Source organism: Gallaecimonas xiamenensis 3-C-1 (genome assembly GCF_000299915.1).
Classification (GTDB): domain Bacteria; phylum Pseudomonadota; class Gammaproteobacteria; order Enterobacterales; family Gallaecimonadaceae; genus Gallaecimonas; species Gallaecimonas xiamenensis.
In genome coordinates this window covers 1-56,576 of record NZ_AMRI01000027.1, presented here as the reverse complement: position 1 = coordinate 56,576, position 56,576 = coordinate 1, and the positions used below count along the sequence as shown (strand labels likewise).

Sequence of the window (56,576 nt, the reverse complement as noted above, 5' to 3'; positions counted from 1 at the left end):
ACCCCCTTCCCACTCGACAAGATGGTCAACCCCACCATGCAGTTTGTCGACAAGCATTATCTCGGTGAGGACATGCTGTTCCAGCAAGTTAGCCCGGTATTTGACGCCCACAATGGCAATAATCTTGTCACGACAGTACCCCTTAGTGGCCTGTTCTCGGATGACGCCAAACTGGAATACCATTACCTGGCAGCCATCGTAAACGAGGTGGTTAAAAACATTAAGCATGACCGCCAATACGATGCCGATGCTTTTACTTTTAAGACCAAGGGCATGGACAAGGCTGCCATCTTGGCCAAGCGCCAGTCCCGCAGTGAACAGGCCAAAGCTGCAGAAATTCGGCCGGTAGGCCTTGCGTCACCCGATTACATTCCCGCCGATGTCAGCGCGCCTTTCATTGCCGGTCTTAACAGCACCGACCGCGACCAGAGAATCGATACCGATAAATCCCTGCTGAAGGTGTGGCTCAACAGCGATGCCCTCTATGGCCTGGTACAAAAGCAGGTGCTGGACAACTATCAGAGCAGCGACCCTGATGCGCTTGAAGAAGCAACCTGGGCTCTGAAGGCATTGGCGCTGTCAGGTTTGGAGCAATATAGGCCGACAGTGCAGTTGGTGGCTGATAAGGGCGCTAGCGAGTCCTTACAGAAATACGGCCAGCGTTACCTGTTGCAGATGGATTACCACATCACTCTGGCCAAGAAGATCCATAACGTGTCGACCATGGACCCTTCCCTGGATTGGCGTGGTAACCAGCTATCCAACATGCTGCGCAGCGGCGACGACGACCAGCGTATGTATGCCATCAAGGACATTGCCCGCAACTATGGCAAAAACCCCTACTTGTTGGCCCAGCTGAGCCAGATCCTCGATAACGAAGCACGTATCAACCGCTTTCGCTTCCAAAAGCAGGATAACTTCTACGCTTGGATCTGCCGCATCCTTGGCAACTCCGAGAACAAGAGCTTTCAGCCGTTGTTGGAAGACATGGCGGTCCACTCGGTTTACAAGAAAACACGCAAGTACGCCGCCGCTTTTGCAGAAAAGCTGGACGGATGAAATAAGCCCCCGCCAGGGGGCTTTTTTATGGTCAGTGCCAGCTAACCTGCGTCACCTGCAAGGGGCTGGCCAGGCGGGTTAGTTGCTCGGTTAAAAGCGCCTTGAACTGGGCCGCATCCCCTGGGCCGGCCTTGGCCGGATCCGGCCAGTAGCTCATCAGGTAGTAATGAATGGGCTTGTCTGTGGCCTTAAAGCGCAGCAGGTGGTCGTGCTCGCCTTCGCTGACCTGGGCTACCTCGCTGCCCTTATAAAAAAGCGCCAGGCCCAGGTTATCGTCCTTACCGGACAGGCTCTGCTTGCCCCAGGTCGCCAGGTAGTGCCAATCGCCGCTGCCGCCTTTTAACAGCTCGGTGGCGGGGAGCTTAACCAGGCCGGTGACCAGGTTTTGGGTGGCAGGGCGGGTGCTGACCGTCACTTGGCTGGCGTGGCTGCCGGCGTCAATCTGGTAGCGGCTGTCCACATCCAGGTTTTCCCCGGCCACCTCCCAGCCTTGATAATGGACCTTGAAGGCCGAGCGCAGGCCGCCGTCCTTTTCCAGGGCATAGCGGCTGTCTTTCACCTGCTCGAAATGGGCCACGCCCTGGTCTGTGAGGCGGCCCAGGGAGCCGATGCCTAAGGATTTACCCACCTTGAGCACGTCCATGCCCCAGTCACTTAAGTGGTGGTAGCTTTCGTAGCCGTCCTGGCCCACGTCTTGAAGCACCATATCGCTGGTGCGTTTGCCGAATACGTCCGAGGCGTTACGCCAATCCAGATAGAGGCGGTAGCCAATCTTGTCGCTTTCCCAGCCCGGCCCTTCGTAGCGCAGGTAGAAGGAGTGGTCGGTCAGCTGCGGCGGGGTTTGGTAATGGTCGGCCTCTTTAAAGGTAAAGCCGTCGGCGACGTACTTTTGGCCCTGCCATTGGCCCCTCTGGCGCACCGACAGCTCGGCATGGGTGCGGGCGATAGGTTTGGCGTTGCCCTGGCTGATATTGATGGTCTGCTGGCCCTTGGCCGGCAGCGCCAGCCAAATCAGCAGGGTATCGGCCTTGCCGTCACCGTCCTTGTCCTGGAGGTCAACGTCGCCGCCATCGCTTTTGAGCATGGCCGGCAGGCTGTGGCCGGCCAGGGGCACTTCCAGCACCTGGGACAGGGGCTTGGGGTTGGGGTTGTGAACGGTCAGGGTCAACAGCGGCGCGGCGGCCATGGCCGGGGCTGTGGCCAGGGCCAGCACGGCGAGGCTGAAGGCTTTGCAATCCATACATCTACTCCATTGAAAAAAGGGGGAGCAAGCTCCCCCATAAGGCTTAGAAAGTGGCCCTTAGGCCCAGGAAGTATTGACGGCCGGTGTGCAGCACTTCGTAGGGGCGCTGGGCGTCCCGGTCGACCCAGAAGAAGCTGTACTCGTCGGTGAGGTTGATGGCCTCCAGGCTGATGGAGAGGTTTTCATTGATGTTGTAGAAGGCCGAGAAGTCCAAGTAGCCCACATCTTTAAAGCCGTTGGAGTCGTTGCCGTTGTTGCTGGTGGTACCCAGGTTGTTGAGGTACTTGTCCCGGTAGTTGTAGGACAGGCGGGCACCGTAAACATCGGTTTCGTAGTAGAGGGTGGCGTTGTAGCTGATCTTGGACAGCCCGGTGATGGGGGCCGAGTCAAAGACGCCGTCCTCTTTTTCGTAGTCGGTCTTGGCATCCACATAGGTGAAGTTGGTCACCACCCCGAAGTTTTTCAACAAGCCCGGCAGGAAGCTGAAGGGCTGCTGGTAGATGAACTCGTAGCCGAGGATGTCAAAGCCGGGAGAGTTCACCGGATTGGTGAAGGCAAACTGGTCGGTGGCCGGGTTGAAGTAGCTGGTGTCCAGGTTGTACTCGGCGATTTCCGAGGCGGTCAGCAGGCGGCTTGAGGTCTCGGTGCTGATCCACTGCTCGATATCTTTGTAGAAGACGCTGCCGGCCAACATGCCTTCGTCTTCCATGTACCACTCCAGGCCCAGGTCGACCTGGTTGGCGCGGAACGGCTCCAGGCTGGGATTACCGGAACTGACTTTCTGGTTGACCGAGCTGGGGTTGACTGCGCCGGCCAGGCTGCCGAGGCTGGGGCGGGTAATGGCCTTGGCCATGGACAGGCGGCCCACCAGATCGTCGGTGATGTCCAGGGCGAAGTTGGCCGAGGGCAGCACGTCGGTGTAGTAGTTTTCAAAGTTGACGAAGGCATCCACGTCACCGCCCACATAGGTGTCGGAGGTGGTCTTGGTGCGCTCGGCGCGCAGGCCGAAGTTGTAGCGCAGGGTCTTGCCCAGGAAGGTGGAGATGTTGTCGAACTGCACATAACCGGTGTAGACGGTTTCAGACACCCCGAAGGAGCGCTGGCCGGACAGCTCCATCTCGGTGCCGGGCTGGCCCATGTACAGATCCATAAAGGCGTCGTAGTTGGGCGTCAGCCAGTTGCTTTCGTTGGGGAAGTAGGTGGGGTCCAGGCCGTCGCCGTAGCCACCCAGGGGCAACAGGTAAGCCATATCGCCGGTGACGGTGTCGCCGTCGAAGTTGTTCTCGCCACTGTTGCGATAGTCCCGAAACTCCATCTCGAATTTGCGGTAGCCGGCACCGAAGTGCAGCTTGGCGTCGTCCTTGCCCAGATAGGTGAAGTTGAACTCAGCCACCTTGTTGGAGTTGTCGGTCTTGGTGGAGCGCACCCGCATCAGGTCCACCTCGTAATTGCCCGGGTCCGTGGTATCAAAACCCCACACCATGTTGGGCATATCCATGTCGCGCACCGCCGTACCGCTGACGATGTTGTTCACATCGACATTGCTGGCGTAGCTGTAGGAGAAGGTGCTGTCGTTGTTGGCGATACCGACGGTGTTTTGCAGGGGGTTCTTATAGGTGGAGTCCCCGTAGCCCAGCAGGATGTTGGCCTTGAGGTCGTCGGTGATTTGCCAGTCGGTATTGAAGCTGATTTGGTCGAATTCGGTTTCCATGCGGTCACGGCGATACTCCGACACCGTAGATACATGCTCGAACTTGCCTGCCACTATCTCGTCGCCGTTCAATACCGCCGCTACCGGGGTGATCCTGGAGGTGTTCTTGGACAGGGGCGCCGAGAACTGGAACTCGTCCCGGTCGTTGTTGAGCTCGGCGTGGAGCAGGTCCAGGGTCATTTCCACCTTGTCGTTGGGGCGGTACTGCAAGGAGGCGGTGACCCCCAGGCGTTCCTGCTCGTTCAGCACCCCGGTGGCCCGGGGGAAGCGGGGGTAGAAGGCCCCGTTCAGTTCGCCATTGGCATTGGCCCCCACGGCGGAAAAGTTGTTGCGCTGCCAACGCACCGTGGTGTGGCCTTCTTCGCGGATGGACCTTTCCGAGTAGGCTACAGAGAACAGGGCGCCCAGGGTGTCGTCGGCAAAGGTGTCGGAGATCAAAAACGCCCCCCTGGGGTCGGTCTTGTCCGGCAGTTCCGAGTAGGCGCCTTTGAGGGACAGGGCGGCTTTGAAGCCGTCAAAGTCAAAGGGGCGGGCGGTGCGCATGTTGATGGCGCCGGCCAGGCCGACGTTGCGGGACGCTTCCGGGGTCTTGTACACATCCACCTGCTTAAAGAGCTCAGAGGCAAAGATGTTGAAGTCAAAGGCGCGGCTGGTGTTGACGCTGCCGGAGGCGTCGGAGCCACCGGTGGCGGCGGCCGAGTCCATGCCGTTGATGGTGACCCGGGTGAACTTGGGCCCCAGGCCCCGCAAGGACACCTGGCGACCTTCCCCCGCTTCGCGGGTGATGGTGATCCCCGGTACCCGCTGCAGGGCTTCTGCCACGTTAAGATCCGGGAACTTGCCGATATCTTCGGCCATGATGCTTTCTTTGGAACCGACGGCGGCACGCTTGTCCAGCATCGAACGGTTCAGACTGGCTCGGTAGCCGGTCACTTCTATCACTTCCATGTCGTCATTGGCGGCCGGGGCCGGGTCGCTTTCTGCGGCCAGGGCCAACGGTGCCGCCAGGCTCCAGCTACAGCCGGCCAGCAACAGGCTGGACACAATACGATTCAGTTTGAACTTGGGCTGCATTCGGTTATTCCCCCTAAAGTGACACTGCCCTTCAAAGCCTGGTTTTGCTGCTTACGGTTTATATGTGAACCAGGCTGTTATCTGGTTTGCCACCGGTGGCATGATTTGGTTGACATTCTCGGCAACCCATGACAAACCATGGTTATATGTGTAATTACTGTTACGTAAAGGTCAAAGCTTTACCTTAAGGGAAAGAGGCTGAAAGTGAAAAAAATTTCATATCTGAATAACGGCCACAGGGCCGATGCCTCTTAGATGCTCTTGGTTAAGAGTTTGATTTTTAATGTTTATTTTTATCTGTGGGGAGTGGCTGCATGTTTGCGCTGAACGGAAAACGAGCCCTGGTAACGGGGGCCAGCCGAGGATTGGGCCAGGCCATGGCTCTGGGATTGGCCGAAAACGGTGCCGAGGTGATCTGTGCCAGTTCCAGGGAAGGGGGCTGTGATGACACGGTTGCCAAAATCCTTGCCCTCGGTGGCAAAGCCCGGGCCCTGGCCGCCGATCTGGGGGACAGCCAGGCGGTGCAGGCCCTGGCGGAACAGGCCCTGGCCGCAGGCCCGGTTGACGTACTGGTCAACAACGGCGGCTGTATCTACCGGGAAGCGGCCCTGGACTTTCCCCTGGACGCCTTCGACGCCGTGATCAAGGTCAACCTCAACGCCGCCTTCCAGCTCAGCCAACTGCTGGGCCGGGCCATGGTGACCAAGGGCAGCGGCAAGATAGTGAATATCGCCTCCATGCTGTCCTACAGCGGCGGTATCCGGGTGCCGGCCTACACCGCCTCCAAACATGCCATTGCCGGCCTGACCAAGGCCCTGGCCAACGAGTGGGGCCAACACGGCATCCAGGTCAACGCCATTGCCCCCGGCTATTTTCGCACCGACAACACCCAGGCCCTGCAGGACGATGCCGAGCGCAGCAGCGAGATCGAAAAGCGCATCCCCGCCGGCCGTTGGGGTAACCCAGATGATTTAAAAGGGGCCGTGGTGTTTCTGGCTTCCAAGGCCAGTGACTATGTCAACGGCCATATCCTGGCCGTGGATGGCGGCTGGCTGGCCCGATAACGGAGAGAACCATGACCGAATATGAAGTGCGCTACGCGGTAGGCAAGAACGAAGTCAAAGCCATGGACACCGAGGATCTTCGGGACGCTTTTTTGGCCGGCGAGCTGATGGAGGCGGGCAAGGTGCGCTGGGTGTACAGCCACTACGAGCGCTTTATGGTGGGGGGCGCCGTGCCGGTGGCCGCGCCTTTGGCCCTTGAGGCTATCGATCCCTTAAAGGCGCCTTTTTTCCTGTACCGGCGCGAGCTTGGCATCATCAACGTCGGCGGCCCCGGCCGGGTTGTTGCCGACGGCACCGCCTTTGAGCTGGCTTTCAAAGAGGCCCTCTACCTGGGTACCGGCAACGAGTCTGTGACCTTTGAGAGCCTGGATGCGCAGAACCCGGCCCGCTTTTACCTCAACGCCGCCCCGGCCCACGCCCGCTATCCCAATAAAAAAGTGGGCAAGTGCGACGCCAAAGTCTTGCACCTTGGCAGCAGCGAAACCGCCAACGAGCGCTATATCAATCAGCTCCTTATCAATGGCGTGGTTGAGACCTGCCAGTTGCAGATGGGCCTGACCGAGCTGGTCAGCGGCAGTGTCTGGAACACCATGCCGGCCCACCAGCACGACAGGCGCAACGAGGTGTACTTCTACTTCGGCCTGCCCCAGGGGCAGGGGGTCTGCCACTTCATGGGGGAGCCCACCGAAACCCGCCATATCTGGGTCAAGAACGAGCAGGCGGTGATCTCGCCGCCCTGGTCCATTCACTGCGGCGCCGGTACCCAGAGTTACAGCTTTATCTGGGGCATGGCCGGTGAAAATCTCGATTACGACGACATGGACAAGTTCCCGGCCGACGTCCTCCGTTAAGGGCGCCAGACAACAAAGATAAGCAATGTCAGCAGCAAGGCAGCCCTGTCAGCAGGGGCTGCACTATGGGGAAATGTTATGCGAGCCCTTATCGGCAGATTGCTACCGGTGGCACTGGGCCTGTTACTCCTGGGGGGATGTCAGAAGGAGTCGCAGGTCACGGTGTTGCGGATGGCCCATACCCTGGACACCCAGCATGTGGTGCACCAGTCCATGGAATTTATGGCCCAGCGCCTGGAACTCTATTCCGGCGGCCAGATGCGCTTGATGATCTACCCCAACGGCCAGTTGGGCACCGAGCGGGAGCTGGTGGAGCTGTTGCAAATCGGCAGCCTGGCCATGACCAAGGTGTCGGCCAGCACCCTCGAGGGTTTTGTGCCTCAGATGCAGCTCTTTTCCATTCCCTATGTCTTTAAGGACCGCGACCAGTTCTGGCGGGTGCTGGACAGCGACATCGGCCAGAACCTGCTGGCCCAGACCCGGCCGGCGCACCTGATTGGCCTGGGCTACTACGACGCCGGCAGCCGCAGCTTCTACAGCACCCAGGGGCTTATCCAAAATCCCCTGGATCTCAAGGGCAAGAAGATAAGGCTACTGAACAGCCCCACCGCCGTGAAGATGGTCAATACCCTGGGGGGCGCCGCTACCCCCATTGCCTGGGGCGAGCTCTACGCCGCTTTGCAACAGGGGGTGGTGGACGGCGCCGAGAACAACCCCCCCAGCTATTACCTGTCCCGCCACTATGAGATAGCCCCTTACTACAGCCTGGACGAGCACAGCTTCGTGCCGGACGTGGTGCTGGCCAGCCAAAAGGTCTGGGACAGCCTCAACCCCCAGCAACAAAAATGGCTGCGCCAGGCCATGGACGATTCTGTGGTCTTTGAGAAAAACCTCTGGCAGCAGGCCTCGGACGACGCCATCAAGGCGGTGGAAGCCAAGGGGGTGCAGGTGATCCGCCCCGACAAGGGCCCCTTTATGGCGGCGGTGCAACCCATACACGACAGCTACCAAGGCACCGCCATCGGCGCCCTGCTGCAACGTATCAAGACCATGTGAGGACAGGATGGACGCCTTTTTCCGACATCTCGACAGCGCCCTCAAGTGGGTTCTTATCGCCGCCATGGGGGCCATAGTGCTGGTGGTGAGCTGGCAGGTATTGTCCCGTTACGTGCTGCAAAGCCCCAGTTCCGCCACCGAAGAAATGGCCCGCTTCCTGCTCATCTGGGTGGGTATGCTGGGGGCTGCCTACGGCTACCGGGTCCGCGCCCACCTGGGCCTTAGCCTGGTGACCGACCGCCTCGGGGCCTCTTGGAAGCGGCGCATCGATGCCTTGGTGCACCTGCTGGTGATGGTCTTTGCCGCCCTGGTGATGGTGCTGGGGGGCTACAAGCTGGTGCGCCTGACCCTGGATCTTAAGCAGGTGTCGGCGGCCATGGGCATCGAAATGGGCTGGGTCTATTCGGTGGTGCCGCTATCGGGGCTGCTGATGCTGCTCTTCGGCTATGACCACCTGCGTAGCGGGAGGCAACACTGATGGCCGCCTCCGTTGCCTTGCTGCTGATGCTGTTCTTTGGGCTCTTGCTGATCAACCTGCCCATTTCCTACTGCATCGGCATCGCCACCCTGGCCACCTTGCTGCTGAACCTGGACTTCGATACGGCGGTCAGCACCGTATCCCAGCGCATGGTGGGGGGCATCGATAGCTTTGCCCTGCTGGCCATTCCCTTCTTTGTGCTGTCGGGCCTTATCATGGGCCGGGGCGGCATTGCCCGGCGGCTAATCGAATGCGCCATGGCGCTGATCGGCGCCTTGCCCGGCGGCCTGGCCCTGGTCAATGTGGTGTCCTGCATGCTGTTTGGCGCCATTTCCGGCTCGGCGGTGGCGGCCACCTCGGCCATCGGCAGCTTTATGGTGCCGCAGATGGAGAGCAAGGGCTACAGCAAGGACTTTAGCGCCGCCGTCACCGCCGCCGCCGCCACCACCGGCATGCTCATTCCCCCCAGCAATATCCTGATCATCTACGCCATCGCCAGCGGTGGGGTGTCCATCGCCGCGCTGTTCGTGGCCGGCTACCTGCCGGGCATCTTGCTGGGCCTGGCCTTGATGCTGGTCTGCGGCGGCTACGCCAAGGCCAAGGGGTACCCGGTGGGTGAGCGCCTGCCTCTGGCCCAGGTGCTGCCCAAAGTGGCGGCGGCCTTGCCCAGCCTGCTGTTGGTGGTGGTGGTGATCGGCGGCATTATCGGCGGCATCTTTACCGCCACCGAGGCCGGCGCCGTGGCGGTGATTTACGCCCTGGTGCTGTCCATGGTGTTCTACAAGGAAGTGACCCCCAGCCAGCTGCCGGGCATTTTGCTCAAAGCGGTGGAAACCACCGCCATCGTCATGTTCCTTATCGCCTGCTCCAGCGCCATGTCCTGGTTGCTGTCCTTTGAGCAAATCCCCCAGACCATCAGCCAGGCGCTGGTGACCCTGAGCGACAACCCCATCATCATCCTGCTGATCATCAACCTGGTGTTGATTGTGGTGGGGGCCTTCTTGGACATGACCCCGGCGGTGCTGATCTTCACCCCCATCTTCCTGCCGGTAGCCGAGGCCCTGGGCATGTCGCCTTTGCATTTCGGCATCATGATCGTCTTGAACCTGTCCATCGGCCTTTGTTCGCCGCCGGTGGGCAGCGTGTTGTTCGTGGGCTGCGCCGTGGCCAATACCACCATTGAAAGGTTGTTAAAGCCCTTGCTGCCCTTGTACCTGGCCATGTTCCTGGTGCTGATGCTGGTCACTTACGTGCCGGCCATCAGCGAGGCACTGCCCAGGCTGATGGGACTTTAGGAGGGAGACATGGATAAGTATCAAATTCCCAGCGTGGCCAAGGCCTGCCAGTTGCTGCAGCTGCTGGCGGCCAACAGTGACGGCCTGTCCGCCACCCACCTGGAGGCCGAGCTGGGCCTGCCCCGCACCACGGTGTTTCGGCTACTCAAAACCCTGTGCGCCGAAGCCCTGGTGGAAAAGCGCGGCAAGCAGTTTGTCAGCGGCCCTGGCATGCTCAACCTGGGCTTCCAGGCCCTACAATCGGACAAGCTGCGCCAGCATGCCGCCGTCCATGTGCAGCGCCTGGCCCAGCAGTCCGGCCTTAGCGTGCATCTGGCGGTGCCCAATACCGACTCGAGCCTGATCATCGAGGTCTGCAACGCCAGCCTGCAGCCCAAAATCGCCAGCAGGCCCGGGGTCAGCACCCTGCTGCACGCATCGGCCACCGGCAAGGTGTTTCTGGCCTTTCGCCACTTTGACGAACTGGAGCGGCTCTTTGCCGGCCGCTACCTCACCGCCATGACCTGTCGCACCATCACCGAACTGGAACCTTTGCGTAAAGATCTCAAAAGGGTCATCGCCCTGGGCTATGCCTTAGACGACCGGGAATACCACGACGAAGTCCGCTGCCTGGCGGTGCCCATTCGTGACCGCAGTGGCCTGGTGGTGGCGTCCCTGGGCTGCACTGGCCCTGCCTCCGACCTTAAAGGGGAGCGGCTCGACGCCATGGTGAGCGGCCTCAAAGACGGCGCCAGCGCCATTTACCGCGCTGTTTTTCAAAGAGGCGCCAAAGGCGGCGAAGCGCCGGGCAACACTTCTTTTCTGGTGACCTACGGTATGCAGGCACCCAACCCAATAATGATGGGCAACTGACCATGCTAGTGAAGAAACCAACCATCAACGACGTGGCCCGGGCCGCCCAGGTGTCCAAGCGCACCGTGTCCAGGGTCCTCAACGGCTCGGCCAGCGTTGGTGAAGAGACCCGCAAGATCATCGAAAAGATCATTGCCGATCTCAATTACCAGCCCGACAAGCAGGCCAGGGGCCTGGCGTCGAGCCGTTCCTATTTTATCGGCATCATCTACGACAACCCCGACGCCCTCTATATCGACCAGGTACAAAGAGGCCTGCTGGATGTCTGTTCCCGCCAGGGTTACGAGCTGGTGGTGCACCCCTGTAAGTACGACAGCCCCAGCCTGGTGGAAGACTGCCTGGCCTTTGTAGGCCGCTCAAAGCTGGACGGGGTCATAGTGCTGCCGCCGGTGTCCGAGAGCAAAGTGCTGGCGGCGGCCTTGAGGGAAGAGGGCCACCCCTATGTGCGCATGGCGTCCCTGGACTTGGACGACCACACCAATATCGTGGTGTCGGACGACCGCACCGGCGTTAGGCAAATGGCGGCGCACCTGGTGGGCCTTGGCCACAGGGACATCGGTTTTATCACCGGCCCCATGCACTACCACTCCTCCACCGAGCGTTTCGAAGGTTTTTGTGGCGCCCTCAAAGACCTGGGGCTGCCCATTCCCGAGGGGCGCATTGCCCACGGCAAGAACAACTATCAAAGCGGCCTCGAATGCGCCCACACCTTGCTGGCCGGGGAGGGTAGGCCCACCGCCATCTTTGCCAACACCGACGAAATGGCCGCAGCGGTGCTGAAAGTGGCCCATGAGCTGGGCATCAAGGTGCCAGAGGAGCTGTCGGTGTGCGGCTTTGACGACAACATCCTGGCGTCGCGCATCATCCCGGCGCTGACCACCATCCGCAGGCCGGTCACCGACATGGCCAGCCTGGCGGCCCAGAAGATCATCAGCGCCATCGAAGACAAAGAAGAGAAGGCCATCAGGGTGAACTACATAGTGCAGCCCAGCCTCATCATCCGGGAATCCACCAGCCAGTGGCCCGGCAGCGAATAATCAGGGGAACTTATGCAGCACATCATCAAAGGAGCAGCCTTGGCCCTGGTGGCCTGGCTGGCATTGGCCACCACCGCCCAGGGAGCGGCCAAGGAAAGCTGGGCCAAACGGATGGCCGACGCCGAAATGGCCCGCCATCCACAGGCCTGGACCATCGAGGGCTATAAAAAGCCCAAGTGGAATTACACCCAGGGCCTGGTGCTAACCGCCATGCTGCGCCTCTATAAGGAAAGCGGCGATGTGCGCTACTTTGACTATGCCAAGGCCTATGCCGACACCCTGATAGACGAAACCGGCGACATTCGCGGCTATAAGCAGAGCGATTTCAATATCGACATGATCAACGCCGGGAAAATTTTGTTTCCCCTCTATGAGCAAACCCAGGACCCGCGCTATATCCAGGCCATGCATCTGCTGCGCCAGCAGCTGGCAAGTCAGCCGCGCACCAGCGAAGGGGGCTTTTGGCATAAAAAGCGCTACCCCTTCCAGATGTGGCTGGACGGCCTCTACATGGGCGCGCCTTTTTATGCCCAGTACGGCCAGTGGTTTAGTGAAGGCAGCGACAGTTTTAGCGATATCGCCCAGCAGTTTCGGCTGATGGAGCAGCACGACAAGGACCCGAAAACGGGCCTGCTGTTCCACGGCTGGGACGAAAGCCGCCAGCAGCCCTGGGCCAACCCGCAAACCGGTACCTCTCCTAATTTTTGGTCCCGTGCCCTGGGTTGGTACGCCATGGCCCTGGTAGACGTGCTGGACCACTTCCCCCGTGGCCATAAGGACAGGGGCTTTTTGATTGCCACCTTCAATGAGCTGGCGAAAAACGTCAGCGCCTTTCAAGACAGCTCCGGGCTTTGGTATCAGGTCACTGACAAGGGCGCCGGCAACGGCAACTACCTGGAGGCGTCCGGCAGCGCCATGCTGGTCTACGCCCTGGCCCGAGGGGTGAACCAGGGATATTTGCCAGAAAAGTACCTGGCAGTGGCGCAAAAAGGCTTTAAGGGCCTGACCGACAAGCTCATTAAGAGCGACGGCAAGCTTATCAGCATCACCCAGGTCTGCGCCGTCGCCGGTCTTGGGGGCGAGCCCTATCGCAGCGGCAGCTTCGAGTACTACGTAGGCGAGCAAAAACGCGACAACGACCCCAAGGCCACCGGCCCCTTTATCCTGGCTGCCCTGGAATTAGCCCAATGACCGCTTTTTTTAATGAATCTGCCACCGGTGGCAAGGCTGCCGACCCCAGCCTGGAGCGGCGCACCCTGTTAAAGGCTTTAGGAGCCGGGCTGGTGCTAAGCCAGTTGCCAGCCTGCGCTAGTGCCCCTAAAACCCAGGCGCCGGCAGATGACTGGGCCCTGGCGGACGACATTGTCCGTAACACCCAGCTGCCGAAATTTGCCGAGCGCGACTTTCCCATCAGCGACTTTGGCGCCGTGCCCGGCGGCAAGGTGCTTAATAGCGATGCCATCGCCGCGGCCATTGCCGCCTGCGCGGCAGCGGGCGGCGGCCGGGTACGAGTGCCCCAAGGGCGCTTTTTAACCGGCGCCATCCACCTTAAATCCAACGTCAACCTGCACCTGGATAAGGGCGCGGTGCTGGTGTTTTCCCCTAACCCCGACCATTACCTGCCAGCGGTGTTCACCCGTTGGGAAGGCATGGAGATGATGGGCCTGTCGCCGCTCATCTATGCCTACGGCCAGCGCAATATCGCCGTGACCGGCCAAGGGGTGCTGGACGGCGGCGCCGACGACAACACCTGGTGGCCCTGGAAGGGGCCGCACCCCGAGGGCCATTGGCGCCAGGACCCGATTGCCCAAACCCAAAAGGCGGCCAGAGACAAATTGCAGCAAGAGGTGCTGGCCGGCACCGACCCGCGCACCCGCCTACATGGCCAAGGCTCCTTCCTGCGCCCGGCCTTTATTCAGCCCTATTTGTGCCAGAACGTGCTGATTGAGGGGGTCACCCTGGTTAACTCGCCGTTTTGGCTGCTGCACCCGGTGCTTTGCCAGTCGGTGACGGTGCGGGGAGTGACGTGCCGCAGCCACGGCCCCAACAACGACGGCTGCGACCCGGAGTGCTGCGACCACGTGGTGATTGAGGGCTGCACCTTCGATACCGGCGACGATTGCATCGCCATTAAATCGGGCCGCAACGAAGACGGCCGCCGGGTGGGCCAGGCTTGTCGCAACCTGGTGGTGCGCAACTGCCAGATGAAAGACGGCCACGGCGGCCTGGTGCTGGGCTCGGAGATCTCCGGCGGCGTCTACAACGTCTTTTTGGACAACTGCCAGATGGACAGCCCCGAGCTGGAACGGGCCTTTCGCATCAAAACCAATGCCCGGCGCGGCGGCACCATCGAAGGCATCCGTATTCGCAACCTGCGGGTGGGGGAAGTCAAAGACGCGGTCAGCATCAATTTCTTCTACGAAGAAGGCCAAGAGGGCCGCTTCCTGCCCGAAGTGCGGGACATCCACATCGACAACCTGGTGGTGCGCTCGGCGCAGCGCGCCTTTTACCTGCGCGGTTTTGCCTCGGCCCCCATCGAAGGGGTCACCCTCAGCAATTGCCGCATCGACAAAGTCGCCGCGCCCTCGGTGCTGGAGAACGTCGGCAAACTCGAACTTAACAACGTCAGGGTGGCGGGCAAGCTTGTCAGCGCCACCGAGCTGGAGGCCCTATGAAAGTTGCCCTGGTTAAAGTGCACCCCAAGGACAATGTGGCGGTGGCCACCCAGGCCCTGGACAAGGGCAGCCGCCACCTGATTGACGGCGAAGAACTGCTGCTGGCCACCGACTTGCCCGCCGGCCACAAGGTAGCCTTAAGGGCGCTGGCGGCGGGGGATGAAGTGGTGAAATACGGCTTTGCCATCGGCTCTGCCACCAGCGCCATCAATAAGGGCGAGCATGTCCATTCCCATAATCTCGCCACCAACCTCAGCGGCGCCGGGGAGTACCGTTACCAGCAGGTTGAGCCCAACCTTGAGGCCTTTGGCGGCGGCACCTTTATGGGCTATCGGCGCAAAAACGGCCGGGTTGGCACCCGTAACGAGGTGTGGATAGTCAACACCGTTGGCTGCGTTAACGCCATTGCCCAGCGCATCGCCAGCCGCTGCGAGCAGGAGTTTGCCGGTATCGCCGACGCCTTCGTGCCCTTTGTGCACCCCTATGGCTGCTCGCAACTGGGGGACGACCTTAACGACACCCGCGCCATTCTCGCCGCCCTTATCAACCACCCCAACGCCGGCGCCGTGCTGGTGGTGGGCCTTGGCTGCGAGAACAACCAGCTCAACAAGCTTTTGGAAGCGGCCGGCGACATCGATAGCGATCGGGTGCGCTTTTTCAACAGCCAGCAGGTGGACGACGAAGTGGAAGCCGGTGTCGAGGCCATAGGCCAGATGCTGCCGCTGCTGGCGCTGGATAAACGCGAGCCATGCCCGGCGAGCGAACTGGTATTGGGCATGAAATGCGGCGGCTCTGACGGCTTTTCCGGCATCACCGCCAACCCTTTGGTGGGGCGCATGACCGACCGCTTCACCGCCCTTGGCGGCACCGTGCTTTTAACCGAAACCCCGGAGATGTTCGGCGCTGAGCAGGTGCTGATGAACCGCGCCAAAGACAGCGCCACCTTCGAGGCGGTGGTGAAATTGGTGCAGGATTTTAAGCAGTACTTTATCGACCACAAGCAGCCGGTGTTCGAAAACCCCTCACCGGGCAACAAGGCCGGCGGCCTGACCACCTTGGAAGAAAAGTCCTTAGGCGCCATCCAAAAGGGCGGCCAGGCTCAGGTCCAGGAGGTGCTGGCCTATGGCGAGCCTGTCCATGGCCGGGGATTGGCACTATTGCAAGCGCCGGGTAACGACGCTGTGTCTTCCACCGCCCTTGCTGCCAGCGGCGCCACCTTGATCCTCTTTACCACCGGTAGGGGCACGCCGCTCGGCTTCCCGGTACCGACGGTAAAAATCAGCTCCAATAGCGATCTCTACCAGCGCAAAGGCAACTGGATTGATTTCAATGCCGGTGAACTGCTGGACGGGGTCGCCATGGACGATTTAAGCCAAGCCTTTTTTGAGCGCCTGCTGGCCATAGCCTCGGGCGAATTGACCTGTAACGAACGTAACCACAGCCGCGAAATTGCCATCTGGAAACGCGGCGTGACCCTTTGACGGGAGGAGACTTGCAATGCCACAGCCACTGAACCTGCACCCGGACCGCCTCTTTCCGGCCGACCCGACAGTGCGCGCCATCGCCCGGCGCCTCTACGACAGCATCAAGGATCTGCCCATACTGAGCCCCCACGGCCATACCGATCCACGCTGGTTCGCCGAGAACCCGTCTTTTGGTAACGCCAGCGAGCTTTTTATCCGCCCGGACCACTACGTGTTTCGCATGCTCTACAGCCAGGGCATCAGCCTTGAGCGCCTGGGCATTCCCCGCCGCGACGGCGCCGCCGTGGAAACCGACCCCATCGCCATCTGGCGGCTCTTTGCCGGTAACTATCATCTTTTTCGCGGCACCCCGTCGCGCATCTGGCTTGATACCGTGTTTAGCGAAGTGTTCGGCATGACGGTGGCCCTGGCCCCCGACACCGCCGAGCAGTACTACCACGCCATCACCGAAAAGCTGGCTACTGACGCCTTCAAGCCCCAGGCGCTGATGGACCGCTTTAACATCGAGTGCATCGCCACCACCGAAGGGGCCCTGGACGACCTCAAATACCACGGCGCCATGAAAGGCGGCGCCATGGAAAAACGGGTGATCACCACCTTCAGGCCCGACGACGTGGTAGACGCTTCCCGGGAAGACTTTGCCGATAACATCAAAAAACTGGGCGAGCTGACCGGCGAAGACACCCATAGCTGGGACGGGTATCTGGCCGCCCTTCGCCAGCGCCGCGCCTTTTTCCGAGACCACGGCGCCACCGCCACCGACCACGGCCACCCCACGGCGGCCACCGCTAATCTCTCCCACGCCGAATGCCGTACCCTCTTTGAGCTGTGTATCAGCGGTAAGGCAGGCAGCGCCCAGCAGGAGCTCTTTCGGGCCCAGATGCTCACCGAGCTGGCGGGGATGAGCATCGAAGACGGCATGGTGATGCAAATTCACCCCGGCGCCTTTCGTAACCACAACCCTCGTATCTTTGAAGGTTTTGGCCGCGACAAAGGGGCCGACATTCCGTCGCCTACCGAATACGTCAAAGCCCTCAAACCGCTGTTGGACAAATACGGTAACGACCCGCGCCTTAGCATCATCCTCTTTACCCTGGATGAAACCAGCTACGCCCGTGAGCTGGCGCCCCTGGCGGGCCACTACCCCTGCCTGAAACTGGGCCCGGCCTGGTGGTTCCACGACAGCCCCGAAGGCATGCTGCGTTTTCGCCACCAGGTCACCGAAACCGCCGGTTTCTACAACACCGTCGGCTTTAACGACGACACCCGCGCCTTCTTGTCTATTCCGGCCCGCCACGACGTGGCCCGCCGCATCGATTGCCGCTTCCTGGCTGGGCTTATCAGCGAGCACCGCCTGGGGGAAGACGAAGGTTTCGAACTGGCCCGGGCCCTGACCTATGACCTGGCCAAAAAGGCCTACAAGCTCTGAGCGGGGAGGACGCTATGCAAAGACTGACCAGTAGCGCCCTGGCCGCAATCCCAGGCGCCGTGCAAAAGCCCCGCTACCAGCGGGGCGAGGTGAAAACCGGCATAGTGCACATAGGCCCTGGCGCTTTTCACCGGGCCCACCAGGCGGTGTATATCGACAGCCTGCTGGCCACAGACCCGCGCTGGGGCATTTGCGGGGTGTCGCTGCGCTCGCCAGCCCTTAAAGAAAAACTTGGCCCCCAGGACAACCTCTACACCCTGGCGGTGCAGGATTTAACCAGCGGCATGCGGGTTATCGGCGCCTTTACCGAGCTGCTGGTGGCGCCAACCGACATGGCCGCCATCTTGGCGCGGATGGCGAGCCCCGAGACTTATCTCATCAGCCTGACCGTTACCGAGAAGGGCTATTGCCTTAAAGACGGCAAACTCGATTGGCAGCACCCGGATATTGCCGCCGATCTGGCCGATATCAGCGCGCCGGTGTCGGCCATTGGCCTCTTGGTGGCTGCGTTGCAGCGCCGCCGCCAGGCCGGCCTTGAAAACCTCACTGTGCTGAGCTGCGACAACCTGGTGGACAACGGCCACAAGCTCAAAGGGGCGGTGCTGGCCCTGGCCGGGCGCCTCGACCCGGCACTTGGGGATTGGATAGCGGCCAAGGTGGCCTTTCCCTGCTCCATGGTGGACTCCATCACCCCGGCCTCGGAAGCCGACCTTGAAGCTACCGTCGCCCAGACTCTGGGGGTGACAGACGCCTGGCCCATCAAGCGCGAAGCCTTTAGCCAGTGGGTGATTGAAGACCACTTCTCCGGCCCTAAACCGGCCCTCGATTCCGTTGGAGTGACTTTCACCCAAGACGTGGCCCTTTATGAACAGGCGAAATTGCGGCTGTTAAACGGCACCCATTCCACCTTGGCTTATCTCGGCAGCCTGCTGGGGCTTCAAACCGTACTGGAAGCCATCAGCCAGCCGGTGCTGTCGGACTTTATCGACGCCTTGGTAGCCAAGGAGATAGTGCCGTCCCTGACCGCCCCGGACGACATGGACTTGGCCGCTTACGCCGAGGCCATCCTCGCTCGCTATCGCAACCCCTACATTCGCCATCTGCTGGCGCAAATCGCCTGGGACGGCTCGCAAAAGCTGCCGTTTCGGTTGTTGGGCACGGTGCGGGACAACCTCAAGGTAGGCCACTCCATCGACCGGCTCTGCGTGGCCGTTGCCGCCTGGCTGCGCTTTATCGAAGCCAAGGCCCAAAGCGGCGATGCCCTTACCGACCCGCTGGCCGCCAAGCTACTGGCCTGCCGGGGGCCGGATGCCTTCTTGGCGCTCGACGAGGTCTTTGGCGACTTGGGCGCCAACCCCGTCTTTGCCGCTGCCCTCAAGGCGGCCTACCAACGCCTGGACGGCATCACCCTTAACAGCGTACGAGAACGCCTTCATGACCTTATTGACTGATCTGTTGGACCAAAGCCGCCTTGTCCCCATTATCCAGGCCGACTCTGCAGCGGCGGCCGTGGCCGCTGCCCGTGCCATTCACCAAGGCGGCATTGGCCAGGTGGAAGTGGTGCTGCGAAACGCCCAGGCGCTGGACTGCATCAAGGCTATCCGAAGTGAAGTGCCAGAGGTGCGGGTAGGGGCCGGCACTGTGCTGAGCGGCGAGCAGGCCCGGGCGGTGCGAGAAGCCGGCGCCCAGTTTATCGTTACCCCCACCACCACCGACACACTGCTGGCGGCGCTGATGGACACCGGGCTGCCCTTTGCCCCTGGGGTATCGAGCCTCTCTGACATAGGCCGCATGGTCGAGGCCGGTTGCCAGCAACTGAAACTCTTTCCGGCTGAGCTCAGCGGCGGGGTGGCGCTATTAAAGGCCATTAGCAGCATTTTCCCGGGCGTGACTTTTTGCCCCACCGGCGGCGTAGCGGAGAACAACCTCGCCAGCTACCTGGCGTTGGGTAACGTCTTTGCCGTGGGCGGCAGCTGGATAGCCCCCAATAAACTGGTGGCCGAGGGTAACTGGCAGGGTATCAGCCAGCGCGCCGCCGCCAAAAGCCAGGTGCCGGGCCTATGAAAAAACTGCTGATGCTGGGGGAATGCATGGTGGAGATGGCCGCCGCCGAGGGCGGCCTCTATCGCCAGGGCTTTGCCGGCGATGTCTACAACACCGCCGTTTACTTAAAGCGCAGCCTGAAAACCCCGGCCCAGGTGGGGCTGCTCACCGCCGTTGGCGACGATGCCATGAGCGAGGCGATGCTGGCGCGTTTTCGCGCCGAAGGCCTCGACAACCGCCACTGCTATCAGTTGGCAGGAGCCATGCCTGGGCTTTATTTGATTGAGGTGGACGAGAACGGCGAGCGCAATTTTTTGTACTGGCGCAGCCAAGCCGCCGCCCGGCAACTGGTGCGCTGCATCGAAGAGGATAACGGCGCCGCCTTTAGTGGTACCGATCTGCTGCTGTTCTCCGGCATTAGCCTGGCCATTTTAAGCGCCGAGCACCGGGCGCTGCTGCTGGGGCGCTTAAAGGCGCTGCGCGCCCAAGGCGCCACCTTGGTGTTTGACCCCAACTACAGGGCCAAGCTCTGGGGCAAGGAAGAGGCGGCCCATTGGCTGGCGCAGGCCTATGGCTGCGCTGATATCGCCTTGCCGGGGCTCGAAGAACATCAGCTGCTGTGGGGCCAGCAAAGCCCGGAGCAGGCGGCAGATTTTTTAACCGGCCTTGGGGTCAAGGAGCTGGTGATAAAGCAGGGGCCGGAGCGGCTTTTTGTGAACGGTCAGTACCTTGCCGTGACCCCGGCCGAGCAGGTGGTGGACACCACCGCCGCCGGCGATTCCTTTAACGGCGGCTACCTGGCGGCGCGCCTGGACGGCCAAAGCCCCCTGGAGGCGGCCAAGCTGGGGGCGGCCCTTGCAAGGCGGGTGATAGGCTACCGAGGCGCCATTATCGAGCAAAGCCAATGGGCCTGAGCGCATTGTTGCTGGCCCAGGTGCTGGCCTTTCCCGGCGCAGATGGCCTTGGCCGCTACACGGTAGGGGGCCGTGGCGGCCAGGTGCTGATTGTGGATTCGTTAAAAGACGATGCCAGCCCCGGCACCCTGCGCTGGGCCATCGAACAAGCCGGGCCGCGCATCGTGGTGTTTAGCGTCTCCGGGGTTATTGACCTTAAAAAGCCGCTTGTCATCAGCCAAGGCCAGCTGACCCTGGCCGGGCAAAGCTCGCCGGGGGGCATCGTCCTTAAAGGCGCCGAAACCCGGGTGGAAGCCGACCAGGTGATCATCCGTTATCTTCGCTTTCGCTTAGGGCGCGTTGCTGACGACTGGGACGCCATCAACGGCCGCCAGCACAGCGACATCATCATCGACCACTGCTCCATGAGTTGGTCCATCGACGAGACCGCCAGCTTTTACAACAACAATCGCTTTACCCTGCAATACAGCCTGATTGCCCAGAGCCTGGACCACGCCGGCCATATCAAGGGCGAGCACGGCTATGGCGGTATCTGGGGTGGCCGGGGGGCCAGCTTTCACCACAATCTACTGGCCAACCATCAAAGCCGCTTGCCCCGTTTTAACGGCTGGCGCCTGGGGCCAAATTATCCCCAGGGCGAAGAGCTGGTGGATTTTCGCAATAACGTCATCTTCAACTGGGGCGAGCACGGCAGCTACGGCAACGAGCAGGGCAAGGTCAATATCATTGGCAACAGCTACCTGCCGGGGCCGGCCAGCCAACACCGCGCCATCTTCGAGCTGTGGGGCGCCGATAAGGCCGGGGACCTTTTCTTAAGTGGTAACCTGATGGCCGGTAAGGCGTCCGCTAGCCTTACCGCCTGGCCAAGGCTCAACGACGAGGACATGGCCAAGCTGGCTGCCAAGCACTTAAAAACCAAGGCCTTTCGCTACCCCGCTATGGCGTTGATGCTGGCCAGCCAAAGCGCCGCCGAAAGCTATCAGCTGCTGGTGCAAAAAGGGGAGGTGGGGGCCAACCGCAACGCCCATGGCCTTTTTCGCGACAGCGTTGACAGTGCGGTGCTCACCGAGGTGAAAAGCGGCCAGGGCCAGCTGATTGACAGCGAGCTACAGGCCATCGGCAGCTGGGCCGCCTACGGGCGCGAATTCAAGCAACCACCGGTTGTCGATGCCAACCACAACGGCATGGCCGACGACTGGGAGCGGCGCCACGGGGTCAGTGACCCTAATGGCCACCAGCTATCGGCCCAGTACAGCAACCTGGAAATGTACCTCAACGCCCTGGGGGCCTTTTAGGGGCCCGGCTGCCAACCGGCCAGCACCGCGTCGGCGCTGTACCAGGGCAGGGCGGCCGGCAACAGCTGGGGCCGGTTGGAATCTTTGATGGCACCAGGGCCTGTGTTGCCGTACTCGAAAAACCGCGACCAGGGCTGCCACTGGAAGCGGGCCGGTTGGCCGCTTGGCAGCGTCACCCCTATGTCCGCATAGCCTTGTGGGCCGAAATGGTCATCCATAAAGTTGTTGATAAAGACTGCCGAGCCTTCGGCCCTGGGGTCACCGCTGGGGTGCCAGGGGCGGCCCAGGCGTACCGAGCCCTTGGGCACCCCTTTTTCCTTTATGAAACGGTTGTCCACAAAGAGCATGCCGTAAGGCTGGCTGATATCGGTGCTGGGGGCGGTGATATAGCCGGTGACCTTGGCGCCGGGGCGGTTGCGCGAAACGATGTCGCAGCGGCGAAATACTCCCTGGCCCTTGCCGAAGATAAAGTCGACGTTGCCTTTGATGGTGCAGTCTTCAAAAAGCTGGCGGCCGGCGTCCATCAGCAGGGTGTCCTGGTAGCCGATAAGGGTCACCCGGCGAAACAGCGCCCGGTCGCTTTGCCCTGTGGTGGCCAGGGCCACGGCCTGGGTATGGCGCACCTTGGTGGGGTCGGTGTCGCTTTTGGCGGCGTTGGCGGGGAAATCGAAGCTGTTGTCTATGGTGAGGTTCTGGGCCGAGAAATCCGGCGCCGTTACCCGCAGCACATAGCTGCCCCAGGTGCCCACCGCCTTGCCGTCTGCGCCCTTGGCCTCGGCGCTGTCGCCAAAGCGGATGATGGTGCCCCCCTGGCTTTGCCCCAAAAGGCGCACATGGGGTTTATCGACGCTGAGCTTTTCCTGGTAGACCCCGTCCTGGATAAAGATGGTAAAGGGCTTGCCATTGTCCTTGGGCACCGCTGCCAGGGCCGCGCCAATGCTGGGGTAATCACCCCCTGGGCCCACCACAGCTTGATAGGGCTCGGCCAGGGCCGAGCCACAGAAAAGCACAAGCCAGATCATCATTGCACGCATGGGCGCCTCCTTGGTTAGCCAGACGATGCTAACGCCCCTTGGCTAACGGCCTGTTCCATATATGGAATTTTCCCCTTTTTGCCCAAAAGGTGGTTTGGCGCTGGCGTATGGTGGGCAAAAAGGCAGAGGTAACCCCGATGAAAAAAGCCCTTATCCTGTTCAGTGCCCTGTGGCTATTTGGCTGCGCCAGCACGTCTCTGGTGCCCCAGCACCTATATCTTGCCGGCGATTCGACCCTGGCCGAAAAGCTCCCCGAAAAGCGCCCGGAAACCGGCTGGGGGGAGCGGCTGCAACAGGCCTTCAAGCCGCAACTGCAGGTGGTGAATCTGGCCAAGAATGGCCGCTCCACCCGCACCTTTATCGAAGAGGGGCGCTGGCAGGCCCTGGTGGATGCCCTGGTGCCGGGCGATTGGGTCTTTATCCAGTTCGGCCATAACGACCAGTCCAAGGAAAAGGTGGACAGGTACACGCCGCCGGACGCTTTTCGGCAAAACCTTGAGCGCTTCGTGGCGGATGTCAGGGCCAAGGGCGCCAAACCGGTACTGCTGACCCCGGTGATGCGCCGCCGCTTCGACGACAAAGGCCAATTCTATGACGTGCACGGGGTTTACCCGGCCATCACCAGGGGGGTGGCCATGGATAAACAGGTGCCGCTGTTGGATATGCACAGGCGCAGCGAAGCGGTGCTGGTGAGCTTGGGGGCCGAGCCGTCCCGGGCCCTCTTTTTGCAGTTGGCACCGGGGCAAAACCCCAACTACCCCCAGGGGGTGGAGGACAACACCCACTTCAGCCCACAGGGGGCCCAACGCATGAGCGATCAGGCGGTGGCGGCCATCCGCCAGCAGCTGCCGGCCCTGGCGGCCTATTTGAGGTAAGGGCCCTAGGCCGCCGGGCTGGCTTGTACTCGGTTGCGGCCCAGGCGTTTGGCTTCCAGCAGTAGGCCGTCGGCCCGGTCGAAGGCGGCGAAGATATCTTCGTCCTCGGCCACTTCCACCACTCCGAAGCTGCCGGAAAGGGGCTGTTCCGGGCCTTTGACACGGATCCCCTGCAAAGCCCGGCGCAGCCTATGGGCCGCCACTTGCGCCTCTGCCAGGTTGCTGCCTGGCAGCAACAGTAAGAATTCGTCGCCACCAAAGCGCCCCAGCAGATCGGCCTGGCGCAGCTGCTGGCGGGCGGCCTTGGCCACCTGGCGCAGGGCGCTGTCGCCGGCACTGTGGCCCAGGCTGTCGTTGATGTCCTTGAAGTGGTCTATGTCGAACACCACCAGGGCGATGGGCTGGCGGTAATGGGCCGCCCTTTGCAGCTCCTGCTGGGCCTGGTCGAAAAAGTGGTTACGGGAGGCCACCTTGGTGAGGTTGTCCTCCAGGGCCAGCTCCCGCAGCCGCACGTTGTGGGACACCAGTACCGGCACGGTCAGGCCAAAATAGGTGCTGGCGGCCAGCACATTGATGGCGAACTGGTAGATAAGGGCATGTTCTGACAGGCCCATCAGTTTTATCCAAAGGGCGGTGAGGGTGCTGAGGATGGCCAGGCTCAGGCCGCCGCGCAGGGGATTTTCGGTGTAGACGATCCACATCTGGGGAATACAGAGAAAGAACACCGAGAAGGCCACTTCCTGGTAGTGAAATTGGGCGGTCAATACCATGGCCAGGGTCAGCAGCAGGGCGCTCAGCAGCAGCTTGGTCAGGTAGCCGTACAGGGGCCCCCCTTCCTGGCGCAGCCCCACGTCACTGAGCCAGGCCCCGCTTTTGGGGTAGATCTGGGCCACCAGGCTGACAAAGAGCGGGGTCAGCACCACCACGCCGATAAGGTCCCCTATCCACCAGGCCAGCCAGATGTTGCGGGCTGCCGCTTCTGGCATAACGCCACCCAGGGCCAGGGCCTGGGTACCGAAGGCGGTGGCCAGCAGCGCCGCCATGGGCCCCACCAGCAGGAAGGTCAGGATGATTTTCGGCAGGTTGTGGCGCAGGGCCTTTTTGGCCAGCAGTTGGATAAAGGCGGCACCCAGCCAGTAGGACAGGCTGTGGGCCAAGGCGAACAGCACCCCGGCGCTAACCAGCACAGGCCAGGGGTGCTGGCTCTGGTAAAGGCTGTTCTCCCAAAAAGTGCTTATAAGGCCGCAAACCCATAAGGAGGGCAGGGCGCGCCGGCCTACCAGCAGCAAGGCGGCAAAGCTGACCCCGGCCGGGGGGAACCAGATACTGGCGTGGGGGGCGTATTCCAGCAGCGCCGAAGCACGCCACATGCCCAGCCACAGCAAGGCCAACAGCAAGTGGCTCAGCAGCGGGTAGCGCACCAGGATGGCGTTGAACCTGAGGCGCCAAGGCAAGCTTTGTGGCAAGGCAGGTTCGGGAGGATAAGGCTTTTGCAATGAAGGTCCCTGGTAACGGTTTCAAACGCTTGTGGTGGAGGGATAACCGGCCCAGCCTAGTATTCCCTTCTTTGTTATGGGGTTATGCTACCACCTTGGTTTTTACTTTTTGACAACATTTTTGTCGCCCTCGTCACTTTCCTGCACGGGCTTGCGGTCCGGCCCTGAAAGTGCTCCTTTAGGCCCCTGGAGGCTCCATGCTCAAGGCCATTTTGTTTGACCATGACGGCACCCTGGTGGCGTCGGAACAGATCCATTACCAACTGTGGCTAGAGACGCTGGCGCCCTTGGGGCTGAGCCTGGCCAAGGCCGAGTACGACCGGCATTTTGCCGGCATGCCCACCCGGGCCAATGCGGAGCTGCTGGCCGGGCGCCATCCGCAAACCACGGCGGCCGAGCTATTGGCCGCCAAAGGCGACCTCACCCGCCGCTTCCTGGCCGAGGCGGCCTTTCCCTTGCTGCCCGGGGTGGCCCGGACCCTGGCCCGCCTCAAAGCAGCCGGGCTGCGCCTGGCCATGGTCACCGGCGCTGGCCGCCATGAAGTGGCCGCCAGCTGCCGTGCCTACGGCTTTGACAGCCTCTTTGAAACCATCGTCTGTGGCGATGACGTGCACTTTGGCAAACCCCACCCCGAACCCTACCTGTTAGCCCTGTCCCGGCTGGGGCTGGATAAGGATCAGGCCCTGGCGGTAGAAGATACCGCCCATGGCCTGGCCTCGGCCCTGGCGGCGGGCCTTGGCTGTATCGCCATTCCCAACGAATTGTCCCAAGGCCACGACTTTAGCGGCGCCGCTGCGGTGTTGGCGGACATGGACGCCGCCTGTGACTGGCTGCTTAGCCAAGGGCGCTGACGCCGTTATCCACCATCAGCACCTGGCCGGTGATATGACGGGCCTTGTCCGACAATAAAAAGGCTGCCGCTTCCCCTATCTGGTCGATGGACACCCGCTGGTGCAGGGGCGCCTTGGCGGCGGCCTGGGCCATCAGCTGGTCAAAATGGGCCAGGCCAGAGGCGGCGCGGGTCAGCACCGGGCCGGGGGACAGGGCATTGACCCTGATGTTCTTGGGGCCAAGTTCGGCCGCCAGGTAGCGGACGCTGGCTTCCAGGGCCGCCTTGACCGGCCCCATCAGGTTGTAGTTGGCAATCACCTTCTGGGCCCCGTAATAGCTCATGGTCAGCAGGGCGCCGCCCTCGGCCATCAGCGGCTCGCTGTAGCGGGCCAGGCGCACTAGGGAATGGCAGGAGATGTCCATGGCCGTGGTAAAGCCCGCCGCCGAGCTGTCGACAAAGCGCCCCTGCAGGTCGGCCTTGGGGGCAAAGGCGATGGAATGGAGCACAAAGTCCAGCCGCCCCCAGCGGCTGCCAAGGGTCTGGAACAGCGCCTGCATCTGGCCCTCGTCCCGCACATCCAGGGGCAAAAAGATATCCGCCTCCAGGTCGCTGGCCAGGGGCGCCACATGGGGCTTGGCCTTGTCGCTCTGGTAGGTGACGGCCAGCTGGGCGCCCATGGCCTTTAGGGCCTTGGCACAGCCAAAGGCAATGGACTCATTGTTGGCCAGGCCGACGATCAGGCCGCACAGGGGACGGGTCATAGCAGCTCCTTGGCAAAGCCTTCGAGGATCTCGGTGGCCATGGCGGCCTCTTCATTGGCGGCGATCACCAGGTGGGCAAAGGGCGGTAAAAAGGCCAGGTGGCTTAGGATCTGGCGGCGGATGGGGGCGGCGTTTTCCCCTATGCCGCCGGTAAAGAGCAGGGCGTCCAGCCCCCCCAGGGACACCGCCATGGCCGCCACCTGCTGGGCCACTTTCAGGGCGAAAAAATCCAGGGCAAAACGGGCCCTGGGCTCGGCGCTTGCCAGCAGTACCTTGACGTCGTTACTGATCCCCGACAGCCCCTTGAGGCCCGACTCTTCATAGAGCAGGCGCTCGGCTTCGGCCAGGGCCATGCCCAGATCCTTGACCATGAAAAACACCGCCCCGGCGTCCAGGTTGCCGCAGCGGGTGCCCATGGGCAGCCCTTCGAGGGCGGTCATGCCCATGGTGGTGTCGACGCTGGCGCCGCCAGCCATGGCGCAGAGGCTGGCGCCGTTACCCAGGTGGGCGGCCACCACCTTGCCTTGGGCCAGGGCCGGGTATTCCTGGCGCAGGCAATGGGCCAGCCAGTCGTAGGACAGGCCATGAAAGCCGTAGCGGCGTATGCCCCGCTCAAAGAGGCGGTCCGGCAGGGCATAGCGGTTGAACAGGGGCTGGTGGCGGGCATGAAAGGCGGTGTCAAAGCAGCCGTAATGGCGAAGGCCGGGGCGCCTTGCCGCCACCAGCGCCACCCCGGCCAGGTTGTGGGGCTGGTGCAGGGGGGCCAGGGGGGTCAGCCCCGCCAGGTAATCGAGGGCGGCCTCGTCCAAGGCTGTGGCCTGCTGGTAGCGGTCGCCGCCGTGAACGATGCGGTGGGCGCAGGCCACCAGCTGCCAGCCGCTGTTGTGGCTGTCCAGCCAATCGAGCATCAGCGATACCGCCTGGTCGTGGTCCTTGACCTCGGGCAGGGCTCCCAGGGTGGCCTGGCCGCCAGCCACATTGGCCTTGATGCTGGCGCCGCTGCCGATATCTTCAATCTTGCCACCGGCCAGCAGCGCCAGCCCCGGCGCCAGGGCAAAGACCCGGAATTTGACACTGGACGAGCCGGTATTGAGCACCAACAGGGCCTGGGTCATTTCAGGTCCCCCTGCTGGCGGGCGGCGGACAGGAACACGGCGGTGGCGCAGGACAGCAATCGGGTACGCAGGCTGTCGGCGCGGCTGGTGAGGATGATGGGCACCCTGGCCCCCAGCACTATGCCGGCGGCGTTGGCCTGGCCCAGGAAGGTCAGTTGCTTGGCCAGCATGTTGCCCGCTTCGATGTCGGGTACCACCAGGATGTCGGCGTCACCGGCTACCGGCGAGTCGATGCCTTTTTCCCGGGCGGCCTGGGGGCTGATGGCGTTGTCCAGGGCCAGGGGGCCGTCTAGCAGGGCGCCGCTGATCTGGCCCCGGTCGGCCATCTTGCAAAGGCAGGCGGCGTCCAGGGTAGAGGCCATGCGGCTGGTGACGGTTTCCACCGCCGACAGCAGCGCCACCTTGGGCAGGCGATGGTGGCCGAACAGGGTGTGCCACAGGGTGATGGCGTTCTGGCAGATATCGGCCTTTTCTTCCAGGGTGGGGGCGATGTTGATGGCGGCGTCGGTGATGATAAGGGGCTTGGGGTAGCCCCGCACTTCCATGATGTAGGCATGGGAGATGCGCCTTTCGGTGCGCAGGCCGCCGCTGCCTTTGACCACGGCTCCCAGCAGTTCGTCGCTGTGCAGGGCCCCTTTCATGATGGCGGCCACCTGGCCGCTGGCCGCCAGCTCCACCGCCTTGGCGGCAGCGGCATGGCTGTGCTCCACGTCAATCAGTTGCCAGGGGCTGATATCGATGTTGTTGTCGCGGGCGGCAGCCAGGATCCGCTCCTTGGGGCCCACCAGCACAGGTTCGATGAGGTTTTCGGCGGCCGCTTCCAGGGCGGCGGCCAGGGCGGCGCCGTTGACCGGGTGCACCAGGGCGGTCTTGACGGCTCCCAGGGTGCGGCAGCGGGCCAGAATGTCCTGGTAGTGGTCCTGGTACAGCTCCACCTGGGGCAATACCGGGCGGGGCAGGCGCAGGTGCTCGGTGGGGGCCAGCACAGTGGCGGTGCCTGCCACCACCAGCTCGCCCTTGCCGTTATGGCATTGGCAGTCAAATTCCACCAGGGGCTTGCCGGTGGCCTTGTGCTTGACGGTGAGGGTGACAGTGATGGTATCCCCTACGTGCACCGGTTTTAAAAAGCGGATGTCCTGGCCCAGGTAGATGGTGCCGGGGCCGGGCAGCTGGGTACCCAGCACGGTGGAAATCAGGGCCCCCGACCACATGCCGTGGCCGATAACGCCATGAAAGAGGCTGGCCTTGGCGTAGTCGGGGTTCATATGGGCCGGGTTGACGTCCCCGGACATCACCGCAAAGAGGTCGATATCGTGCTGGGTCAAAGTGCGGGTCAGGCTGGCGCTCTGGCCCAGGGCCAGCTCGTCGAAGGTCAGGTTGCAAAGGGGCTGGGCGTCCATGGGCGCGTCCTTATTTGTCAAAGACATAGTGGCCGGGGGCGTCCCCCAGGGGCGGGTATTGGCGGCTGCCAAGGCCCTTGGGGGCGGCGACCTGCCCCGAGCTGTGCTGGGCCAGCCAGCCCTGCCAGGCCGGCCACCAGGAGCCCAGCTGCGGCGTGGCCGCCTCCTGCCAGGCCTTTGGGGACAGGTAAGGGTCCTGGGCCTTTTTCAGGGCGATGCGGTAATGGCGATGGGGCCTGCCCGGCTCGCTGACGATGCCGCCGTTGTGGCCGCCACTGGCCAGCACGAAGGTGACGTCGCTGGTGCTGAGCAGGTGCACCTTGTGCACCGACACCCAGGGCGCCACATGGTCCTTTTCGGTGCCTACTGCAAAGATGGGGATCTTGATATTGCCGGCCGCCACCGGCTGGCCGAACAACTGGTAGCGGCCCTCGGCAAACTCGTTGTTGAGAAACAGCTTTTCCAGGTATTCGCTGTGCATCTTGTAGGGCATGCGGGTGGCGTCGCTGTTCCAGGCCATCAGATCGCTCATGGGGGAGCGCTCCCCTTGCAGGTACTCGTGCACCAGCCGCGACCAGATCAGGTCGTTGGAGCGCAGCAGCTGGAAGGCCCCGGCCATCTGCTTGGTGTCCAGGGTGCCTTGGGCCCACATCATGCTCTTGAGGTAGGCCACTTCGCTGGGGGTCACGAAGATCATCAGCTCCCCGGCCTCGGTAAAGTCCCCCTGGGCGGCAAAGAGGGTCAGGGTCTGCAAGGGGTTATCGGGGCGGCTGCCCAGATGAGCGGCGGTCAGCAGCGCCAGGGTGCCCCCCAGGCAGTAGCCGGCCAAGTGCAGGGGGGCGCCTTTGGCCAGGCGCTGCACCACGTCTATGGCGGCCAGGGCGCCGTCGCGCACATAGTCTTCCATGCCAAGGTCCCGGTCACCGGGGCCGGGGTTTTTCCAGGAGATCATAAAGACGCTGTGGCCCTGCTCCAGCAGGTAGCGGACCAGGGAATTGTGGGGGGACAGGTCGAGGATGTAGTACTTCATGATCCAGGCCGGCATCACCAGCACCGGCTCCTTATGGACGCTGGGCCCGGCCGGCTGGTATTGGATCAGCTCCATCAGGCCGTTGCGATACACCACCTTGCCGGGGGTGCAGGCCAGATCCCGGCCCGGCTCGAAGGCCTCGGTGCCCACCGGCGCCTCGCAGGTAAGGTTGCGGCGCCAGTCTTCCAGGGCGTTTTGGGCTCCCTTGACCAGGTTCTGGCCCAGCTGCTGCAAGCTGGTGTGCAGCAGATCGGGGTTGCTGGCCAGGTAGTTGCTGGGGGAAAGGGCGTCCAGGTACTGGCGGGCGGCAAAGGCGAGGATCTGCTGGTATTGGGGAGACAGCCCCTCTATGCCGGTGGTGGCCCGCTGCCAAAAGCGCTCGGCCTGGGCAAAGCCCTGGGCCAGGCCCTGCCAGGGCCAAAGCTGCCAATGGCTGGAGGCAAAGCGCGGGTCTTTGGCGCCGTCCTTTGACGAGTCCAGCAGCGCCGGCCAGTCCAGCCAGGGAAAGAGCGCCAGCTCCGCCAGGCGCCCGGGGCTGATGGCCAAATGGGCCAGCCAGGCCCCATAGGCCTCGCCCAGGCCAGCCGGGGTCAGCCCCAGGGTCAGCCGGGCCAGGTTTGCCTGGTAGAGGCGATCAAAGTCGTCAAAGGGCGAGGCCGTCATCCTAACCATCCTTAGTCCATTAAAAGGGGCACTTTTGCCATGGTGCCCCCTAGGGATGACGCTTTTTATAATCCAGGTCAAATAATGTGCAGTTGGCGCCGTAGCGCCAGCCCCTTGTTTGCCTTTGGCCCGGCGCCCTGGAGGGTTATCAATCCTTGCCTGGTGGGCCCCAAGAAAAAAGCCGCCCGGTGGGCGGCTTGTTAACCTTTTACGCAGATCACCTGGCGCAGGGTGTGCACCACTTCCACCAAGTCGGCCTGGGCCGCCATCACCGCGTCGATGTCCTTGTAAGCGGCCGGGCTTTCGTCCACCACTTCGGCATCCTTGCGGCACTCCACATGGGCGGTGGCCTTGGCGTGCTCGGCAACGGAGATGCGCTTTTTGGCCTCGGTGCGGGACATCACCCGGCCGGCGCCGTGGCTGCAGCTGCAAAAGCTCTGGGCGTTACCTTTACCGCGCACGATAAAGGAGCGGGCGCCCATGCTGCCGGGGATGATCCCCAGCTCCCCTTGCTGGGCGCTTACCGCCCCTTTACGGGTCAGCCAGACCGTTTCGCCAAAGTGTTGTTCCTGCTGCACATAGTTGTGGTGGCAGTTCACCGCTTGCTGCTCAACCACAACGGCCTTGCCCAGCACCCTGGCCAGGGCGCCAAGGGCACGTTGCATCATGGCCTGGCGGTTGAGGCGGGCGTATTGCTGGGCCCAGCCGACGGCGGCCACATAGTCGTCGAAATGGGCGCTGCCTTCGCGCAGATAGGCCAGGTCGCTGTCCGGCAGCTGGATCTGGTGGCGCTCCATTTCCTTTTTGGCCAGGGCGATAAAGTGCTCGCCGATACGGTTACCCACGCCTCTTGAGCCCGAGTGCAACATCAGCCAGACCTGGTCGCGCTCGTCCAGGCACAGCTCCACAAAATGGTTGCCGGTGCCAAGGGTGCCAAGGTGGTTGACGTTGTTGGTCTTTTCAAGCTCCGGGTGCTTGTCGCACAGGACCTTAAAGCCACCTTGCAGTTGCTGCCACACGCCAGCGATGTCGTCCGGCACGTTGTGCCAGGCGCCTCTGTCCTGGCCCCGGCGGCCGCCTTGGGTGCGGCCATGGGGGATCACCCGCTCCAGCTCACTGCGAAGGGCGGCTAGGGAGTCGGGCAGCTGGCGGGCGTGCAGGTCGGTACAGACCGCCATCATGCCGCAGCCGATATCCACGCCAACGGCGGCAGGAATAATGGCGCCTTGGGTGGGCAGCACCGAGCCGATAGTGGCCCCTTTACCCAGATGCACATCGGGCATGGCCGCCACCCAGGGCCCTACAAAGGGCAGGGCAGCGAGGTTGGCCAATTGCGCCTGGGCCTTGGGGTCGAAAGGCACGCCCTTGGTCCAGCTTTTAATGAGGCCACCCTGGCTCTTGGTTACTTGGTATTGCACTGTTGCTCCTTGTGTTGGTGTCTGTGGTATCCAAGTCTTAATCAAGGACAGTGCCAATCTTTAAAGTCATTTAATTTCAATGGCTTGATAGCATTGGTGGCCGAAGGGGTAATGATTTATCTATCCAAATAGATAGCCAGTTAACCGTTAATGTCATCAAAGCTCAGCGCGAACTTGGCCAGGTACTGGCGCAGCCGGTGGCTGTCGTTGCTGGATTTTTTCTTCTCCCGCGAGCGGTTAAAGAGCTGGCGGCCGGCTTCCGAGAGGTTGCGGCTTTGGCGGCAGACGGCGATCACTTGGCGCAGTTGGTGTTGGTCGAACAAGTCAATCTCGGCCAGCTGCCCCTCGCTCAGCACCTCGCTCAATAACGGCAGCTCGGGGTCGATGTCCCGCTGCCAGTATCGGCCCAGGCGCTGGCGCTCTTTTTGGACAATATCCAGGGTTATCCGGCCCCCTTCGGCCAGGGTGGCCATGCGCTGCACGCTGGCGTTGAGGTCGCGAAAGTTGCCAAGCCACAGGGCGTCGGCGGCCAGGGCAAAATCCAGGTAGGCCTTGCGGGCCTGCTGGTTAAAACCCACCTTGTAACCCAGCTCCTCTGTGGCCTTGGCCAGCTCGAAATCCAGGTTGGGTTCGAGATCTTCACGCCTGTCTTTTAGCCCCGGCAGGGGGTAATGCCAGAGGTTGATGCGGGCCAGCAAGTCTTCACGAAAGGCCCCGGCCTGCACCTGGGCCTGCAAGTCCTGGTTGGTGCCGGCGATCAACTGGAAATCGCTGGACACGGGGTTGTCGCTACCCACGGGGTAGAACTGCTTTTCCTCTATGGCGTGCAGCAGCATGGCCTGTTCGTCCAGGCCCAGCTCGCCAATTTCGTCCAAGAACAGCAAGCCCTGATCGGCCTTGGCCAGCAGGCCTTTACGGGCCTGCAAGGCACCGGTGTAGGCGCCTTTTTGGTGGCCAAACAGGGCCGACATGGCGCTGTCGCCGCGCAGGGTGGCGCAGTTGACCGCCACAAAATCCCCCCGCACCGAGCCCCGCCTTTTCTTGAGCTGGTAGACGTTGGCGGCCAGTTGCGACTTACCGGCGCCGGTGGGCCCGGTCAGCAATAAGGGGGCGCGGGAGCGAATGGCGACCTGCTCAATTTCCTGGATCAGGCTGTTGAACTGGTGGTTGCGGGTGGCGATGCCGGATTTAAGGAAGGCGGTGCCTTCCAGATGGCGGCGCTGAAAGCGTGAACTCAAGGCGTCGTACTTGGAGAGATCCAAGTCGATGACATCCACCTTGCCGGCCGGGTTGTCTTGGGCGCGATCCGGGCTCGATTGCAGCAAGGACGCCGGTATGTAGTTGGCTTCGCACAACAGGAACCAGCAGATCTGCGCCACATGGGTGCCGGTGGTGATGTGCAGCAGGTAGCGTTCCTGCTCGGGGGCAAAGGCGTAGTTTTCGGCAAAGTCCAAGAGGCAGCCGTAAACCTGCTGAAAATCCCAGGGGTCGCTGAGATCAAGGGGCATCAACCTGACTTCGGTCTGTGGCGATATGGTCTGGATATCGGCTGCCACGTTATTGGCCAGGCGCGAGTCTCCCGGGTGGTAGAGAAGTTCGAAACGGCTGATTGCCAAGTCCGGCTGCTGGCAGACCCCCAAGGTGGGGCGCCATTGCTCCCAGCGTTTTTTGCCTTTGCCCCTGCTGTCCTTGACGTTGCCAAGCAGGCCTATCACCACGTTTTTCAACTTATCTATCCTGATAAACACAGTATTTTTACGATAGTAAGTTTCCATGGTGGTTTTGGCAACACATAGCCAGTCCTGTACCGGTGATTTCTTTAAATCTTTTTAAAACAATGACTTGCGAATTTTTGTTGGCAGTCGGCGTCGGCTGGCACGGCCTTTGTAATTCCTTTACCTGAATGGCCTTGGCTGTGGCCCTGGTTTGGCACCAGGCCGGCATCCCCCCGCTGGGGAAGGATGTACCGCCAGGGATAGCCATTCTCCTGATTGATAGCTCATTAGGTAGAGCACCGAGTGTTAATTCGGCTGTAGCTGGTTCGAGTCCAGCTCAATCCAACCTGTGGAATGCCTTAGGGCTTGGGGGTTCGAGTCCCTCATCTAAAAACACAATGACAAGCGATACCTCGGCCGGTGCGGTTTACCGGCTGAAGTATCAACCCGGTGGGCAGCAGCAGGTGAGGGTAGTCCTTTACCCGCACGGAAAAGCCCCGTCAGGGTGCGGCAGGGACGCCGCAGCAGCCAGGCAAGGCTGCCCTGACAGCGCTTTTTGCCAGTAGCCAGCTCCCCCGCCGGGATCCATAACAAGGAGAGAAAAATGTTTTTTATCAATAAATTGGATGTCAGCGATGGCCAGCGGGTACTGGTGTACCGCCGAGGCCGTTTTGAAACCCTGTTGGCCCCTGGCCGCCACTGGTTTTGGATGCCCGGCCAAGGGCTGCAATTTGAATCTCTGTCGTTGGCACAAAGCGAGCTGACGCACCCTAATCTCGACCTGTTGTTGCAAAAGCCGGCCTTTTGCGACGCGGTCAACATCTGGCAAGTCGGGCCTGAAGAAACCGCCGTTATCTGGCGAGACAACCAACCCTTGGCGGTATTGGTGCCCGGCAGCCGCTATGTGAGCTTTAAAGACGGCCCGGCGTTGCGTATCGAGCGCTTCGCCCTGGCCGACAAGGCGCCGCTGCCCAACGCCCTGCTGTCCGCTTTGCTGCGTGAGGGCCTGGTGCGGGTGGGCAACCAGCAGGCGGTTACCGCCCTGTCGGTTCCCGAGCAAAGCCAGGCGCTGCTGTTTGAAAACGGCGAGTTGATTGCCGAGTTGCCGCCTGGCCGTTACGGCTACTGGGCTTTCAACCGGGAACTGCAGGCACGGATCTTCGACCTCACCTGGCAAAGCCTGGAAGTGAGCGGCCAGGAGATCCTCACCAAAGACAGGGTGAGCCTGCGCATCAACCTCAGTGCCGCGTACCGCATTGCCGATCCGCTGCAGGTGGCCCGGCAGGTGAAGAAGGTGGATGAGCACCTGTACCGGCGCCTGCAACTGGTGCTCAGAGAAGTGGTGGGTACCCGCACCTTGGACGGGCTATTGGCCGACAAGGATGCGGTCAGCAAAGCGGTGGCCAGGATGCTGGGCCCGGTTGCCCAGGAACTGGGTGTCGAACTGGCGGATGTGGGGGTCAAGGACATCATCCTGCCTGGGGAGATGAAGGCCATCCTCAACCAGGTGGTAGAGGCCCAAAAAGCGGCCGAGGCTAACCTGATTCGCCGCCGCGAAGAAACCGCCGCCACCCGCTCCCTTGGCAACACCGCCAAGATGATGGAGGCCAGCCCAGTGCTGCTGCGCCTTAAGGAACTGGAATCCCTTGAAAAAGTGGTGGAAAGGGTAGGGCACTTGAACGTCTATGGCGGCCTTGAGCAATTGATGACAGGGCTGGTGAAACTGACTTCGGAGAATAAAGCATGAAAACACGGATATTGACGGCGTTAAAGGCCCTGGAGGCCAGGGAAGGCATGGAAATACTCTTTGCCTGTGAGTCGGGTAGCCGTGCCTGGGGTTTTGCCTCACCGGACAGCGATTTTGACGTGCGCTTTGTCTATCGCCGCCCGGTAAGCCACTACCTGAGCCTGGGTAAACGCAGCGACACCCTCACCGAGCCGATAGTGGACGAGCTGGACTTTGCCGGCTGGGATCTGGATAAAACCCTGACCTTGCTCAGGGCCAGCAACCCCAGCCTGCTGGAATGGCTGCGCTCTCCCATACTGTACCGGGCCGATGAGGTTTGGCTTGGCGCCACGCGCCAGCTGATGGCGGACAGCTGGCAGCCAAGGGCCCTTTATTACCATTACCTGTCCATGGCTAAGGGCAATGCCAAGGTCAATGGCCGGGGCGGCCTGAGCGTCAAAGGGGCGCTCTATGTGCTGCGGCCTTTGCTGTGCGCCCGCTGGCTGCTGCGCTTTGACAGCCTGCCGCCCCTGGATTTTACCGCCCTCTACCAGGGCCTGGGTTTGGGGGCGGCCATAACGGGCCAGCTCGAAAGCCTGCTGGCCTTCAAGCGCCAAGCCTTGGAGCAAGACCAACTGGTGCTGTCGGCCGAGCTGGCCGCTTTTATGGCAAGGGAGCTTAACGCCCTTGAAAGTTGCAAGCCGCCCCTTAGGGACAAGGCGCCCATGGCCAGCTTCGATGCTTTTTTTATGAAGACCCTGGCCCTGGATCATTAACAAGCCGCCCTGTGGGCGGCTTTTTTAATCCCTGGCGCAGTAGGTGGCTTGCACAGCCACGCTGTCGATTGAAAAGCCCAAGCCGGAGCTTTGGCCCTTGGCGTTCAACAGGTGGCCGGCGGCGCGGCTCCTCAGGGACGGGGGAACATGGCAGATATCGCCATAGAGCCTGTCGTTTTCCAGGGTCAGGGACGAGCCGCAGGGGTCTTTGGCGCCACCGTGGTCGCTGCTGACGGCGCAAAGCTGCTCGATTTTTTCCTCGGCCAGGGCCAGATGCAGCGGGTAGGCCAGCAAGGTCAGTACCCCGCACAGCATCAAGAAGTAGCCGCCGATGGCGCCAAAGGCCAGCAGCATCCCCATGGCCCAGGGTTCAGTGCCTTTCTTGGCCAGCTGCTGGCGGCTCCGGTAAAGCTTTATGGCCAGGGGCAGCGTCCAGGCCAGGGTCAGCACCAGGGCCAGGTACTTGAAGTTGCGGGCGGTGTCCTGGGTCAGGATAAAGTCGTCGACAATGGAGGTGACGTAGGAGAAGAGCACCATCAACAAGATGGCGATGACCCAGACATACACCTGGGACAGGCAACCTTTGAGCTTTTCCACGAGGATCCTTGCGTTGTGCAGGTCGGCCGGCATCCAGCCGGGCTTCTGGCCCCAGATTACTTCATAAAAAGCGCTTTAAATCAACTTGTTGGTTATGGATAACAGGCCCTGGCCGAATCCGGCCCTGGGCAAGCTTGTCGTTTTTCACCTTGATTCATCATTGATAATGATTCGCATTTGATCTAGATTCTGGGCCCCCTGCCGGGCACTCCGGCCTGGCCACTTCTATCAGGGAGACAGAAGACGTGCGCTACCAGAATCCAACCCCCTTGGCCGCAGCCATCGCCCTGGCACTGGCCGGCCCCGCCCTTGCAGCAGACGACACCACCGAGACCATCACCGTTATCGGCCGCCAGATCCAGGCGCTGGACAGCTCGGTGGACAACGGCGTACTGGGCTCGGCGTCGATTCTGGATACGCCTTTCTCGGTGGTCAGCATCAGTGAAGAAGAACTGCAGGCCCACCAGGTCAGTAACCTGGAAACCCTGTTCAGCCGCGACGCCTCGGTGTCGGTGCTGGGAGGCGCCTACAGCAACTGGGGCTCGACCATGAGCATCAGAGGCCTGGCCCTGGACTACACCAACAGTTTTAAAATCAATGGCCTGCCCTTTAGCAATTTCACCGGCGAGATGCCTTACGAAGCCTTGGAAAGGGTCGACGTCTTAAAGGGCGCCACCGGCTTCATGTACGGCTTTGCCGCCCCCGGCGGTATCGTCAACTACGTCACCAAAAAAGCCAGGAAAGACTCCCTGAGCCTGGCGGCCGGCTACCGCACCGACAACATCTTCAATACCCAGCTGGACGTCTCCAGCCGTTTTGGTGAGGCTGACCGCTTCGGGCTCAGGGCCAATCTGGGCTATGAAGACGGTGACACCTTTACCGACGGCGGCCATATCCGCCGCAACAGTGCCGCCCTGGCGTTTGACGGCAAGTTGACCCCGGAGCTGACCTGGACAGTGGATCTGCTCTACCAGGACAGGGACGTGGACAATGTCACGTCCTGGTTTTTCACGTCGCTCTTGGACAGCGACGCCGACCTGCCGGCCACGGTGGACGGCAGCCGCAACCTCTCTGCCAAAGGCAGCTTTGAAGACAGCCAAACCCTGGTGGGCATGACCAGCCTGGCCTGGCAGCTGGCCGACGACTGGCAGCTCAAGGCCGACTACAGCCATACCGAGAACAACACCCGTTGGGTGAAAACCCTCAACTACCTGGTCAACAGCGACGGCGATCTGCGGGTCCGGGTTTACGATCAGGCCTTTGACACCGATTTTGATACAGGCCAGCTGATGCTGAGCGGCCAGTTCGCCACCGGCTGGCTGGAGCACAACCTGGTGACGGGGGTCAGTTACCAGAAGACCACAGGCTATCGCACCGACAAGCCGCAGAAATACGTGTTCTGGTTAACCGACCCCAGCGACCCCAGCACCTTTGACAATCTCTACAACCCCAACCCTCAGCGCTATGACTCGCAGTTTGTCGAGAACAACGAGAAAGGCTACTTCGTACGCCAGCGCTCCAGTTTCCTGTCCGACACCCTGTCCTTTGGCCAGCACTGGCAGCTGCTGTTGGGGCTGCGCCATATCCAGTACGAAAGCGTCAGCTACCTGGCGGCCAGCAACTACAGCACCAGTGCCAATACCCCGACGGCAGCGCTGATGTTCAAACCCTGGCAAGACACCACCTTCTACGGCAGCTACGTGGAGGCCCTGGAGGAAGGGGGCATAGTGGGCGACAGCTACGCCAATGCCGACCAGATGCTGGATCCCTTGAAGAGCAAGCAGTACGAATTGGGGGTCAAGTTTGAGCGTGAACGCTGGTTTGCCAGCGCCGCCTTGTTCCGTATCGAAAAGGGCGCCGCCTACGGCAACAGCGACAATGTCTACGTGCAGGACGGCCAAAGCCGCTTTGAGGGCATAGAGCTGGACGGCCACCTGCGCCTGGACGACAACTGGTCGCTGCGGGCCAACCTGATGAAGCTCGACAGTCGCTATGACAACAGGGCCCCCGGCAGCAGCATCCAGGGCAACGACGTGGAAGCGACCCCTGACTGGCAGGGGGCCCTTGGCCTGAGCTACCGGGTTCATGCCATTCCCGGCCTGAGCCTGGACGCCGGTGCCAAGTATTACGGCAAGCGTTACCTCAATGCCGCCAACAACTGGCGACTGCCTGATTACACCCTGGTGGACGCCAGCGCCAGCTACCAAACCCGGCTCTGGCAAAGGCCGCTGACCCTGCGCGCCACCCTGACCAACCTGACCGACAAGCGCTACTGGAGCACCGACGGCACCGGCGGCCTGCGTATCGGCGAGCCACGTCAATTGGCCGTTAACGCCAGCCTGGCTTTTTAAATTGGAGTGCCGGCCCGGCCGGCTTTTTTAACCACAAGGACGAGTCCATGACCCTTGTCAGTGTGCTGCTGGTGTTGGCCGGCAGCCTGTTTTTTTATCTTTGCAGCAGCCACCAGCACTGGCGCCAGGCTCCCCTTGGGCCGCGCTGGCGCGCCTTGGGCTGGCTGGCCCTGGCCCTTGGCCTGCTGGGCTTTTGCCAGGTTTTTAGCCTTCTCAGCGCCATTTTCAGTTGGGCCAGCCTGGTGATGCTGACCCTGCCCCTGGTGGCCTTGAGCGGCCTGCTCAGGAGGGCGTCCTGATGGCCCGCGTCCTCAAACCCCATTGGCTCAGTAAAACCCTGGCCGGCCTGTTGCTGGGATTTTGGTTGGCCTTGGGCCTTGCCAGCCTGGTGGCCCTGATGGGGCCTGGCGAGCTGACGGACCCCTACAAGGCGCAATTCGTGATGTGGCTGATGGCGCCGGTATGGCTGCTGGTGCTGAGCCTGGTGTATCTGTTCCCAACCGGCCTAAGGGCCTGGTTCTGGCTGGGGCTGGCCTGCCTGCTGGTCACCCTGGTCTTTTGGTGCCTTAAGGGGGCTTTATGAAGATCCGTGGTCATATCCTTAAGGTTTACAAGGACCTGCATACTTGGGTTGGGATCTGTGCCGGCATAGTGCTCTTTATCGGCTTTTTTGCCGGAGCCCTGTCCATGTTCAAACCGGCCCTGGATGCCTGGGCCACACCCAAGGCCCAGCAGTTAAGGCCCTTGCCCCTGGCAGAGTGGTCGTCGCACCTGGCAGAGCTGAGTGCTCGCTATCCTGGCCTTAACGCCGGTTACAACCTGCACCTGGAAGGGGATCTGGCCACCCTCAGCTGGACCCCAAAGCCGGCTGGGCGGCGGTTGGACCTTGACGGTGAACGGGCCCTGGCCGGCTTGGACGAGCACGGCCAGTTCCAGGTAGTGCAGGTAGTGCCTTCCCAACTGGCTGGCCTGGTGGATTTGCTGCACCGCACCGCCGGCATTCCCGGCAACCTGGGCCATGAAATGCTGGGGGTATTGGTGATGGGGGTGGCCAGTGGCCTTTACTTCCTGGCCCTGGTGTCGGGGCTTATCTTGCTGCTGCCGACCCTGGTCAAAGACTTCTTTGCCCTGCGCCAGCCATCGGCCAAGCGGTTCTGGCTGGACACCCATAACCTGTTGGGGCTGACCAGCTTCCCCTTCCACGTGCTGATCAGCCTGAGCGTGGTGGTCTTTGCCTTTCACGACATCTTCTACGACGGCCTGCAACAGAGCGTCTACCAGCAGGGCAACCTGTTCCGTTTCCCAACGGCCCAATACCAGAGCGGCGCCAGCCCGTTGCCGCCGGCACAGCTGGTGGCCAAGGCCAGGGCGGCAGCCCCCGAGTTCGAGGTGCAGGAGTTGTCCCTGTCGGGCCTGGGATCAGCCAGGGCCAGCGCCAGGGCCAAAGCCTACTCGGACCGTTATTTCAGCCGGGGAGCCACAGGGGGCTTTTTGACCCTCGACCCTTACAGCGGCGATGTCACCCTCACCGACTACCTGCCGGAGGGCAGCAACGGCTGGGGTAATGCGGTTAACAGCTTCTTTACCCTGCACTTTGGCAGCTTCGGCGGGCCGGTCATCAAGTGGGTCTATTTCCTGCTGGGGCTGGCCGGGGCGGCGGTGTTCTATACCGGCAACCTGCTGTGGCTGGAAAGCCGGCGCAAGCGCCAACGTAAAGACGGCAGCCTGCCGCCTCAGACCTTGTCCAGCCGCATCATGGGGGCGCTGACCGTCGGCTGTTGCTTAGGGTCGGTGGCCGGCGTCGTAGGGGCCATGTTGGCGGCCAAGTGGCTGCAGGGCAGTGTCGGCAATATCAACAACTGGTACCTGGGGCTCTACTACGGGCTCTTCCTGGCGGTGGTTGTCTGCTGCCTGCTAAGAGGAGCGGGTTGCGCCCCGGCACTGATGAGAGCCACGGCGCTGCTGGCCTTGGCCGTGCCCCTCGGTTCCCTGCTGGGCGCCCTTGGCGCCTTGAGCTGGCCCTCAACCAGCCTGGCCACCCTGAGTGTGGACGCCACCCTGTTGCTGGGGGCAGGGCTGCTGTGGTGGCTGGCGGGCATTGCCGCCAGGCGCCGGGCCAAAGACAGCGTCTGGGCCTAAAAAAGCCGCCCCTTGGGGCGGCTTTTTCAATGCTGCTTTTCCTTGGCCTGGGCCTTGAGGTCCCAGCGGTTGGGGCGGCCTTCTTTGATCCTCACCTCACGGGGTGAGAGAGGCGGGAACTGCACGCCTTTTTCTATCAGCAGGGTTTTGAGCTTCTGGGCCCAACCGTAAGCGGGGTAGGCGGGGTTGAGCAGCCCCTGGCTGAGCCCTTCGTGGATATTCCAGGCGATATCGTCATCCACCGTGCTGCGCAGCCGGTAGTCGGCGCCCAGCTCCACCAGCTTGTAGGCGATCTCGTACTTGTTGAGGGTAGCGGCGTACAGGGCGCTGTTGCGGTGCAGGTTGTCCAGCTTGTCCAGGTCGGCGCCGTGGTCCAGCAACATCTGCACCTGGGACCAGCGCTCTTCCCCTATGGCCTCAAAGAGAGCCGGCTCCCCTTTCTGGTTGACCGAATTGGGGTCGCCGCCCTGGTCCAGCAGCAGCGCCAGCAGGGCATCGTCATTACCGCCGGCCACGGCCGCCACCGGGGTGTTACCGGTGCAGGAAGGATAATTGGGGTCGGCGCCCAGTTGCAGCGCCCTTTTTACGGCGTCCTTGTCCTTTTCCATCATCAGCCAGAACAGGGGGGTGATGCCCTCCTGGCCCCGGCTGTTAAGGTCCAGGCCGCCGGCCAGTTTCTGCTGGGCGTCCCCCTGGTTGCCCTGGGCAATGTCCTCCAGCAAGGTGACCATCTGGGGGCTGAAAAAGTCCGTTGCCTTCATACTGTCTCCTTTGAGGCCGCAGCTGGCCAGGGCCAGCAATACCATGATTATCCCTATGGGTTTCAACCTATCCTCCCACTAAACCGCTGAGGGTACTGATGTCTTCGGCTTTCTGGGACTCGATGCCGGCGATCACCTGATCCATGCCATGGCGGGCTATGGGGTTGCCCCCCTGAACGCTGGGTAAGGGGCTGATACTCCCTATGGCCTCGGGAATATCCGGCAACACGCCGCCGATCAGCAAGCCGGCCACGGCGCCAAGGGGGCCACCCAAGAGGCCGCCGGCTGTGGCCAGCAGCCCACTCAGAGCGGCGTTGCCGTATTTCTGGGCCATGGTCAGGATCTCCCCGTCCACCGCCTGGCTCTGGATCAGCTTGCCGGCATCGGCATTGCTCAGGCCACCCAGCCGCGCTGCGGTCTTGGGATGCAACCCGGCAGAGTTGAAGGTGTAACCGGGTTGGCCTGTCACTGCAACCCCGGCCGACGCCAAGCCGCCCCCCAGGGAGTGGCCCACTATGGTGAAGTCGTCCCCCAGGGCCCGTTTGGTGAGCTTGGCCAGGTCCATGGCCTGGTTGTATTGGCCGGTTTCCTTGCCCATGCCCTGGGCGAAGTTGGTGGCCCAGTCCTTTTTACCGGTCACGGCGTTGTTGGTGCCCCTGTAGGTGAGCATCACTTCGCCGTTGATTTGCGACTCGAACAGGGCGGCGCCGAAGCCGCTGTCCGGATCGGAGAAGTTGGCGCCGGCCATGCCGGGCACATCGCTGCCTTCCAGCAGCGTCAGGCCCACCGGCGGCGTCGGCAGTTCGGCCAGGGCGCCCCGGCGGAACTCGTCAACCCGGTAAACATACTGGGCCGCTTCGGCCCGCAGGATATTGTCGTTGTTAAAGGCCAGGCGGGCATTGGCGGCGGCGGCTTCTGGGATACCGGCCGTCTGATCGATAAGGCCAAGCCTTGCCTGGTAGCGCTGTTGGCGGGCGGCCACGGGGTCCAAGGCGGCCAGGGCCTCGGCGTTGTCACCCAACCGGGCCAAGGGCGCAGCGGCAGCGGCGCTGCTGGGGCCGGCCTGCTGCTGGCGGGGGGCATCCTGGCTGTCGGCCTCCGCCGAGGACAGGGCGCTGGCACCGGCTATGCCAGGTTCGTTCCAGGGATTGGGCAGTTGCCATACCTTCAGATCGCCCCTGACCAGCTTGCTTACCAGCCTGGCCCTGACATCCCCCTGGCCCCCAAGACCCAGTTCAGTGCCAAGGTCGCCAAGATCGGTTAGGTCGTCTAGAAACTGGGCGGCCGGGCCTGGGCTGTCCAGCCAGATCAGTTGCCAGGTGTCGAGGGCGTCGGGGCGGGGCAATCCCTGGCTGCACAGGTAGCTGCGCCCCCAACGGTCTTCCAGTAACCAACCATGCTCTGTCCTGGTTGCCATCCTTGCCTTCCCCACTGTCATTATCGTTATGGGTCAAAAATTGACCTGGACAGTCTGGCAAGAGGTGGCCTGGGCCGTCAATGGCCAAGGCCCTAGGCAAAGGGCTGGCCAAAAAGGGTAATTCGCCTTAAGGCAATATTGATCAAGAAGCTGTTTTACAAGGATAAGCAGGTCAAAAAATGGTGAAAGCCGCCATCGCGCAAAGGTTTGCGTGGCCTGGGTCCGAGGGGCTTTCCCGCCGCCAGCGGCGGCGCAATTAACACTAAAGTACTAAACCCTCTTTCTCTATCGGTCCCTAGGATGGAGGCAGGACTGGCTTGCTGCTTTCTGGGATGAAAGGCGCTGTGCAGGGCATGAGCCGATGCCGGCCCACACCGAGACATCATCCAAAGAGGGCAGCAAAAAATGATAACGAAGAAGGATATCCTACTGGCTCTGGCCTTATGGCTGGGGCTGGGCGCCGTGGCCTATGCCGGCAGCTGGAGTAAAAACCAAAGCCTGGGGGGCTTTAACAAGGTGCATATCTATACCCCGGACAGCCAGTCGAGCATCGGCGACGGCCGTGGCCTGCTGCTGGTATTGCATGGCTGCACCCAGGCCATCGACGCTTATCTGACCGCCAACCTTGAAGACGCCGCCGAGGAGTTTGGCCTGGTGATCGCCGTGCCGGACGCAATGAACAAGGCCGGCTTTAGCTGCTGGTCTTACTGGAGCGGCACCAAATCCCGCAGCAGCGGCGACTATAAAAACCTCATAAACCTGGCCCAGGCCCTGGTGGCGGATACCAGCCGCCATATCGATGCCAACCAGGTTTATATCGCCGGGCTGTCGTCTGGGGCCAGCTTTGCCAATACCACCGCCTGCCTGGCGCCAGACGTTTTTGCCGGCATGGGCATCAGCGCCGGGCCCAGCATCGGCACCAGCTCCAGCGGCGCCCTTGGCCCCTGTGAAAGCGCCGATGTGGCCAGCCGCTGTAGCCAATACGCCGGCAGCTACCAAAGCTATCTTGGCAGCCAAATCGCCTCCATCGCCCAAGGGGATAGCGATAGCACCGTCAACCTCTGTTACAACAGCCAAAACGCCGAGGGCATGGCGGCCCTTTATGGGGTCAGCCCCTTGCCGGGCAGCACCCTTATCAGCGAAGGCAGCGGCCACAGCGCCGAACAAAGCCTGTGGCGAGACGGGCGGGTATCCATGCTGTGGTTCAACAATGTCGACCACGCTTGGTCTGGCGGCGAGGGTGCCAGCGGCAGTTACATCAACGGCGCCAGCATCAACTACGCCCGCTATCTTGGCCGCTACTTTATGGAGAACAACAAAAGGGTCAGCCGCAACCAGGGGCCGGTGCTGAGTAACGTGGCGCTGGGGGTCAATGGTGATCGCATCCTGGTCACCGGCAAGGCGGTGGATGCTGAGGGCAGCGTGGCGGCCGTCAGCGCCCGCTTTGTGGCCAGCAATGGCAGCGAGCAATCTGCTAGTGCCACGGTAGCGGCCGATGGCAGCTTTAGCCTGCAAAGCCCGGCCCTTGCCAATGACCTTTACCAGGTGGCGGTGCTCGCCACCGACGACGAAGGCCTGGACGGCAACCTCTACCAAGGCAGCGCCAGGGTAGGGCCGGCGCCACCGGCCAGCGCCCCGGTGCTGTCCAACCTCAATGTGGCGGTAAGCGGCCAATGCGCCCTGGTGACCGGTACCGTGGTGGATGTGAATGAGGATTTGAGCGCCGTTACCCTGGCCTTTGCTGGCGCCACCCAAAATGCTGATATCAGCGCCAGCCAATTTAGCGGCCAGCGCTGCAACCTGCCGGGAGGCAGCAACAGCGTTACCGTCACCGCCACCGACGCCGGGGGCTTGAGTACCAGCCAGGTACTGGATTTTGCAATCGACGCCGGCCAAACCGCTACCCTTGACGGCCACATCAGCGCCGGGCGCCTCGACTACACCAATTACGCCAATTGTTACCTCGAATACGGCACGGCGAGCTTTACCCTGCGTGAGGTGACCAGCGGCGAGCAGTGCCGCTGGCAGGACGATGACGCCAGTTGCCAGGGGCCGGTGCAGGCCTGCTCTGGCAGCAGCACGCCGCCCCCAGATGAAGGGGACGGCGATTGCCAAACCTTTACCACCAATAACTACAGCCAGAAGGTGGCGGGCCGCGCCTACAGCACCGGCAACCCCCTGGCGCCGGACTACTTTGCCACCGGCAGCGACCAGCCCATGGCCGGCTCTACCTGGGGGGTAAACACCCTGCATTCAGACGACGGCCAGAGCTGGTACCTGGGCAGCTGCGACTAAGGGCCATCCGCTGCTACGACCTCTTGTGGCGCCGGGGCGGCTATCTTTGCCTTAGCGTCCCCTTAAAAAAAGGCGTCTTTATGAAACCCGTACTGCGTTGGGCCATTCCCCTTAGCTGTGGCGGTAATCTGTTGGCGGTAGGCAGCTCCTGGAGTCTTTACCTGTACCGGGGCCCCGGGCCCCTGGTACTGCTGGCGGGGGCCTTGTTGGCCGCCCTTGCCACTGTGTTGTCATTGCACCTGGCGCCGCCGGGGCTGGCCTGGAAGCCCAGCCTGGTGGCGGGCGGCGTAATGGGAAGCCTGGTGGCCTACCTGTTCGGCGGCCTGCTGCTGGTGTTGTAAGGCGCTGGCCATAAAAAAAGCCGCCCTAGGGCGGCTTTTTTCGTTGCAACGGGGTTAGACGTTGAAGCGGAAGTGGATCACGTCGCCGTCTTTGACGATGTATTCCTTGCCTTCCAGGCGCCATTTACCGGCTTCTTTGGCTCCTTGTTCGCCGTTGTTGGCGACAAAGTCCTCGTAGCCCACCACTTCGGCGCGGATAAAGCCCTTTTCGAAGTCGGTGTGGATCTTACCGGCCGCCTGGGGGGCGGTGGAGTTGACCTTGATGGTCCAGGCCCGCACTTCTTTGACACCGGCGGTGAAGTAGGTGTGCAGGTTCAAAAGCTCGTAGCCGGCGCGAATCACCCGGTTCAGGCCCGGCTCGTCCAGGCCCAGCTCTTCCATAAAGGCTTGGCGGTCTTCGTCGTCCAGCTCGGCGATGTCAGACTCAACGGCGGCGCACACCGGCACCACTATGGCGTCTTCGTCGGCGGCGATGGCCCGTACCTTATCCAGATAAGGGTTGTTCTCAAAGCCGTCTTCATTGACGTTGGCAATGTACATGGTGGGCTTGCCGGTCAGGTAGTTCTGGTAGCCGATGGCGGCCTTTTCTTCGGCGCTCAGGCCGAAGGAGCGCAGCATCTTACCGGCTTCCAGGTGCGGCTGAATTTTCAGCAGCACGTCCTGCTCGGCCTTGGCTTCCTTGTCGCCGCCCTTGGCCTTTTTCTGTACCCGGGTCAGGGCGCGGTCTACTGCTTCCATGTCCGCCAGCACCAGTTCGGTGTTGATGACGTCGATGTCTTCGGCCGGGTTTACCTTGCCGGCCACGTGGATGATGTTGTCGTTTTCGAAGCAACGTACCACGTGGGCAATGGCGTCGGTTTCACGGATGTTGGCCAGGAACTTGTTACCCAGGCCTTCACCTTTGGAGGCACCTTCCACCAGGCCGGCGATGTCCACAAACTCCATGGTGGTGGGCAGTACCCGCTGGGGGTTGACGATCTCGGCCAGCTTGTTCAGGCGGATATCCGGAACCGGAACCACACCCGTGTTGGGTTCAATGGTGCAAAAGGGGAAGTTGGCGGCTTCGATGCCGGCCTTGGTCAGCGCATTGAACAGGGTGGATTTGCCGACGTTGGGCAGGCCCACAATGCCACATTTGAATCCCATGGAGTCTTCCTCGAAAATTTAGGCCTTAAAGGCGTGAAGCCGGTTCTGGGCTGCGGTAATACCGCTGTCGAACAGAATGTCGGTGGCCCGGATGGCTTCGTCTATGGCTGCGTTGATCTGCTCTTGCTCGGCGGCCGGAGCCTTGCCCAGCACATAACCGGTGACCTTGTTGCGGTCTCCCGGGTGGCCGATACCGATACGCAACCGGTGGAAATTCGGGTTGTTGCCCATCTTGGCCATGATGTCTTTCAGGCCGTTATGGCCGCCATGGCCTCCGCCTTGCTTGAAGCGGGCTACCCCGGGAGGCAGGTCCATCTCGTCGTGGGCCACCAGTATGCTCTCTACCGGAATACGGTAAAAGTTGGCCAAAGCGCCGACGGCTTTGCCAGAGAGGTTCATGTACGTGGTGGGGACCAGCAAACGCACATCCTTGCCCTTGATTTGAATGCGGGCAGTGAAGGCGGAGAATTTGCTTTCCAGGGTCAGGGATTGCCGGTGAAGGCGGGCCAGCTCCTCGATATACCAGGCGCCGGCATTATGGCGGGTTTGGGCGTATTCGGGGCCTGGATTACCCAGGCCCACAAGCAGTTGAATATCGCTCACGCTTTACTCAGCAGCTTCACCTTCAGCTTCTTCGCTGACGCCGCCTTTAGGAGCGTTCAGGGAGAATACGGCTTGGTTGTGGTCTTCGCCTTTAGCCAGCTCAACCAGGGCAACACCTTTAGGTACGGCCAGGTCGGTCAGGTGCAGGGTAGCGCCTACTTCCAGACCGGCTACGTTCACTTCGATGAACTCAGGCAGGTCTTTGGGCAGACAGGTGATTTCCACTTCGGAAGCCAGACGGGCAACTACGCCGCCTTTCTTGGTAGCAGCTTCTTCACCAACGAAGTGCAGGGGCACTTTGGTGACCACTTTGTGGGAAGCGTCTACGCGCAGGAAGTCGATGTGGGTGACTTTCGGCTTATAGGGGTGGCGCTGCATGTCCTTAACCAGAACTTCGGTTTTGGCACCGGCGATGTTCAGGGTCAGGATGTGGGTGTAGAAACCTTCTTCGGCCTGGGCTTCGATCACTTTGTTGTGATCCAGGGCGATGGAGACCGGCTCTTTGTCAGCACCGTAAACGATAGCAGGTACTTTTTCCTCACGACGCAGGCGGCGGCTCGCACCTTTCCCCAGGTCAGTACGGAGTTCTGCTTCAAAAATATAAGACATGGTATTACTCCAAAAATAAGTAAGTTATCGGCTTCCCGCGACCAAGAAACCGATCGATCCTCCTGCCGGGTCCGGCAAGGGGCGCGCTAGTTTAACAAAGCACCAGCCCCGCCACAACAGGCCCCTGGCTGCCAAAAACAGGGGGTTGTGATAGTGTCGGGGCGGCTTTTGATAAGGAGATGACAAGATGGGACTCTTTTCCGGTTTACTGGGCATGGGCTCAGAGGTGAGCAGCGAGAAGCTGGACGCCACCCTGGGGCCGCTATTGGCCGACGGCGAACAGATAGACAAGGCCTACCAGCTGATCCGCGACCTGTTCGTGTTCACCAACAAGCGCATCATCCTGGTGGACAAACAGGGCCTGACCGGCAAAAAGCAATTTGTGCTGTCGGTGCCCTACAACAAGGTCACCAAATACGCCCTGGAAACCGCCGGCCACTTCGACCTGGACGCCGAAATCAAGCTGTGGGTGGGCTCGGAGCCCGAACCCATCAGCCGCGAGCTGGGCAAGGGCAATGACGTCAGGGAGCTGTACCGCACCCTGTCCAACCACCTGCTTTAAAGCAGGGTACCTATCACCGCCGCCAGGGCCAGCAGCAGCGCCACCCAGATGGCAAAGGCGCGCAGGCTGGCCTTGCGCACCTTTTCTTCCTGCCACCAGTGGCGAGGGCCAAGGCCTTGCAATAAAAAGGTGCCCACCCCGGCCAGGTTGATACACACCAGGTTGGTAAACACCAAGAGCCCGGCCCTGGCCGCCAGGGCCAGCTCGCCGCTGCCCAGCAGCAAACCGGCGGTGACCAAAGGCGGCATCAGCGCCACCGCCACCATAACGCCGATAACGGCGCCGGCCTGGCCGGCGGTAAAGGCCAGGGTGCCGGCGGCCCCGGCGCATAGGGCCAACACCAGGTCCGACAGGGCCACCTGGGTGCGCCCGGCAATGGCCGGTATGGCCGGGTCCACCTTGATGGCAAAGCCGATGGCCCCGGCCAGTAAAAAGCCCAGGCCAAGGCCGGCGGCATTGCACCACAGGGCTTTTTTACCCAATTTGATATCCCCCAGGGTGGTGGCCAGGCTCAGGGCGATATTGGGCATCAGCAGCGGGGCTATCACCATGGCGCCGATGATGATGGCGATGTCGTCCCGCAACAGGCCCACCGCCGCCACCAGGGCCGACAGCAGCACCATCAGCAGGTAATTGCGGCCCAGCTTGGTGCCGCTTAACGCCTCTTCGTAGAGTTCGTCCCGGCTGACCCGGTTGGCGGCCTTCTTTTCTTCTTCCAGCTCGGCCTTGGGGGCCTGGTCCTCTTCTTCGGGGTGGGGCAGGGCCGCTTCCACCGGCACCAGGATCACTTTGAAGCTGTCCTGGTCGGCAAAGGCGCTGCTGAAGGCGTCCATCAGCGGCTCGGCCTGTTCGGCGTTTAGCAGCAGGTTGGTGAGCAGCAGGCCGTCTTCCCGTTCCTGCCAGCAATCCCTGACCTTGCGCTCGTCCAAAATGGCTTGCACTTTGTCCTTATTGTCCTGGGCTACCACCAGGGTCATCAGCCTTAGGGCCATGGCGGGACACTCCTTGTTGGGGGCTGGTGCCGGGCCTGCTAGGGCGGCCGACACCCTGTCATATCTAGTTACTTTTCATAATGAAAACAACTATGTTGTTTGCAGTATCCGGCTGTTACCTTGAGCCGAACGCCTGCAACGTCTTTAACAAAGGTGGATAAGAAGATGAAGAAGTCCTTGCTGCTGCTCAGCCTGACCAGCCTGGGCCTGGCTGCCGAACCGGCCTGGGTGGATACCTCCAACCAATACGCCGCCCCGGTGCTGGAACAGATGGCTAAATACAGCCCCGAGATGGGCTCCTACCTGGGGCTGGAAGCCTACGACGGCAAGACCCTGGATCTGTCCAAAGGGGTGTATGAACGCTCCCAGAAAGACAGCGCCGCCATCTTGGCCAAGCTCAAGGCCGAGCTTGCCAAGGAAAAGGACCCCAGGGTTCAGCAGGACCTTGGCATCATGATCGCTACCGTCGACCGGGGCCTGGCCTCGTCCAAGCTGGAACACGACCAGCTGCTGCCCTTTTACAATGTCGGCGAAACCCTGTTCCAGGGCCTGCAAAGCCTGCTGGACGAGCGCAACAGCGATGCGCGCAAGGCCAAGGCCGTTGAGCGCCTGAAAAGCTACGCGGGCCTCAGTGGTAAGCCCAGCCTGGTGGCAGAGGCCCGTGCCCGCACCGAAGAGCGCCTCAAGGTCAAAGGCCTTATCGGCCCCTACCAGCGGGAAGTGGAGCAGGGCCTGGCCAACACCCAGCGCTACCTGCAAGGCATCAAGCAGCTCTTTGAAGCCAACAAGCTTGAAGGTTGGCAGCCTGCCTTTGACAAGCTGTCCGGCGAACTGACCGACTACGACGCCTGGGTAAAAACCACCCTGCTACCCCACGCCCGTGACAGCCACGTGCTGCCAGAAGCCCTTTACGCCAACGCCCTGAAAAACTACGGGGTGAACATGGCGCCGAGGGAACTGATGGAGCGGGCGCTGTTTGGCTATGCCGAGATCCGTGACGAGATGCAGTCCCTGGCCGGCCGTATCGCCAAGGAACAAGGCTTTAAGAGCAGCGACTACCGGGACGTGATCCGTGAGCTGAAAAAACGCCAGCTCATCGGCCCCGCTATCCTGCCTTTCTACGAGAAGCGCCTGGCCAGCATCGAACAGATGGTGCGTGACCATAACATCGTCACCCTGCCCAGCCGCGAAGCCAATATCCGCCTGGCCTCCGAGGCCGAGTCGGCGGCCCAGCCGGCTCCCCACATGAACCCGCCGCGCCTGATTGGCAACAAGGGGGAATACGGCGAGTTTGTGCTGCCCCTTAACAACCCCAATGCCGGCGGCAAGCTGCAGGACGACTTTACCAACGAGTCCTTCGCCTGGACCCTGACCATTCACGAAGCCCGCCCCGGCCACGAACTGCAATTTTCCAAGATGGTAGAAAGCGGTGTGTCCCAGGCCAGGGCCATCTTCGCCTTCAACAGCGCCAACGTCGAAGGCTGGGCCCTGTACTCCGAAGCCATCATGAAGCAGTACCTGCCCCTGGACGGCCAGCTGTTCTCCTTGCAGGCCCGCCTGCAACGGGCGGCCCGCGCCTTCCTCGACCCCATGCTGAACCTGGGCATGATAAGCCCGGACGACGCCAAGAAAGTGCTGATGGACGACGTGGTGCTGTCCGAACCTTTCGCCACCCAGGAAGTGGACCGCTACACCTTCCGCGCCCCGGGCCAGGCCACCAGCTACTACTACGGCTACATGGCCCTGCGGGAGCTGCGCACCAAGGTCGAACTCAAGCTCAAGGACAAGTTTGACCAGCAAGCCTTCCACGACTTTATCCTGGCCCAGGGCCTGCTGCCGCCAGAGCTGCTGGAAAAGGCGGTGATGGCCGACTTCGTGCCCAAATACCGCTAAGGCGCCCCCAAGACCCAAAGCCCGGCCATGCCGGGCTTTTTTGTTGCCAACCGGGCCAGGTTGGCCAAAAGAAAGGCCATGGCGTAAACCTAAACCAAGGCAAAACCCGGCTGGTTCAGGCGGGCTTACGTTTTGGTACCAGGAGTCGCCGTTATGGACCTCTCTACCTTTAAAAGCACCATGCTCGATGCCGGCCAAAGCGCCGCCGACGCCTTGATGATGCCAAGCACCTATGCGCAGTTGGCGCTGGTGCTGGTGGTGTTTGCCATCAGTTTTCTGCTGGCCCGGCGCCTGAGGCACTATCTGCCCCTTTTTGCCGAACTGCCCACCGAGGCCAAGGCCAACCCCCTGCGCCGCCTCACCGGCAAGGTGGGCAACCTGTTCTTCCCCCTGCTGGCGATCCTGGCCCTCAGCGTTTTTGTGGAAATCAGCGCCCAGCTGCTGGGCCAGTCCTGGCTGGTGCGCACCGCCCTGCTGGTGGCCATGCTGCTGGTGTTCAACGCCATCATCCGTGACCACGTGCGCAGCGACTTTATCGCCTTCGTGTTTCGCTGGGTGGGGCTGCCGCTGCTGTTCTTGCACCTGGTGGACGGCCTTGGCCCCCTTATCGAGATCCTCGACGCCATCTCGGTAACCATCGGCAATATCCAGGTGTCCGCCTACGGCATAGTGCGGGTGCTGCTGTTCGGGTCGGTGCTGTTCTGGCTGGGGCGCCTGTCCAACAGTACCGGCCAGGAGATCATCCGCCGCCAGGAAAAACTGGATTTTCGCACCAAGGAAGTGGCCGCCAAGCTGCTGGAAGTGGCCATCTTCCTGGTGATCTTCCTGCTGCTGTTGCAGGTGATGGGCATCAACCTCACCGCCCTGGCGGTATTCGGCGGCGCCCTGGGTGTGGGTCTGGGCTTTGGCCTGCAGGCCATCGCCTCCAACTTTATCTCCGGCATCATCATCCTGCTGGACCGCTCGGTATCGGTGGACGACTACATCGAACTGGCGGACGGGCGCACCGGCATAGTGCGGGAACTGAGCCTGCGCTCCACCACCCTGGAAACCTTCGACGGCAAAGACATCATGGTGCCCAACGAAAAGTTCGTCACCGAAACCTTCACCAACTGGACCCACAAGAACCAAAAGCAGCGCTACCGGGTGGACTTTTCCGTGGCCTACCGCACCGACGTGCGCAAGCTGGTGGAAGTCATAAAAGAGGTGGTGGCCTCCCATCCCAAGGTGCTGAGCGGCGAGGAACTGCCCATAGAAGAAAGGCCCGACTGCGAAATCGACAGCTTCGGCGATTCAGGCATCAACATGTTCGTGGAGTTCTGGATGTACGGCATAGACGACGGCAAGAACAGGGTAGGGGGGGATCTGCTGCTGATGATCCTCGAAGCCATGCACGAGCACGGCTTTGAAATCCCCTTCCCGCAGCGGGAGGTCAGGGTGCTCAACGAAGGCTTTGGCAAACCCTAGCTTTTGTGTTGCTTTGGTGGCGCGGTGGCGGTTGTCGCTGGGCTGCTTTGTCTATCGGCATTGGGTTATTTACCGAATAGTGTCAGTGGGTTAGTCTGAGGTTTCAGTCGCAGCTCTGCCGAGATTGGTTTTCAATAGACCTGCGACTATGGACGGTTTAGTTGATGACAAGGATGCTATCAGCGGTTTGGGAGCTGTAACCCACGGGCGGTAGCGTGTCTCGAATGTGCCCAGCGGGCACTGGCTTTTGTTGGCGGGGGGCGCCCCGCAGCGCGGTACTTTTGGGGGCAAAAGTACCCAAAACCCTGCCCCACGCTACGCTTCTCCTTCGCCTCTGGTCGTTCTCAGGCCACCGGTTCGTACGCGCTCCCGGCACGTACTCACCTGCCTCGACGTCTTGTCTCGGCTGGCCTTTCACTCCCTACGGCTCAGCGCTGCGCTTAACGGGGCGGAAGAGCCTTGTACCAGCAGGTCAGGCTGCCAACTGATTGGTCGGCTGCTCCGTTCAGGTTTTTGGATGGGCATACAGTATATCCAGGCGCACTATGGATATTTGGCACCTTTATTACGGATGCCAGGCTCGCTTATTCCAGCAGTTACTAGCTAAGATACTGATTAATTTTGATTTTTCAGGTAGTCCGACTTCATGATAAGAAGCCGGTCCGATCAGCAAAAGAAGCCGGCTCGTTTTCACGCAGGGTGATTGATGGGGTCGCAGATATCACCAAGGAAGTCAGGTGGTTAACATCACTCTTTCCAGTGGTTTGATGAGTGAAAGCGAGCCGGCTTCATAACTATTGTTATACGCAATCAAACTATGGAGTATTAAATGGACGTATGGGAAATTGATAAGCTGGCATTGTTTATTGCGTTTGTAATTCCCGGCTTCATTAGCATAAAAGCGTATCAACTTGCTTTCCCCGGAACGGAGCGGGCAACTTCTGACCAGCTTGTAGATGCCATAGCCTACAGCTCTATTAACTATGCATTGCTAATTTTCCCAATAATTTCTATTGAGTCCGGAACTCTCAAGGAAACATGTAGATTCCTATACTATCTGTTCTATATTTTTGTTCTATTTATCGCCCCCATTATTTGGGTTCTTATCTGGAAATACCTCAGAACACGTGATTTCTTTCAGCGTAACGCACCGCACCCAACGGCAAAACCGTGGGATTATGTATTTGCACAGCGAAAACCCTACTGGGTTAAAGTTACGCTGAAAGATGGCACTATCATAGCCGGTAGATACGCTGATAAATCTTTTGCATCGAGTGCTCCCGCACCAGAGCAAATTTACTTAGAAGAAACGTGGGTGCTTAATGATAAAGGCGGTTTTGAACGGGCCAAAAACAATACGGCAGGGGTAATAATTCTGTCGAGTGAAATATCCCATATCGAGCTTAGAAGCTAAAAGGAGGCTTTATGTCTAACGATAAAAAACCAATCAATGAAGGCTATATCCCCCAAAAAATTGAAAAAGGGTATCAACCAGCCAAACCAACACCACAACCCACTGGTGATCCAAAACCTCAAGGGGGTTACATTCCAACTACTAGTGGTGGCGATAATCCTACTAATAATCCAACGCCACCTGGTGATGAGTAAGCGTATAACAAACCGCTCAAATTCGTTCCGGCCACAAAAAAAACGTGGCCTCCACCGGACTCGCTAACGCTCGCCGTTTAGCGGGGCGTTAGTGGCCGGTCTAGTGTGAAGAGATTTTCAAATTGATAGATGAATTTATAGATGCATATTCAGATGACCAGATCTATCTTGAAATGATAGAAAAACTGGTGGACGACCATCCCACAGAAAGCCTAGTACCGGATAGCATTATTCTTCATTTTGTCGTCTTTGGGTCGTAATGATGGTCGGCAGCATAGAAACCATGATTAAGAAATGGGCTAGGCCAGAAGGCATGATGAGTGATATTGCCGACTATCTCAAAAAGGGGCCGAACGAAGAAAAAATTGACGAACTTTATAAAGCAATAGAGCTGAGAGGTTTAAATCCTGAAAGGGAATGTTTTGAAGATTATTTGGCATGTAAGTACATCCGGAATGCCTACATACACGGCGAATGGAACGAAAGTCAACGAATTTATGTAGAGTCGCGGAATTTTCCATCTACCACTATGCAATTTTCACCTGAGCATTATGCGCGTATAAAAAAGTGCTATTACCACATACTAAACAAACTGGGCATGGCCAATGCACTCGAAAAATAAAGGACATCCATCTTCTGAGTATCCCAAAGTTCAGTTTTCGCATTGCATCGACAGTGCGGTATTAATCAGCCTTGAGGGTGTTTGCTTTGCTCTGATACCGTGTTTTGCTGTTAAAAATGCAAATTAGAGACGAGCGAGACTATCAGCGGGTGCTGAGGGTATATGAGCGTGGTGGTGAAGGGTGAGTTAAGCGGCTTTTATCGGTGGGCCGACCACGTGTCGTCGATGATGAGCTTTGGCGTAGGCACTTTGAGCCTGCTTGTGCCCAATCACAGAGCCACGGGAAAGCTGGTGTTGGCCAAGGGCGATAAGGAAGCTGTCGGCATCAAGACCTAAGCGTTCCAAAATGGCAGGGGTTTCTGTGGTGATGAAGCCGCGCTTGTCTTCTCGTTGTGCCCGACCCGTCCAATCCACCAACGCCAGGTAATCGGCCAGCGCAAAGGGGATGCCTTTGGGGCTGTCTTTAAACTGGGTGACAAAGGGTAGTAACGCGGGCTTAGTGTCGTCTTCAGTACTAAGCCTTGCTGACAGTGACACATCTGCTGAGGCTTCAGGGGTATCCACTATCTTGGCGCGAAGGGGGTTGAGGTCGACATAAGCCATGCAGGCCAGCAACCCCGCTTCATCCAAAATGGCTTGGGACCTAAAACGTGCCTCCCAAAACCGGCCTTTGCAGTGGTCTTCTTCATTGGCCCGACGGGCAATATGCTCGTTCAAGCAACGCATAAACCAGGACAGGTCACAGAGCCGCTGCCGCAACTTCTCGATATGT

At 61.0% G+C, this 56,576-nt stretch carries 50 protein-coding genes and 1 tRNA gene (1 of these 51 running past the window's edge); 33 read left to right on the top strand and 18 right to left on the bottom strand.

The genetic code is table 11. The annotated features are described in order from the left end of the window. On the top strand, window positions 1–1,059 hold the 3' portion of the coding sequence (locus B3C1_RS16235; RefSeq protein ID WP_192813396.1) for a hypothetical protein. The gene continues 318 nt to the left of window position 1, outside the view; only the last 1,059 of its 1,377 coding nucleotides appear in the window; the start codon falls outside the window, past its left edge; the stop codon is at window positions 1,057–1,059. 31 nt (window positions 1,060–1,090) lie between these two features. Here B3C1_RS16235 and B3C1_RS16230 read toward each other — a convergent pair whose 3' ends face one another. After that, window positions 1,091–2,299 (bottom strand): DUF4861 family protein, encoded by a 1,209-nt coding sequence (locus B3C1_RS16230; RefSeq protein ID WP_008486158.1) that lies wholly within the window; start codon window positions 2,297–2,299, stop codon window positions 1,091–1,093. Window positions 2,300–2,345: 46 nt separating this feature from the next. Next, window positions 2,346–5,087, bottom strand: a complete 2,742-nt coding sequence (locus B3C1_RS16225; protein ID WP_008486156.1) for a TonB-dependent receptor — start codon at window positions 5,085–5,087, stop codon at window positions 2,346–2,348. 314 nt (window positions 5,088–5,401) lie between these two features. Between B3C1_RS16225 and kduD the strand changes: the two genes are divergently transcribed. From kduD to B3C1_RS16150, 15 genes are all read left to right on the top strand, one after another. Continuing rightward, window positions 5,402–6,151: a 2-dehydro-3-deoxy-D-gluconate 5-dehydrogenase KduD gene (gene kduD / locus B3C1_RS16220; protein ID WP_008486155.1), complete on the top strand. Its 750-nt coding sequence runs from the start codon at window positions 5,402–5,404 to the stop codon at window positions 6,149–6,151. An 11-nt stretch (window positions 6,152–6,162) separates the two neighbouring features. After that, complete coding sequence (gene kduI / locus B3C1_RS16215) at window positions 6,163–7,002, top strand: 5-dehydro-4-deoxy-D-glucuronate isomerase (RefSeq protein WP_008486154.1); 840 nt, start codon at window positions 6,163–6,165, stop codon at window positions 7,000–7,002. A 171-nt stretch (window positions 7,003–7,173) separates the two neighbouring features. Next, entirely contained in the window at window positions 7,174–8,058 is an 885-nt protein-coding gene (locus tag B3C1_RS16210) for a TRAP transporter substrate-binding protein (RefSeq protein ID WP_008486153.1), read from the top strand. A gap of 7 nt (window positions 8,059–8,065) precedes the next feature. Further along, a complete protein-coding gene (locus B3C1_RS16205) occupies window positions 8,066–8,536 on the top strand; it encodes a TRAP transporter small permease (protein WP_008486152.1) in 471 nt (156 codons plus the stop codon). Beyond that, window positions 8,536–9,831 (top strand): TRAP transporter large permease, encoded by a 1,296-nt coding sequence (locus B3C1_RS16200; RefSeq protein ID WP_008486151.1) that lies wholly within the window; start codon window positions 8,536–8,538, stop codon window positions 9,829–9,831. Before B3C1_RS16205 ends, B3C1_RS16200 begins: the two co-directional genes overlap by 1 nt. Before the next feature lie 9 nt (window positions 9,832–9,840). Further along, entirely contained in the window at window positions 9,841–10,683 is an 843-nt protein-coding gene (locus B3C1_RS16195) for an IclR family transcriptional regulator (protein WP_008486150.1), read from the top strand. Between the two features lie 2 nt (window positions 10,684–10,685). Beyond that, window positions 10,686–11,720 carry a LacI family DNA-binding transcriptional regulator gene (locus B3C1_RS16190; RefSeq protein ID WP_008486149.1) on the top strand — a complete coding sequence of 345 codons (1,035 nt, stop codon included), beginning with the start codon at window positions 10,686–10,688 and terminating at the stop codon, window positions 11,718–11,720. A 12-nt stretch (window positions 11,721–11,732) separates the two neighbouring features. Continuing rightward, window positions 11,733–12,911 (top strand): glycoside hydrolase family 88/105 protein, encoded by a 1,179-nt coding sequence (locus B3C1_RS16185; RefSeq protein WP_008486147.1) that lies wholly within the window; start codon window positions 11,733–11,735, stop codon window positions 12,909–12,911. After that, complete coding sequence (locus B3C1_RS16180) at window positions 12,908–14,395, top strand: glycoside hydrolase family 28 protein (RefSeq protein ID WP_008486146.1); 1,488 nt, start codon at window positions 12,908–12,910, stop codon at window positions 14,393–14,395. The genes B3C1_RS16185 and B3C1_RS16180 overlap by 4 nt, the downstream gene beginning before the upstream one ends. Further along, entirely contained in the window at window positions 14,392–15,876 is a 1,485-nt protein-coding gene (locus B3C1_RS16175; protein ID WP_008486145.1) for a UxaA family hydrolase, read from the top strand. The genes B3C1_RS16180 and B3C1_RS16175 overlap by 4 nt, the downstream gene beginning before the upstream one ends. 16 nt (window positions 15,877–15,892) lie before the next feature. Then, a complete protein-coding gene (gene uxaC / locus B3C1_RS16170; protein ID WP_008486144.1) occupies window positions 15,893–17,308 on the top strand; it encodes a glucuronate isomerase in 1,416 nt (471 codons plus the stop codon). Window positions 17,309–17,322: 14 nt separating this feature from the next. Beyond that, window positions 17,323–18,759, top strand: coding sequence for a mannitol dehydrogenase family protein (locus B3C1_RS16165; RefSeq protein ID WP_008486143.1), 1,437 nt, complete (start codon window positions 17,323–17,325; stop codon window positions 18,757–18,759). Further along, window positions 18,743–19,372 (top strand): bifunctional 4-hydroxy-2-oxoglutarate aldolase/2-dehydro-3-deoxy-phosphogluconate aldolase, encoded by a 630-nt coding sequence (gene eda / locus B3C1_RS16160; RefSeq protein WP_008486142.1) that lies wholly within the window; start codon window positions 18,743–18,745, stop codon window positions 19,370–19,372. The genes B3C1_RS16165 and eda overlap by 17 nt, the downstream gene beginning before the upstream one ends. Then, window positions 19,369–20,265: a sugar kinase gene (locus B3C1_RS16155; RefSeq protein WP_008486140.1), complete on the top strand. Its 897-nt coding sequence runs from the start codon at window positions 19,369–19,371 to the stop codon at window positions 20,263–20,265. The genes eda and B3C1_RS16155 overlap by 4 nt, the downstream gene beginning before the upstream one ends. Next, window positions 20,256–21,560 (top strand): pectate lyase family protein, encoded by a 1,305-nt coding sequence (locus B3C1_RS16150; protein WP_008486139.1) that lies wholly within the window; start codon window positions 20,256–20,258, stop codon window positions 21,558–21,560. Before B3C1_RS16155 ends, B3C1_RS16150 begins: the two co-directional genes overlap by 10 nt. Here the strand turns inward: B3C1_RS16150 and B3C1_RS16145 are convergent. Next, window positions 21,557–22,594, bottom strand: coding sequence for a pectinesterase family protein (locus B3C1_RS16145; RefSeq protein WP_051012941.1), 1,038 nt, complete (start codon window positions 22,592–22,594; stop codon window positions 21,557–21,559). The genes B3C1_RS16150 and B3C1_RS16145 overlap by 4 nt on opposite strands. Before the next feature lie 137 nt (window positions 22,595–22,731). Between B3C1_RS16145 and B3C1_RS16140 the strand changes: the two genes are divergently transcribed. Further along, window positions 22,732–23,469 carry a rhamnogalacturonan acetylesterase gene (locus B3C1_RS16140; protein WP_192813395.1) on the top strand — a complete coding sequence of 246 codons (738 nt, stop codon included), beginning with the start codon at window positions 22,732–22,734 and terminating at the stop codon, window positions 23,467–23,469. A gap of 5 nt (window positions 23,470–23,474) precedes the next feature. On the opposite strand, the gene B3C1_RS16135 is transcribed toward B3C1_RS16140, so the two are convergent. Then, complete coding sequence (locus B3C1_RS16135; RefSeq protein WP_008486136.1) at window positions 23,475–24,965, bottom strand: GGDEF domain-containing protein; 1,491 nt, start codon at window positions 24,963–24,965, stop codon at window positions 23,475–23,477. 197 nt (window positions 24,966–25,162) lie between these two features. Here B3C1_RS16135 and B3C1_RS16130 point away from each other — a divergent pair, with 197 nt between their 5' ends. Next, window positions 25,163–25,816, top strand: a complete 654-nt coding sequence (locus tag B3C1_RS16130) for an HAD family hydrolase (RefSeq protein ID WP_008486135.1) — start codon at window positions 25,163–25,165, stop codon at window positions 25,814–25,816. Here B3C1_RS16130 and fabI read toward each other — a convergent pair. The 6 genes from fabI to rtcR form a co-directional block, all read right to left on the bottom strand. Beyond that, entirely contained in the window at window positions 25,800–26,558 is a 759-nt protein-coding gene (gene fabI, locus B3C1_RS16125) for an enoyl-ACP reductase FabI (protein ID WP_008486134.1), read from the bottom strand. The two genes, B3C1_RS16130 and fabI, sit on opposite strands and share 17 nt — an antisense overlap. Continuing rightward, on the bottom strand, window positions 26,555–27,673 hold the full coding sequence (locus B3C1_RS16120; protein ID WP_008486133.1) for an acetate/propionate family kinase: 1,119 nt from the start codon (window positions 27,671–27,673) through the stop codon (window positions 26,555–26,557). The genes fabI and B3C1_RS16120 overlap by 4 nt, the downstream gene beginning before the upstream one ends. After that, window positions 27,670–29,073: a bifunctional enoyl-CoA hydratase/phosphate acetyltransferase gene (locus B3C1_RS16115; RefSeq protein WP_008486132.1), complete on the bottom strand. Its 1,404-nt coding sequence runs from the start codon at window positions 29,071–29,073 to the stop codon at window positions 27,670–27,672. Before B3C1_RS16115 ends, B3C1_RS16120 begins: the two co-directional genes overlap by 4 nt. A 10-nt stretch (window positions 29,074–29,083) precedes the next feature. Continuing rightward, window positions 29,084–30,766, bottom strand: a complete 1,683-nt coding sequence (locus B3C1_RS16110) for a PHA/PHB synthase family protein (RefSeq protein ID WP_008486131.1) — start codon at window positions 30,764–30,766, stop codon at window positions 29,084–29,086. A gap of 200 nt (window positions 30,767–30,966) precedes the next feature. Then, window positions 30,967–32,184, bottom strand: a complete 1,218-nt coding sequence (locus B3C1_RS16105; RefSeq protein WP_008486130.1) for an RtcB family protein — start codon at window positions 32,182–32,184, stop codon at window positions 30,967–30,969. A 140-nt stretch (window positions 32,185–32,324) separates the two neighbouring features. Next, window positions 32,325–33,959 carry an RNA repair transcriptional activator RtcR gene (rtcR, locus tag B3C1_RS16100; protein WP_051012940.1) on the bottom strand — a complete coding sequence of 545 codons (1,635 nt, stop codon included), beginning with the start codon at window positions 33,957–33,959 and terminating at the stop codon, window positions 32,325–32,327. Window positions 33,960–34,173: 214 nt separating this feature from the next. Here rtcR and B3C1_RS16095 point away from each other — a divergent pair. The 3 genes from B3C1_RS16095 (at window position 34,174) to B3C1_RS16085 (ending at window position 36,401) form a co-directional block, all read left to right on the top strand. Further along, window positions 34,174–34,244, top strand: a tRNA-Asn gene (locus B3C1_RS16095). Window positions 34,245–34,503: 259 nt separating this feature from the next. Beyond that, a complete protein-coding gene (locus tag B3C1_RS16090) occupies window positions 34,504–35,646 on the top strand; it encodes a slipin family protein (RefSeq protein WP_008486128.1) in 1,143 nt (380 codons plus the stop codon). After that, a complete protein-coding gene (locus B3C1_RS16085) occupies window positions 35,643–36,401 on the top strand; it encodes a nucleotidyltransferase domain-containing protein (protein ID WP_008486126.1) in 759 nt (252 codons plus the stop codon). Before B3C1_RS16090 ends, B3C1_RS16085 begins: the two co-directional genes overlap by 4 nt. Before the next feature lie 24 nt (window positions 36,402–36,425). Here the strand turns inward: B3C1_RS16085 and B3C1_RS16080 are convergent, their stop codons facing one another. Further along, window positions 36,426–36,998 (bottom strand): hypothetical protein, encoded by a 573-nt coding sequence (locus B3C1_RS16080; protein WP_156804593.1) that lies wholly within the window; start codon window positions 36,996–36,998, stop codon window positions 36,426–36,428. 245 nt (window positions 36,999–37,243) lie between these two features. Between B3C1_RS16080 and B3C1_RS16075 the strand changes: the two genes are divergently transcribed. From B3C1_RS16075 to B3C1_RS16060, 4 genes are read left to right on the top strand one after another with little or no spacing between them, the layout of a single operon-like run. Continuing rightward, window positions 37,244–39,349 carry a TonB-dependent siderophore receptor gene (locus tag B3C1_RS16075; protein ID WP_008486124.1) on the top strand — a complete coding sequence of 702 codons (2,106 nt, stop codon included), beginning with the start codon at window positions 37,244–37,246 and terminating at the stop codon, window positions 39,347–39,349. Window positions 39,350–39,396: 47 nt separating this feature from the next. Continuing rightward, window positions 39,397–39,648, top strand: coding sequence for a hypothetical protein (locus B3C1_RS16070; protein WP_008486123.1), 252 nt, complete (start codon window positions 39,397–39,399; stop codon window positions 39,646–39,648). Then, complete coding sequence (locus B3C1_RS16065; protein WP_008486122.1) at window positions 39,648–39,932, top strand: hypothetical protein; 285 nt, start codon at window positions 39,648–39,650, stop codon at window positions 39,930–39,932. The genes B3C1_RS16070 and B3C1_RS16065 overlap by 1 nt, the downstream gene beginning before the upstream one ends. Next, entirely contained in the window at window positions 39,929–41,488 is a 1,560-nt protein-coding gene (locus B3C1_RS16060; protein WP_008486119.1) for a PepSY-associated TM helix domain-containing protein, read from the top strand. The genes B3C1_RS16065 and B3C1_RS16060 overlap by 4 nt, the downstream gene beginning before the upstream one ends. Window positions 41,489–41,514: 26 nt before the next feature. On the opposite strand, the gene B3C1_RS16055 is transcribed toward B3C1_RS16060, so the two are convergent. Together B3C1_RS16055 and B3C1_RS16050 are read right to left on the bottom strand one after the other, a co-directional pair. After that, entirely contained in the window at window positions 41,515–42,249 is a 735-nt protein-coding gene (locus B3C1_RS16055; RefSeq protein ID WP_035482513.1) for an ankyrin repeat domain-containing protein, read from the bottom strand. Between the two features lie 67 nt (window positions 42,250–42,316). Continuing rightward, window positions 42,317–43,666: a Tle-like phospholipase domain-containing protein gene (locus B3C1_RS16050; RefSeq protein ID WP_008486117.1), complete on the bottom strand. Its 1,350-nt coding sequence runs from the start codon at window positions 43,664–43,666 to the stop codon at window positions 42,317–42,319. Between the two features lie 405 nt (window positions 43,667–44,071). On the opposite strand from B3C1_RS16050, the gene B3C1_RS16045 reads away from it, so the two are divergent. Then, window positions 44,072–45,961 carry an extracellular catalytic domain type 1 short-chain-length polyhydroxyalkanoate depolymerase gene (locus B3C1_RS16045; protein ID WP_008486116.1) on the top strand — a complete coding sequence of 630 codons (1,890 nt, stop codon included), beginning with the start codon at window positions 44,072–44,074 and terminating at the stop codon, window positions 45,959–45,961. 80 nt (window positions 45,962–46,041) lie between these two features. After that, a complete protein-coding gene (locus tag B3C1_RS16040; RefSeq protein ID WP_008486115.1) occupies window positions 46,042–46,302 on the top strand; it encodes a hypothetical protein in 261 nt (86 codons plus the stop codon). Window positions 46,303–46,356: 54 nt separating this feature from the next. On the opposite strand, the gene ychF is transcribed toward B3C1_RS16040, so the two are convergent. From ychF to B3C1_RS16025, 3 genes are read right to left on the bottom strand one after another with little or no spacing between them, the layout of a single operon-like run. Beyond that, on the bottom strand, window positions 46,357–47,448 hold the full coding sequence (gene ychF / locus B3C1_RS16035) for a redox-regulated ATPase YchF (RefSeq protein ID WP_008486114.1): 1,092 nt from the start codon (window positions 47,446–47,448) through the stop codon (window positions 46,357–46,359). 18 nt (window positions 47,449–47,466) lie between these two features. Next, window positions 47,467–48,051, bottom strand: a complete 585-nt coding sequence (pth, locus tag B3C1_RS16030; protein WP_008486113.1) for an aminoacyl-tRNA hydrolase — start codon at window positions 48,049–48,051, stop codon at window positions 47,467–47,469. A 3-nt stretch (window positions 48,052–48,054) separates the two neighbouring features. Next, window positions 48,055–48,660 (bottom strand): 50S ribosomal protein L25/general stress protein Ctc, encoded by a 606-nt coding sequence (locus B3C1_RS16025; RefSeq protein WP_008486111.1) that lies wholly within the window; start codon window positions 48,658–48,660, stop codon window positions 48,055–48,057. A 187-nt stretch (window positions 48,661–48,847) separates the two neighbouring features. Between B3C1_RS16025 and B3C1_RS16020 the strand changes: the two genes are divergently transcribed. Next, entirely contained in the window at window positions 48,848–49,222 is a 375-nt protein-coding gene (locus tag B3C1_RS16020) for a PH domain-containing protein (protein ID WP_008486110.1), read from the top strand. Here B3C1_RS16020 and B3C1_RS16015 read toward each other — a convergent pair. Next, a complete protein-coding gene (locus B3C1_RS16015) occupies window positions 49,219–50,214 on the bottom strand; it encodes a TIGR00341 family protein (RefSeq protein ID WP_008486109.1) in 996 nt (331 codons plus the stop codon). The two genes, B3C1_RS16020 and B3C1_RS16015, sit on opposite strands and share 4 nt — an antisense overlap. A 165-nt stretch (window positions 50,215–50,379) precedes the next feature. Between B3C1_RS16015 and B3C1_RS16010 the strand changes: the two genes are divergently transcribed. From B3C1_RS16010 to B3C1_RS15990, 5 genes are all read left to right on the top strand, one after another. Beyond that, window positions 50,380–52,107, top strand: a complete 1,728-nt coding sequence (locus tag B3C1_RS16010; RefSeq protein ID WP_008486108.1) for a DUF885 domain-containing protein — start codon at window positions 50,380–50,382, stop codon at window positions 52,105–52,107. Between the two features lie 153 nt (window positions 52,108–52,260). Beyond that, window positions 52,261–53,574 (top strand): mechanosensitive ion channel family protein, encoded by a 1,314-nt coding sequence (locus B3C1_RS16005; RefSeq protein ID WP_008486107.1) that lies wholly within the window; start codon window positions 52,261–52,263, stop codon window positions 53,572–53,574. An 829-nt stretch (window positions 53,575–54,403) separates the two neighbouring features. Further along, complete coding sequence (locus B3C1_RS16000) at window positions 54,404–54,988, top strand: DUF6338 family protein (protein WP_008486106.1); 585 nt, start codon at window positions 54,404–54,406, stop codon at window positions 54,986–54,988. Window positions 54,989–54,999: 11 nt separating this feature from the next. Then, window positions 55,000–55,182: a hypothetical protein gene (locus tag B3C1_RS15995; protein ID WP_156804592.1), complete on the top strand. Its 183-nt coding sequence runs from the start codon at window positions 55,000–55,002 to the stop codon at window positions 55,180–55,182. Between the two features lie 283 nt (window positions 55,183–55,465). Then, complete coding sequence (locus B3C1_RS15990) at window positions 55,466–55,804, top strand: hypothetical protein (protein WP_156804591.1); 339 nt, start codon at window positions 55,466–55,468, stop codon at window positions 55,802–55,804. Window positions 55,805–55,990: 186 nt separating this feature from the next. Here the strand turns inward: B3C1_RS15990 and B3C1_RS15985 are convergent. Next, on the bottom strand, window positions 55,991–56,576 hold a 586-nt coding region (locus tag B3C1_RS15985), incomplete at its 5' end, for a hypothetical protein (RefSeq protein ID WP_008486104.1).

Coding starts and splice junctions, on each gene's coding strand:
- B3C1_RS16230 (WP_008486158.1), bottom strand. CDS start 2,299: ATGGATTGCAAAGCCTTCAGCCTCGCCGTGCTGGCCCTGGCCACAGCC.
- B3C1_RS16225 (WP_008486156.1), bottom strand. CDS start 5,087: ATGCAGCCCAAGTTCAAACTGAATCGTATTGTGTCCAGCCTGTTGCTG.
- kduD (WP_008486155.1), top strand. CDS start 5,402: ATGTTTGCGCTGAACGGAAAACGAGCCCTGGTAACGGGGGCCAGCCGA.
- kduI (WP_008486154.1), top strand. CDS start 6,163: ATGACCGAATATGAAGTGCGCTACGCGGTAGGCAAGAACGAAGTCAAA.
- B3C1_RS16210 (WP_008486153.1), top strand. CDS start 7,174: ATGGCCCATACCCTGGACACCCAGCATGTGGTGCACCAGTCCATGGAA.
- B3C1_RS16205 (WP_008486152.1), top strand. CDS start 8,066: ATGGACGCCTTTTTCCGACATCTCGACAGCGCCCTCAAGTGGGTTCTT.
- B3C1_RS16200 (WP_008486151.1), top strand. CDS start 8,536: ATGGCCGCCTCCGTTGCCTTGCTGCTGATGCTGTTCTTTGGGCTCTTG.
- B3C1_RS16195 (WP_008486150.1), top strand. CDS start 9,841: ATGGATAAGTATCAAATTCCCAGCGTGGCCAAGGCCTGCCAGTTGCTG.
- B3C1_RS16190 (WP_008486149.1), top strand. CDS start 10,686: ATGCTAGTGAAGAAACCAACCATCAACGACGTGGCCCGGGCCGCCCAG.
- B3C1_RS16185 (WP_008486147.1), top strand. CDS start 11,733: ATGCAGCACATCATCAAAGGAGCAGCCTTGGCCCTGGTGGCCTGGCTG.
- B3C1_RS16180 (WP_008486146.1), top strand. CDS start 12,908: ATGACCGCTTTTTTTAATGAATCTGCCACCGGTGGCAAGGCTGCCGAC.
- B3C1_RS16175 (WP_008486145.1), top strand. CDS start 14,392: ATGAAAGTTGCCCTGGTTAAAGTGCACCCCAAGGACAATGTGGCGGTG.
- uxaC (WP_008486144.1), top strand. CDS start 15,893: ATGCCACAGCCACTGAACCTGCACCCGGACCGCCTCTTTCCGGCCGAC.
- B3C1_RS16165 (WP_008486143.1), top strand. CDS start 17,323: ATGCAAAGACTGACCAGTAGCGCCCTGGCCGCAATCCCAGGCGCCGTG.
- eda (WP_008486142.1), top strand. CDS start 18,743: ATGACCTTATTGACTGATCTGTTGGACCAAAGCCGCCTTGTCCCCATT.
- B3C1_RS16155 (WP_008486140.1), top strand. CDS start 19,369: ATGAAAAAACTGCTGATGCTGGGGGAATGCATGGTGGAGATGGCCGCC.
- B3C1_RS16150 (WP_008486139.1), top strand. CDS start 20,256: ATGGGCCTGAGCGCATTGTTGCTGGCCCAGGTGCTGGCCTTTCCCGGC.
- B3C1_RS16145 (WP_051012941.1), bottom strand. CDS start 22,594: ATGCGTGCAATGATGATCTGGCTTGTGCTTTTCTGTGGCTCGGCCCTG.
- B3C1_RS16140 (WP_192813395.1), top strand. CDS start 22,732: ATGAAAAAAGCCCTTATCCTGTTCAGTGCCCTGTGGCTATTTGGCTGC.
- B3C1_RS16130 (WP_008486135.1), top strand. CDS start 25,163: ATGCTCAAGGCCATTTTGTTTGACCATGACGGCACCCTGGTGGCGTCG.
- fabI (WP_008486134.1), bottom strand. CDS start 26,558: ATGACCCGTCCCCTGTGCGGCCTGATCGTCGGCCTGGCCAACAATGAG.
- B3C1_RS16120 (WP_008486133.1), bottom strand. CDS start 27,673: ATGACCCAGGCCCTGTTGGTGCTCAATACCGGCTCGTCCAGTGTCAAA.
- B3C1_RS16115 (WP_008486132.1), bottom strand. CDS start 29,073: ATGGACGCCCAGCCCCTTTGCAACCTGACCTTCGACGAGCTGGCCCTG.
- B3C1_RS16110 (WP_008486131.1), bottom strand. CDS start 30,766: ATGACGGCCTCGCCCTTTGACGACTTTGATCGCCTCTACCAGGCAAAC.
- rtcR (WP_051012940.1), bottom strand. CDS start 33,959: ATGGAAACTTACTATCGTAAAAATACTGTGTTTATCAGGATAGATAAG.
- B3C1_RS16090 (WP_008486128.1), top strand. CDS start 34,504: ATGTTTTTTATCAATAAATTGGATGTCAGCGATGGCCAGCGGGTACTG.
- B3C1_RS16085 (WP_008486126.1), top strand. CDS start 35,643: ATGAAAACACGGATATTGACGGCGTTAAAGGCCCTGGAGGCCAGGGAA.
- B3C1_RS16070 (WP_008486123.1), top strand. CDS start 39,397: ATGACCCTTGTCAGTGTGCTGCTGGTGTTGGCCGGCAGCCTGTTTTTT.
- B3C1_RS16065 (WP_008486122.1), top strand. CDS start 39,648: ATGGCCCGCGTCCTCAAACCCCATTGGCTCAGTAAAACCCTGGCCGGC.
- B3C1_RS16060 (WP_008486119.1), top strand. CDS start 39,929: ATGAAGATCCGTGGTCATATCCTTAAGGTTTACAAGGACCTGCATACT.
- B3C1_RS16055 (WP_035482513.1), bottom strand. CDS start 42,249: ATGAAGGCAACGGACTTTTTCAGCCCCCAGATGGTCACCTTGCTGGAG.
- B3C1_RS16050 (WP_008486117.1), bottom strand. CDS start 43,666: ATGGCAACCAGGACAGAGCATGGTTGGTTACTGGAAGACCGTTGGGGG.
- B3C1_RS16045 (WP_008486116.1), top strand. CDS start 44,072: ATGATAACGAAGAAGGATATCCTACTGGCTCTGGCCTTATGGCTGGGG.
- B3C1_RS16040 (WP_008486115.1), top strand. CDS start 46,042: ATGAAACCCGTACTGCGTTGGGCCATTCCCCTTAGCTGTGGCGGTAAT.
- ychF (WP_008486114.1), bottom strand. CDS start 47,448: ATGGGATTCAAATGTGGCATTGTGGGCCTGCCCAACGTCGGCAAATCC.
- B3C1_RS16025 (WP_008486111.1), bottom strand. CDS start 48,660: ATGTCTTATATTTTTGAAGCAGAACTCCGTACTGACCTGGGGAAAGGT.
- B3C1_RS16020 (WP_008486110.1), top strand. CDS start 48,848: ATGGGACTCTTTTCCGGTTTACTGGGCATGGGCTCAGAGGTGAGCAGC.
- B3C1_RS16015 (WP_008486109.1), bottom strand. CDS start 50,214: ATGGCCCTAAGGCTGATGACCCTGGTGGTAGCCCAGGACAATAAGGAC.
- B3C1_RS16010 (WP_008486108.1), top strand. CDS start 50,380: ATGAAGAAGTCCTTGCTGCTGCTCAGCCTGACCAGCCTGGGCCTGGCT.
- B3C1_RS16005 (WP_008486107.1), top strand. CDS start 52,261: ATGGACCTCTCTACCTTTAAAAGCACCATGCTCGATGCCGGCCAAAGC.
- B3C1_RS16000 (WP_008486106.1), top strand. CDS start 54,404: ATGGACGTATGGGAAATTGATAAGCTGGCATTGTTTATTGCGTTTGTA.
- B3C1_RS15995 (WP_156804592.1), top strand. CDS start 55,000: ATGTCTAACGATAAAAAACCAATCAATGAAGGCTATATCCCCCAAAAA.
- B3C1_RS15990 (WP_156804591.1), top strand. CDS start 55,466: ATGATTAAGAAATGGGCTAGGCCAGAAGGCATGATGAGTGATATTGCC.